General features: G+C 41.1%; 55 protein-coding genes and 2 pseudogenes (2 of these 57 only partly in view). 21 read left to right on the top strand and 36 right to left on the bottom strand.

Annotation, left to right across the window (positions count from 1 at the left end; genetic code table 11):
• The 9 genes and pseudogenes from ACY8D0_RS26520 to ACY8D0_RS26480 all read left to right on the top strand — a co-directional run.
• On the top strand, positions 1-302 hold the end of the coding sequence (locus tag ACY8D0_RS26520; RefSeq protein WP_462413456.1) for a glycosyl hydrolase family 18 protein. Its footprint begins 1,435 nt before the window's first position; 302 of the gene's 1,737 nt are visible here — the last part of the coding sequence; its start codon lies beyond the left edge, outside the window; the stop codon is at positions 300-302.
• Between the two features lie 252 nt (positions 303-554).
• Positions 555-1,487, top strand: a complete 933-nt coding sequence (locus ACY8D0_RS26515; RefSeq protein WP_462413455.1) for a GGDEF domain-containing response regulator — start codon at positions 555-557, stop codon at positions 1,485-1,487.
• A gap of 71 nt (positions 1,488-1,558) precedes the next feature.
• A complete protein-coding gene (locus tag ACY8D0_RS26510; RefSeq protein WP_462413454.1) occupies positions 1,559-2,329 on the top strand; it encodes a sensor histidine kinase in 771 nt (256 codons plus the stop codon).
• Positions 2,330-2,456: 127 nt separating this feature from the next.
• A complete protein-coding gene (locus ACY8D0_RS26505; RefSeq protein WP_462413453.1) occupies positions 2,457-2,870 on the top strand; it encodes a CoA-binding protein in 414 nt (137 codons plus the stop codon).
• Positions 2,871-3,166: 296 nt separating this feature from the next.
• Positions 3,167-5,146 carry a DNA topoisomerase IV subunit B gene (gene parE / locus ACY8D0_RS26500; RefSeq protein ID WP_462413452.1) on the top strand — a complete coding sequence of 660 codons (1,980 nt, stop codon included), beginning with the start codon at positions 3,167-3,169 and terminating at the stop codon, positions 5,144-5,146.
• Positions 5,143-7,587, top strand: coding sequence for a DNA topoisomerase IV subunit A (gene parC, locus ACY8D0_RS26495; RefSeq protein ID WP_462413451.1), 2,445 nt, complete (start codon positions 5,143-5,145; stop codon positions 7,585-7,587). The genes parE and parC overlap by 4 nt, the downstream gene beginning before the upstream one ends.
• 95 nt (positions 7,588-7,682) lie before the next feature.
• A complete protein-coding gene (locus ACY8D0_RS26490; RefSeq protein ID WP_462413450.1) occupies positions 7,683-8,444 on the top strand; it encodes a hypothetical protein in 762 nt (253 codons plus the stop codon).
• Positions 8,445-8,512: 68 nt separating this feature from the next.
• Positions 8,513-8,995: a staygreen family protein gene (locus ACY8D0_RS26485; RefSeq protein ID WP_462413449.1), complete on the top strand. Its 483-nt coding sequence runs from the start codon at positions 8,513-8,515 to the stop codon at positions 8,993-8,995.
• Between the two features lie 334 nt (positions 8,996-9,329).
• Positions 9,330-9,668 (top strand): annotated as a pseudogene (locus ACY8D0_RS26480) (PH domain-containing protein).
• A 90-nt stretch (positions 9,669-9,758) separates the two neighbouring features.
• Here the strand turns inward: ACY8D0_RS26480 and xerS are convergent.
• The 4 genes from xerS to ACY8D0_RS26460 all read right to left on the bottom strand — a co-directional run bounded on the left by xerS (position 9,759) and on the right by ACY8D0_RS26460 (position 13,427).
• Complete coding sequence (xerS, locus tag ACY8D0_RS26475; RefSeq protein ID WP_462413448.1) at positions 9,759-10,841, bottom strand: tyrosine recombinase XerS; 1,083 nt, start codon at positions 10,839-10,841, stop codon at positions 9,759-9,761.
• A 299-nt stretch (positions 10,842-11,140) separates the two neighbouring features.
• A complete protein-coding gene (locus ACY8D0_RS26470) occupies positions 11,141-11,728 on the bottom strand; it encodes an NAD(P)H-binding protein (RefSeq protein WP_462413447.1) in 588 nt (195 codons plus the stop codon).
• Positions 11,729-11,818: 90 nt separating this feature from the next.
• The gene (locus ACY8D0_RS26465) at positions 11,819-12,649 is read right to left on the bottom strand and encodes an SDR family oxidoreductase (RefSeq protein WP_462413446.1); all 831 of its coding nucleotides are present in this window, start codon (positions 12,647-12,649) and stop codon (positions 11,819-11,821) included.
• Between the two features lie 37 nt (positions 12,650-12,686).
• Positions 12,687-13,427 carry an SDR family oxidoreductase gene (locus ACY8D0_RS26460; protein ID WP_462413445.1) on the bottom strand — a complete coding sequence of 247 codons (741 nt, stop codon included), beginning with the start codon at positions 13,425-13,427 and terminating at the stop codon, positions 12,687-12,689.
• A gap of 227 nt (positions 13,428-13,654) precedes the next feature.
• Here ACY8D0_RS26460 and ACY8D0_RS26455 point away from each other — a divergent pair, with 227 nt between their 5' ends.
• The gene (locus ACY8D0_RS26455) at positions 13,655-14,200 is read left to right on the top strand and encodes a TetR/AcrR family transcriptional regulator (protein ID WP_462413444.1); all 546 of its coding nucleotides are present in this window, start codon (positions 13,655-13,657) and stop codon (positions 14,198-14,200) included.
• Between the two features lie 386 nt (positions 14,201-14,586).
• Here ACY8D0_RS26455 and ACY8D0_RS26450 read toward each other — a convergent pair whose 3' ends face one another.
• The 12 genes and pseudogenes from ACY8D0_RS26450 to ACY8D0_RS26395 form a co-directional block, all read right to left on the bottom strand.
• The gene (locus ACY8D0_RS26450; protein ID WP_462413443.1) at positions 14,587-15,591 is read right to left on the bottom strand and encodes an aldo/keto reductase; all 1,005 of its coding nucleotides are present in this window, start codon (positions 15,589-15,591) and stop codon (positions 14,587-14,589) included.
• 148 nt (positions 15,592-15,739) lie between these two features.
• Positions 15,740-16,699 (bottom strand): NAD-dependent epimerase/dehydratase family protein, encoded by a 960-nt coding sequence (locus ACY8D0_RS26445; protein ID WP_462413442.1) that lies wholly within the window; start codon positions 16,697-16,699, stop codon positions 15,740-15,742.
• Between the two features lie 264 nt (positions 16,700-16,963).
• Positions 16,964-18,703, bottom strand: coding sequence for a thiamine pyrophosphate-binding protein (locus ACY8D0_RS26440; RefSeq protein ID WP_462413441.1), 1,740 nt, complete (start codon positions 18,701-18,703; stop codon positions 16,964-16,966).
• A gap of 272 nt (positions 18,704-18,975) precedes the next feature.
• Complete coding sequence (locus ACY8D0_RS26435) at positions 18,976-19,884, bottom strand: LysR family transcriptional regulator (protein WP_462413440.1); 909 nt, start codon at positions 19,882-19,884, stop codon at positions 18,976-18,978.
• Positions 19,885-20,008: 124 nt separating this feature from the next.
• Positions 20,009-20,883, bottom strand: a pseudogene (locus tag ACY8D0_RS26430) (Cof-type HAD-IIB family hydrolase).
• 104 nt (positions 20,884-20,987) lie between these two features.
• Entirely contained in the window at positions 20,988-21,560 is a 573-nt protein-coding gene (locus ACY8D0_RS26425) for a histidine phosphatase family protein (protein WP_462413439.1), read from the bottom strand.
• 61 nt (positions 21,561-21,621) lie between these two features.
• The gene (locus tag ACY8D0_RS26420) at positions 21,622-22,854 is read right to left on the bottom strand and encodes a sugar efflux transporter (protein ID WP_462413438.1); all 1,233 of its coding nucleotides are present in this window, start codon (positions 22,852-22,854) and stop codon (positions 21,622-21,624) included.
• A 63-nt stretch (positions 22,855-22,917) separates the two neighbouring features.
• Entirely contained in the window at positions 22,918-23,487 is a 570-nt protein-coding gene (locus tag ACY8D0_RS26415) for a TetR/AcrR family transcriptional regulator (RefSeq protein ID WP_462413437.1), read from the bottom strand.
• Positions 23,488-23,657: 170 nt separating this feature from the next.
• Positions 23,658-24,413 carry a class I SAM-dependent methyltransferase gene (locus ACY8D0_RS26410; protein ID WP_462413436.1) on the bottom strand — a complete coding sequence of 252 codons (756 nt, stop codon included), beginning with the start codon at positions 24,411-24,413 and terminating at the stop codon, positions 23,658-23,660.
• 153 nt (positions 24,414-24,566) lie between these two features.
• Complete coding sequence (locus ACY8D0_RS26405) at positions 24,567-25,769, bottom strand: ABC transporter permease (RefSeq protein ID WP_462413435.1); 1,203 nt, start codon at positions 25,767-25,769, stop codon at positions 24,567-24,569.
• Positions 25,766-26,446: an ABC transporter ATP-binding protein gene (locus ACY8D0_RS26400; RefSeq protein ID WP_462413434.1), complete on the bottom strand. Its 681-nt coding sequence runs from the start codon at positions 26,444-26,446 to the stop codon at positions 25,766-25,768. Before ACY8D0_RS26400 ends, ACY8D0_RS26405 begins: the two co-directional genes overlap by 4 nt.
• Positions 26,430-27,659, bottom strand: coding sequence for an efflux RND transporter periplasmic adaptor subunit (locus tag ACY8D0_RS26395; protein WP_462413433.1), 1,230 nt, complete (start codon positions 27,657-27,659; stop codon positions 26,430-26,432). Before ACY8D0_RS26395 ends, ACY8D0_RS26400 begins: the two co-directional genes overlap by 17 nt.
• A 283-nt stretch (positions 27,660-27,942) precedes the next feature.
• On the opposite strand from ACY8D0_RS26395, the gene ACY8D0_RS26390 reads away from it, so the two are divergent.
• A complete protein-coding gene (locus ACY8D0_RS26390) occupies positions 27,943-28,209 on the top strand; it encodes a DUF2533 family protein (RefSeq protein WP_462413432.1) in 267 nt (88 codons plus the stop codon).
• Complete coding sequence (locus ACY8D0_RS26385) at positions 28,206-28,520, top strand: hypothetical protein (protein WP_462413431.1); 315 nt, start codon at positions 28,206-28,208, stop codon at positions 28,518-28,520. The genes ACY8D0_RS26390 and ACY8D0_RS26385 overlap by 4 nt, the downstream gene beginning before the upstream one ends.
• A gap of 105 nt (positions 28,521-28,625) precedes the next feature.
• On the opposite strand, the gene ACY8D0_RS26380 is transcribed toward ACY8D0_RS26385, so the two are convergent.
• The 5 genes from ACY8D0_RS26380 to ACY8D0_RS26360 form a co-directional block, all read right to left on the bottom strand.
• Positions 28,626-29,075, bottom strand: coding sequence for a NanQ anomerase/TabA/YiaL family protein (locus ACY8D0_RS26380; protein WP_462413430.1), 450 nt, complete (start codon positions 29,073-29,075; stop codon positions 28,626-28,628).
• Between the two features lie 128 nt (positions 29,076-29,203).
• A complete protein-coding gene (locus ACY8D0_RS26375) occupies positions 29,204-30,556 on the bottom strand; it encodes a YheC/YheD family protein (protein WP_462413429.1) in 1,353 nt (450 codons plus the stop codon).
• The gene (locus ACY8D0_RS26370) at positions 30,540-30,995 is read right to left on the bottom strand and encodes a CotY/CotZ family spore coat protein (RefSeq protein ID WP_462413428.1); all 456 of its coding nucleotides are present in this window, start codon (positions 30,993-30,995) and stop codon (positions 30,540-30,542) included. The genes ACY8D0_RS26375 and ACY8D0_RS26370 overlap by 17 nt, the downstream gene beginning before the upstream one ends.
• Positions 30,996-31,099: 104 nt before the next feature.
• Positions 31,100-32,110 carry a YheC/YheD family endospore coat-associated protein gene (locus ACY8D0_RS26365; RefSeq protein ID WP_462413427.1) on the bottom strand — a complete coding sequence of 337 codons (1,011 nt, stop codon included), beginning with the start codon at positions 32,108-32,110 and terminating at the stop codon, positions 31,100-31,102.
• Between the two features lie 15 nt (positions 32,111-32,125).
• Positions 32,126-33,349, bottom strand: a complete 1,224-nt coding sequence (locus ACY8D0_RS26360) for an ATP-grasp domain-containing protein (protein ID WP_462413426.1) — start codon at positions 33,347-33,349, stop codon at positions 32,126-32,128.
• A gap of 226 nt (positions 33,350-33,575) precedes the next feature.
• Here ACY8D0_RS26360 and ACY8D0_RS26355 point away from each other — a divergent pair, with 226 nt between their 5' ends.
• A complete protein-coding gene (locus ACY8D0_RS26355) occupies positions 33,576-34,409 on the top strand; it encodes a UTP--glucose-1-phosphate uridylyltransferase (RefSeq protein WP_462413425.1) in 834 nt (277 codons plus the stop codon).
• Between the two features lie 14 nt (positions 34,410-34,423).
• On the top strand, positions 34,424-35,704 hold the full coding sequence (locus ACY8D0_RS26350; RefSeq protein WP_462413424.1) for a UDP-glucose dehydrogenase family protein: 1,281 nt from the start codon (positions 34,424-34,426) through the stop codon (positions 35,702-35,704).
• A gap of 127 nt (positions 35,705-35,831) precedes the next feature.
• On the opposite strand, the gene ACY8D0_RS26345 is transcribed toward ACY8D0_RS26350, so the two are convergent.
• Positions 35,832-36,788, bottom strand: a complete 957-nt coding sequence (locus ACY8D0_RS26345; RefSeq protein ID WP_462413423.1) for a UDP-glucuronic acid decarboxylase family protein — start codon at positions 36,786-36,788, stop codon at positions 35,832-35,834.
• Between the two features lie 382 nt (positions 36,789-37,170).
• On the opposite strand from ACY8D0_RS26345, the gene ACY8D0_RS26340 reads away from it, so the two are divergent.
• Positions 37,171-38,241 carry a glycosyltransferase family 61 protein gene (locus ACY8D0_RS26340; RefSeq protein ID WP_462413422.1) on the top strand — a complete coding sequence of 357 codons (1,071 nt, stop codon included), beginning with the start codon at positions 37,171-37,173 and terminating at the stop codon, positions 38,239-38,241.
• An 84-nt stretch (positions 38,242-38,325) separates the two neighbouring features.
• Here ACY8D0_RS26340 and ACY8D0_RS26335 read toward each other — a convergent pair whose 3' ends face one another.
• The 3 genes from ACY8D0_RS26335 to ACY8D0_RS26325 all read right to left on the bottom strand — a co-directional run bounded on the left by ACY8D0_RS26335 (position 38,326) and on the right by ACY8D0_RS26325 (position 40,677).
• Positions 38,326-39,645: a YheC/YheD family endospore coat-associated protein gene (locus tag ACY8D0_RS26335; protein WP_462413421.1), complete on the bottom strand. Its 1,320-nt coding sequence runs from the start codon at positions 39,643-39,645 to the stop codon at positions 38,326-38,328.
• Between the two features lie 180 nt (positions 39,646-39,825).
• On the bottom strand, positions 39,826-40,308 hold the full coding sequence (locus tag ACY8D0_RS26330; RefSeq protein ID WP_462413420.1) for an aminodeoxychorismate lyase: 483 nt from the start codon (positions 40,306-40,308) through the stop codon (positions 39,826-39,828).
• Positions 40,309-40,677, bottom strand: coding sequence for a hypothetical protein (locus ACY8D0_RS26325; RefSeq protein ID WP_462413419.1), 369 nt, complete (start codon positions 40,675-40,677; stop codon positions 40,309-40,311).
• 204 nt (positions 40,678-40,881) lie between these two features.
• Here ACY8D0_RS26325 and ACY8D0_RS26320 point away from each other — a divergent pair, with 204 nt between their 5' ends.
• The 4 genes from ACY8D0_RS26320 (at position 40,882) to ACY8D0_RS26305 (ending at position 44,371) form a co-directional block, all read left to right on the top strand.
• The gene (locus ACY8D0_RS26320; RefSeq protein WP_462413418.1) at positions 40,882-41,148 is read left to right on the top strand and encodes a ferritin-like domain-containing protein; all 267 of its coding nucleotides are present in this window, start codon (positions 40,882-40,884) and stop codon (positions 41,146-41,148) included.
• A 29-nt stretch (positions 41,149-41,177) separates the two neighbouring features.
• Positions 41,178-41,522 (top strand): spore coat protein, encoded by a 345-nt coding sequence (locus tag ACY8D0_RS26315; RefSeq protein WP_462413417.1) that lies wholly within the window; start codon positions 41,178-41,180, stop codon positions 41,520-41,522.
• A gap of 252 nt (positions 41,523-41,774) precedes the next feature.
• Complete coding sequence (locus ACY8D0_RS26310; RefSeq protein ID WP_462413416.1) at positions 41,775-42,974, top strand: iron-containing alcohol dehydrogenase; 1,200 nt, start codon at positions 41,775-41,777, stop codon at positions 42,972-42,974.
• A gap of 26 nt (positions 42,975-43,000) precedes the next feature.
• On the top strand, positions 43,001-44,371 hold the full coding sequence (locus ACY8D0_RS26305) for an aldehyde dehydrogenase (RefSeq protein ID WP_462413415.1): 1,371 nt from the start codon (positions 43,001-43,003) through the stop codon (positions 44,369-44,371).
• A 43-nt stretch (positions 44,372-44,414) separates the two neighbouring features.
• Here ACY8D0_RS26305 and ftsH read toward each other — a convergent pair whose 3' ends face one another.
• On the bottom strand, positions 44,415-46,247 hold the full coding sequence (ftsH, locus tag ACY8D0_RS26300; protein ID WP_462413414.1) for an ATP-dependent zinc metalloprotease FtsH: 1,833 nt from the start codon (positions 46,245-46,247) through the stop codon (positions 44,415-44,417).
• A gap of 279 nt (positions 46,248-46,526) precedes the next feature.
• Between ftsH and ACY8D0_RS26295 the strand changes: the two genes are divergently transcribed.
• Positions 46,527-47,690, top strand: coding sequence for a glycosyl hydrolase family 18 protein (locus ACY8D0_RS26295; RefSeq protein ID WP_462413413.1), 1,164 nt, complete (start codon positions 46,527-46,529; stop codon positions 47,688-47,690).
• Positions 47,691-47,728: 38 nt separating this feature from the next.
• Here the strand turns inward: ACY8D0_RS26295 and ACY8D0_RS26290 are convergent, their stop codons facing one another.
• The 4 genes from ACY8D0_RS26290 to ACY8D0_RS26275 all read right to left on the bottom strand — a co-directional run bounded on the left by ACY8D0_RS26290 (position 47,729) and on the right by ACY8D0_RS26275 (position 52,144).
• A complete protein-coding gene (locus ACY8D0_RS26290) occupies positions 47,729-48,730 on the bottom strand; it encodes an LLM class flavin-dependent oxidoreductase (protein ID WP_462413412.1) in 1,002 nt (333 codons plus the stop codon).
• On the bottom strand, positions 48,727-49,023 hold the full coding sequence (locus ACY8D0_RS26285; RefSeq protein ID WP_462413411.1) for a DUF3219 family protein: 297 nt from the start codon (positions 49,021-49,023) through the stop codon (positions 48,727-48,729). Before ACY8D0_RS26285 ends, ACY8D0_RS26290 begins: the two co-directional genes overlap by 4 nt.
• Before the next feature lie 333 nt (positions 49,024-49,356).
• Positions 49,357-50,847, bottom strand: coding sequence for a long-chain-fatty-acid--CoA ligase (locus ACY8D0_RS26280; RefSeq protein WP_462413410.1), 1,491 nt, complete (start codon positions 50,845-50,847; stop codon positions 49,357-49,359).
• 196 nt (positions 50,848-51,043) lie between these two features.
• Positions 51,044-52,144, bottom strand: coding sequence for a metallophosphoesterase (locus tag ACY8D0_RS26275; RefSeq protein ID WP_462413409.1), 1,101 nt, complete (start codon positions 52,142-52,144; stop codon positions 51,044-51,046).
• 203 nt (positions 52,145-52,347) lie between these two features.
• On the opposite strand from ACY8D0_RS26275, the gene ACY8D0_RS26270 reads away from it, so the two are divergent.
• Complete coding sequence (locus ACY8D0_RS26270; RefSeq protein ID WP_462413408.1) at positions 52,348-52,707, top strand: hypothetical protein; 360 nt, start codon at positions 52,348-52,350, stop codon at positions 52,705-52,707.
• Positions 52,708-52,768: 61 nt separating this feature from the next.
• On the opposite strand, the gene ACY8D0_RS26265 is transcribed toward ACY8D0_RS26270, so the two are convergent.
• The 6 genes from ACY8D0_RS26265 to ACY8D0_RS26240 all read right to left on the bottom strand — a co-directional run.
• The gene (locus ACY8D0_RS26265; protein ID WP_462413407.1) at positions 52,769-53,014 is read right to left on the bottom strand and encodes a hypothetical protein; all 246 of its coding nucleotides are present in this window, start codon (positions 53,012-53,014) and stop codon (positions 52,769-52,771) included.
• A 121-nt stretch (positions 53,015-53,135) separates the two neighbouring features.
• Positions 53,136-53,414, bottom strand: coding sequence for a DUF1292 domain-containing protein (locus ACY8D0_RS26260; protein ID WP_462413406.1), 279 nt, complete (start codon positions 53,412-53,414; stop codon positions 53,136-53,138).
• Positions 53,415-53,500: 86 nt separating this feature from the next.
• Positions 53,501-54,874 (bottom strand): nucleoside recognition domain-containing protein, encoded by a 1,374-nt coding sequence (locus ACY8D0_RS26255; protein WP_462413405.1) that lies wholly within the window; start codon positions 54,872-54,874, stop codon positions 53,501-53,503.
• Positions 54,875-55,567 carry a FeoB small GTPase domain-containing protein gene (locus ACY8D0_RS26250; RefSeq protein WP_462413404.1) on the bottom strand — a complete coding sequence of 231 codons (693 nt, stop codon included), beginning with the start codon at positions 55,565-55,567 and terminating at the stop codon, positions 54,875-54,877. It abuts the gene before it with no gap.
• Positions 55,557-55,811: a FeoA family protein gene (locus ACY8D0_RS26245; protein ID WP_462413403.1), complete on the bottom strand. Its 255-nt coding sequence runs from the start codon at positions 55,809-55,811 to the stop codon at positions 55,557-55,559. Before ACY8D0_RS26245 ends, ACY8D0_RS26250 begins: the two co-directional genes overlap by 11 nt.
• 366 nt (positions 55,812-56,177) lie before the next feature.
• A protein-coding gene (locus ACY8D0_RS26240; RefSeq protein WP_462413402.1) for an ATP-dependent DNA helicase crosses the window boundary here: on the bottom strand, positions 56,178-57,671 show its 3' portion. It continues 783 nt past the right edge of the window; 1,494 of the gene's 2,277 nt are visible here — the last part of the coding sequence; its start codon lies beyond the right edge, outside the window — the gene reads right to left on this strand; the stop codon is at positions 56,178-56,180.

Below are 57,671 nucleotides of genomic sequence, written 5' to 3'. Positions count from 1 at the left end.
GAACCACGAAAATAACATCCAAAGCCCTCTCGATGGACCAAGTTCAACAATGGCTTGGAGAAAGAGGGGTGCAGCCGGCATATGATGAGGAAAGCGGCCAGAACTATGCGGAATATACAGCGCCGGAGGAGAACGCTGTCTACAAAATATGGATTGAGGATGAAAGTTCTCTGGCAAAACGGGCAAGCTTGGTGGATAAGAATAAGCTTGCCGGTGTTGCCAGCTGGACAAGACTATTTGCCGGTGAATCCGCGTGGGCGGCATTACAGATGCAGAATGGAAACACTGTGACACAAAAATAAATGGTACATGGAACCGGTCTTTGGACCGGTTTTCTTTTTTGTGCCTCATTATTAAGATTTCAGGTAGAAATATAGTCTTTTTTTTTACAAAAATGAGGCGATTTTTCAAACCATTGGCGAATCCGTTGAAAGGCAGAGGTTCAGCCCCTATAATTTAAATAAATCAGTTTCAGTTTAAAATTTAACTGGCCGGAAAAGGAAGATAGCGGTCGGTTTTATCATATCAACCACAAAAGATGGTGAGGTGTAAGCATGGCCATAAGCAATCCATCTGCCCTGTATCAATCATATTCCCGTATTAGCGTTTTGTATGTTGAAGATGAAATGTTTTCTCGTGAAAAGATTTTGCGTGTTTTAGGAAGGCGCTTTTCGACTATACATGCTGCACTGGACGGGAGAGAAGGTATTGACTTTTTTCAAAAATATCAGCCGGACCTTTTGATTATTGATCTCAATGAGAATCAACCTTACGAGCTGGATATGATTCATACTGTACGGAAGTTAAATGGGCAAATACCGATTATTATTACTGGCCCTTACGACGGCCAAAAGTTTTATCAATCATTGTTAGACAAACAAGTCGTCAATCACGTCATCCCAAAGCCAATTTATTTAGAGAGTTTTTTATATGCCATCCAGCAATCGGTTCATCAAATTGAAACAAAGCGGGAAATGGAAACATTTAAAAAGCAACAAATGTCCACAATGGATCATTTAACAAACTCGTTTAAACGATTTAAATTCAATGAGATATTAGATGATGCGATATCAAAGATGAAAATCAATAACCGGTCCTTTTCATTAGTCGTTATGGATTTGGATAATCTTAACAGGGTAAATACCCGTTTCGGCCATGAAGTGGGTGACCACGTTTTGAGGATTTTTTCTACCATCGTGCAACAGCGGATCGAGGAGAAGGATATTTTTGCCCGCTGGGGTGGGGATTGCTTTACTTTGATGTTGCCGGAAACCGAAATCGATGACACCAGACTGCTGGCGGAATCACTTCGAATATTAATAGAAAATTTCCCCTTTGATCATATAGGCAGGATGACCTGCAGTATGGGCATTGCCGCCTATTCTTCCGGCATGTCAAAGCGAGACTTGGTTTTTCGGGCAGAACAAGCTCTATATGAGGCCAAGCAAGCCGGAAAAAATCGTGTTATTGTTGGCAGCACAGAATGAATCGGAACATGGGATTAGGCTCTTTATTCCCCTTTTCGCCTGTTCCGGCTTTTTAAAAAGGAAGTGAGCATATGGAAGGTCAAATGGAAACAGAAAAAACCGACGAAAACCGTCAACAAAAAGGTTTGGTGAAAAATAAGACATTGGATCCATTTTTCATTCAACAATCCCGTCTTGCCCAAATGGGTCTAATGGTTGAAAGCTATGGCCAAGAATGGCAGCAGACATTGAATCACTTGTCACTATTGATTCAAGATATTAGAGAAGCCCTGGAATTCGGGGAATTAAATGACCAATACATTGACCGTTTTATTACAGAAAGCATGTTGCAAATCAACGAAATATCACAAACCATTCATGATTTTGGAAAATTGTATAAACCGAATAAAATTTCATCCGCTTTCTCTGTTGCCGATGCCATCGAAGAGTCTTTGGCGATTTTCTCTCCTTGCCTTTACCGCCACAAAATCATGGTGAATTTTGTACATCGCGGTCAATATATGGCTTTTGGTGATCCACATGAATTCAGCCAGGCGGTCTTGAATGTTTTAACCGTTGCTATGGACCAATTTTTAATACATGGATCCAATGAATTAGCCATTATTATTGGGGAAACGGACCCAACCATTACCGCCGAAATAAGTTACAACGCTGCTAATACGGAGACTATGGCAGGCGATCAGATTTTTGTCCCTGATATTTTAGACGGTACCAATGGAACGAGGTTTAGCCTTTATGTGTTAAGGCAAATTCTTGAAAGCATGGGCGGTCTGGTTACCGTTGAAAATACAAAGACGCATACAAAATTTTGTCTATCTGTACCTAAGCTTGAACGAGCTTGAAACCGCTAATCACTAACGTCTTAAGGATGCCAGTACGATAGATTAACACGCTTCCCAGCCAAATTGGATGTATTTTTTTCCAAAAAAAGATAAAATATAGCTAATGAAAGTAATAGGAGTGAAGGTGATGGTAGTGGAAAATCCAAGCTTGGAAGAGATTGGCGCTATTTTAAAAAAAGCGAAACGGATTGCGGTTGTGGGGTTAAGCAATAATCCGGAACGCACTTCCTATCAGGTTTCAGAGGTAATGCAGAAGGCTGGTTATGAGATTATTCCGGTTAATCCAACTATTGATGAAGCGTTAGGCGTTAAGGCCGTTGCTTCGTTAAAGGATATTAAAGGGCATATCGATATTGTCAATGTGTTCCGCCGTTCCGAACAGTTGTTTGACGTGGCGAAGGAATTTGACGAGGTGGATTCGGATGTCTTTTGGGCACAGCAGGGTTTGGTCAATGAGGAAGCCTATGAATTTTTGAAAGAAAGAGGATATACTGTCATCATGGATCGCTGCATTAAAGTCATGCATGCATTAACCAAATAATCCTAGTGGCAAAGAGCTGTGGGGAAACTCTCACGGCTTTTTATTTTCGCCTAAAAAACCCTAAAAATAAAGAGTGCAACAAGGAAATTTTTCAGAACGTATTTGCCAAATCAAAATAAATCGCTAAAATAAAGCATAGACGCCGCAAGACCTGTGGCAAAATTAAGTAACAAACATTTGTTCTAATGTGATATGCTTAAAAGGATAATCAGCATTTTTAAAGAATAGTAATGAGAAGTAACATTAGCAAAATAGAAGGTTGTTTTCTTTTTGTAGGGTATGAAAGGGGTATTTTAGTGGCAAGATCTCAGCAAGCTTTTGAATATAACGAAGACGCCATACAGGTACTGGAAGGCTTAGAAGCTGTCAGAAAGCGTCCGGGCATGTACATTGGCAGTACCGATGCCAGAGGGCTTCATCACCTCGTTTATGAAATTGTCGATAACGCGGTGGACGAAGCACTAGCGGGATTTGGCGATCACATAGTAGTTAAAATTCACAAAGATAATTCGCTCAGTGTTACCGATAAAGGCCGGGGCATGCCAACCGGAATGCATAAAATGGGGAAACCGACTCCGGAAGTCATCCTAACCATCCTCCATGCAGGAGGCAAGTTTGGACAGGGCGGTTATAAAACTAGCGGAGGACTCCATGGTGTCGGTGCGTCAGTCGTCAACGCTTTGTCAGAATGGCTGGTTGTCACCATTAAACGCGAAGGATTCGTTTACGAACAGCGTTTTGAAAACGGCGGAAAACCGGTTACCACGCTTGAAAAAATCGGCAAGACCAACCAATCCGGAACCACCATCCACTTTAAGCCGGATGCATCCATTTTCTCCACCACCACCTTCAATTTTGAAACTCTGTGTGAGCGGTTAAGGGAATCAGCCTTTTTATTAAAAGGCCTGAAAATAGAAATTATGGACCTGCGTAATGACTTTCATGAAGTGTATCACTATGAAAACGGGATTGAAGCTTTCGTAGCCTATCTCAATGAGGACAAAGAGACCCTGCACCCGGTTGTCAGCTTTGAAGGGACGCAAAATGGCATTGAGGTCGATTTTGCCTTCCAGTTTAACGATGGATATTCTGAGAATATGTTATCCTTTGTTAACAATGTCCGCACCAAAGATGGCGGTACCCATGAAATTGGGGCCAGGACCGCGATGACAAGGGTTTTTAACGATTACGCCAGGAAAACCGGGTTGTTAAAAGAAAAAGACAAAAACCTGGACGGCGCCGATATACGCGAAGGTTTATCCGCCATTATATCGGTCCGGATCCCGGAGGACCTCTTACAATTCGAAGGCCAGACAAAAGGGAAATTGGGAACAAGCGAGGCGAGATCATCTGTTGACGCTGTTGTTTCCGAGCATTTGTCCTATTTGTTGGAGGAAAACCCGAATACCAGTTCATTGCTTGTAAAAAAAGCGATTAAAGCAAACCAAGCCCGTGAAGCAGCCCGAAAAGCACGAGAGGATGCAAGAAGTGGTAAAAAACGAAAAAGCAAAGAAGCGGTCCTTTCAGGAAAACTGACACCGGCGCAATCCCGGAATCCGCAAAAAAACGAGCTTTACTTGGTAGAGGGAGATTCAGCGGGAGGTTCAGCCAAACAGGGCAGGGACCGCCGCTTCCAGGCTGTTTTGCCGCTTCGGGGTAAAGTCCTCAATACAGAAAAAGCCAAACTGGCTGACATTTATAAGAACGAAGAAATCAACACCATGATTCATGCCATTGGCGGCGGTGTCGGCTCCGATTTTAACATTGGCGATATCAACTACGATAAAGTGATTATCATGACTGATGCTGATACGGATGGCGCCCACATCCAGGTTCTGTTGTTAACGTTCTTTTACCGGTACATGAAGCCGCTGGTCGAGGCAGGGAAAGTGTTTATCGCCCTGCCGCCGCTTTATAAAGTCAGCAAAGGCTCAGGGAAAAAAGAAATCATTGAGTATGCTTGGACGGATGAAGAATTGCAGGGTGCGATTAAAAAGGTAGGCCGCGGCTACATCATTCAACGCTACAAAGGTTTGGGGGAAATGAATGCGGACCAGTTATGGGAAACCACAATGGATCCGGAAACCAGGACCTTGATACGGGTAAAAATTGACGACGGCGCAAGAGCCGAACGCAGGATTACCACCCTTATGGGGGACAAGGTAGAACCGCGCCGCAAATGGATTGAAGGAAATGTTGAGTTTGGACTAGAGGAAGATGATACAATATTGCAAAACGAAAATATAACGGTCACAGAGGGAGGAGATGAAGCATGAGCACAGTTGAAAAATTCCGCGACCTCCCTTTGGAAGATGTAATTGGGGACCGGTTCGGCCGGTATAGCAAATACATTATCCAAGACCGGGCACTGCCTGATGCCAGAGACGGCTTAAAACCGGTTCAGCGCCGGATTCTTTATGCGATGCATGTGGAAGGCAACACCCATGAAAAGGGGTTCAGAAAAGCGGCCAAAACAGTTGGTAACGTCATCGGTAACTACCATCCGCACGGTGATTCCTCCGTGTATGAAGCGATGGTCCGGTTGAGCCAGGACTGGAAGGTTCGCAATGTTCTTGTTGAAATGCATGGGAATAACGGCAGCATGGACGGCGACCCTCCGGCTGCGATGCGTTATACCGAGGCGCGTCTGTCTGCGATAGCGGCAGAGCTGCTTCGCGATATCGATAAAGAAACTGTTGATTTTATCCCTAACTTTGATGACACGGCAAAAGAGCCAACCGTACTTCCCGCCATGTTCCCGAATTTATTGGTTAACGGTTCAACCGGTATTTCCGCCGGTTACGCCACTGACATCCCGCCACATAACCTGGCTGAAGTCATTGATGGGGTCATCATGATGATGGACCGGCCCGATGTATCGGTAGATGAACTGATGACGGTTATCAAAGGCCCTGATTTCCCTACTGGAGGGATTATCCAAGGGATTGATGGCATTAAAAAAGCCTATGAAACTGGTAAAGGCAAGATTATTGTTCGTGCCAAAGCCGAAATTGAAGATATGCGCGGCGGTAAGCAGCAAATTGTCGTCACTGAAATTCCGTATGAAGTCAATAAAGCCAATCTTGTGAAAAAAATGGACGAGTTCCGGATTGATCGCAAAGTGGAAGGGATTTCTGAGGTGCGCGATGAAACGGACCGAACGGGATTGCGCATCGTCGTGGAACTGAAAAAAGACGCCGACGCAGAAGGGGTGCTGTACTATTTATATAAAAACAGCGACCTTCAAGTAACCTATAATTTTAATATGGTCGCGATTTATAACCGCCGTCCGAAACAAATGGGCCTCCGCGATCTGTTGGATGCCTATATTGGGCACCAAAAAGATGTGGTAACCAGAAGAACACAATACGATTTGGCGAAAGCGAAAGAACGCCAGCATATTGTAGAAGGCTTAATGAAGGCCTTATCGATACTCGACGAAGTGATCGCCACGATCCGTGCATCGAAAGATAAACGGGATGCCAAAGATAACTTGATTAGCAAATTTGGCTTTACCGAACCGCAAGCCGAGGCCATCGTATCCTTACAGCTTTATCGTTTAACCAACACCGATATCACGGCATTAAGGAATGAAGCAGAGGAGCTTGCCAAAAAGATTGCTGAATGGACCAGCATCTTGGAAAGTGAGACGAAACTGTTATCCGTGATTAAAAAAGAATTAAAAGATGTGAAAAAGCGGTTTGCGGATGAACGCCGTTCGAAAATTGAAGCGGAAATTGAAGAAATCAAAATCAACTTGGAAGTCATAGTGCCAAGTGAGGATGTCATCGTTACGGTTACGAAAGAAGGTTACGTAAAACGGACGAGCCAGCGTTCCTATGCCGCATCAAACGGTCAGGATTTAGCCATGAAAGAATCAGACCGGCTGAAGGCTCAGCTTGACATGAATACCAAGGATGTTTTGCTCTTGTTTACCAGCAAAGGGAATTATTTATACTGTCCAGTCCATGAATTGCCGGACATTCGCTGGAAGGACATGGGACAGCACATTGCCAATTTAATCCCGATTGACCGAGACGAAGAAATCATTCAAGCTATACCGGTTACCGATTTTGAGGCACCAGGGTTCTTGGTGTTTGTGACCAAGAACGGTATGGTGAAGAAAACCGAGTTAAGCCAATATAAGGCCCAGCGCTACTCCAAACCATTAGTCGGCATCAATCTCAAAGATGATGACCAAGTCATCAATGTTCATGTGACGGATGGCACAGCAGACTTATTTTTGATTACCCATTTCGGCTATTCGCTATGGTTCGACGAGGAAGAAATCAGTGTAGTAGGTGTCCGGGCTGCCGGAGTTAAAGGGATGAACTTAAAAGATGGCGATTATATTATTGGCGGACAAATTATCAGTCCAAACAGCAAGCAAGCCATTATCACGGTGACCCAGCGCGGAGCTATTAAACGGATGAAGTTATCCGAGTTTGAAAAAGCGTCACGGGCAAAACGGGGTGTCATTATCCTCCGGGAGCTGAAGGCCAACCCGCATCGCATTGTTGGATTTGTGACGGCTGAAGGACCTGATGAGTTATTCATCCAAACTGAAAAAGGATATCTAGAAACGTTAAAAGCAGAAGATATCCGTTATGGTGACCGTTACTCCAATGGTTCGTTCATCCTTGATGAAGGGGAAAATGGACAAGTAACCTCCTTTTGGGTAGTGGAGGCGCCAAAACCGGATCAATCAAAGAATTAGATCATAGGAAAAAAGACTCTTTATGGGTCTTTTTTTCATTATTATCCTCTTTTTGGACATACTAGAAATTATTAGAAATGTCGGAGGGGATCAACATGAAAAAGGAAATTGCACTAGCTCTTACTGCGTTCTTTTTGATTTCGCTAACTGCCATAACTGGCGTATATGCGTTTGAAGAAAATAGCAGAACAGTTGAAATAGCTAAGGAAGAAGCTGATATCACAGGGGATGGCCAAAATGAAGTGATTCTATTAAAAGGTGTTCCTTATGAAGATGAAGAGGAAGATAGTTATTTAAGTGAAATTTTTGCTGAAATAACGGCTTCAAACGGAAAAACTTTCACGATTCCCTTGGAAAGTGGTTCTAAAGCTGCTATGCATCTTGTGGACTTAAACAACGATGGACTAAGGGATTTGTTTTTTAATATTTCCACAGACAGCAGCAATGGAACGACGAATGACTATTTGTATTCTTTTAAGGATTTTCAAAAAAAGGATTTAACGGTTCCTACACCGCTTGAAATGGAAAGTAAATTCTTAAACGGATATAAAGCAGAGATTAAGGTAACGGCAACAGGAAAATCTTATTATTTTGAATTGAAAGACCGAAAGAAATATTATAAAAAACTAGGTCTTTACCATAATGGCAGGTTAAATGAACCGATTGAATTGACGGTCAATCCATATAGCAGCCTGAAACCTATTAAAATGGAAGATGGCAGGCACGGACTTACGGGGATCCAAAGGGTGTCCGGCATCGCCAATGCCGATACAATTGCCTACGCTGAATCGACATGGTCCTACATCAATGACAGCTGGAGATTGGCACGTGTAAAGGTCCTGAAGGAAGCAAAGTAGTATATTTGTCACCTATTAGACGAATGCCCCATATACTATGGCAGGATGCTTGAAAGGAGATGCTTGCAATGAGTATTCTCGACCCTTCAAAATTGATTACTACCTTCCTGCCGCCAGTTACCGCATTCCGTCCGGTCGAGGGGAGAAAATACACCTTAACCCATTCGGATACCTCTGGGCAGCTTTTTCTTACCATTGGCTGCAGCTACGAATATGGAGCAACCAATCAGAGCTCCCGTGACGAAGTGCTAGCAGAGTGGGTACACAAACTGGGAGAATATTCCTTAAGGGGCCGTGTTTACGTAAGTGGGGGTGAGTTTGATAAAAATTACGCAAAAGTCCGATACGCGATTTTCCGAAAGGAATTAAATCTCGCGTTACAAGCCATTGTATTTGGGGATCAAGCGTTATATACGAACTTCCCTTGGCTGCTCGATGCCCCCATTTATATACGTTTCGAATCAGTTTACCCTGAGTTTAATCAAGTTATCTATTTCGGAACTCCAAGGAACTTCCTTTTTTCACAAAAGATGAAGGAATCTATAAAATAAACCACAGGCGATTTAGCCTGTGGTTTTTTGAGTGCCAATATAGGTTAACGATACTGTTAAAATATAGCTCTGCCTGCTGCCTTTTAGCATCCTTGCGACTTTTTTCCGAATCATTCGTACATATACCAATAGAGTTTTCTGTTAGGCTAATAGTTAAGAGAACGGGAATGGTAGGGGATAAGGTGCGTTTTTACTCGAAAAAGGGCCTGATCACTGGTGTCTTGTTATAGGGTGCTGTTGCCTTTTTAATCAGTGCATTTCTTTTTTTCCGGGCGGACCCAGCAATAAGAGGAAAATAGTCGGGGCTATTTGGGTAACAGTTATTACCAGTGGATTGATTAGTTGGTGCTGGTTTGGAACATACTATGAAATCGACGGCCAACAATTAAAAGTAATAGGGGGGCCGTTCCGCTGGAAAATTGATATTGCTGTGATAAAAGGAGTGAGGAGGAGCAGTAATATATGATCCAGCCCCGCATTTTCGTTGGATAGACTAGAAATAATCTATGATAAATGGGGAATGGTCTTAATTTCTCCCAAATACCAGGTGAAATTTTGCAACGCTCTGAAAAAAATCAATCCAAAAATGGAAGTAAACCTTGAAAATAAGCGAGTCGTACAAATGCTGAAATTTTTCTTCCGTCTCACTATCTTAAGTATACTTGCGATTTGAGATATGATAACTAAATGAAAAATAATATTATTATGTAAACTAGATAAAGGAAAATGGAGGGAGGCTGTCACCTTGAATGTGACAGCGATTTTATTGTTCCTTTGGCATATCCATCTTATCAACAGCTATTTTTAAGTCGTCATTTTTAATATGAGTGTAAATCATCGTTGTTTGAATTGACGAATGACCAAGTTGACGCCGCAGTTTTGGCACGTCATTGATTTCCGCATGATAACGGGTAGCAAACGAATGGCGAAGTTTATGTACCGATAATGATGGTTTTCCGAACGCCGTGGCGTATTTTTCAACGAGTTTTTCAACCGATCGGGCCGTCAGTCGTCTGGTTTTACCTTTAGGGCCGATTGGCGCTGCAACAAACAATGATCTTGTTGTTTTATCGACTTGGTATTTCACGGTTCTTACCGCTAAGTAATCCTGTAAATCATTCATGGCCGTTTGGCTGAAAAACACGAATTGTTCCTTGTTTCCTTTGCGGATGACCCGGGCACAATACTTATTAAAATCTATATCGTCTAGATCGAGGCCAACCAGCTCAGAAAGACGCAAGCCAGAACCTAAAATGAGCGAAATGATTGCTGTATCACGTTCCTTGTTTAATTGATAAAAGTTATAGATTTTTTTGTTTTCTTTGTTTAATTCGCCGTACTCGTGAGCGACGAATAGACGAAACTGCTCATACTCGTCACCGAGCAAGATTTTGCCTTCCATTTTGTTGGCGCGGGTTTCCATCGATTCTTTTATTTCATTAAATTCAATTTTAGCCATCACATTGCGATTGATATATGGCTTCAAATCGGGGGATTCGGCGATATTTTGGAGATAATTGAACAGCGATTTTAATGCCGACAGTTTCCGGTTAACCGTCAATTCTTTATTATTCAACTGATAGTGGAGAAAATTAAGGAATCCTTCAATTTCAAGGACTGTCAGTTGTTCCAGGCGTTCTAACGGAATTTCTTTGATGCTGCCGGTACAAAGCTGTTCGGAAACCATCCAATTGAAAAAGATTTTGTAGTCGTGGCAATAATTGAACAATGATGCCGTTGAAAGTTTGCGAAGCTTGTGATTAATATATTCTTCGACGTACCACGGGAGCTCATCAAGCAAGGTTTGCAGTTTTTTAAAATCTTGCTGTTTGTTTTGGTTTTTCATTAAATTCACCTCATATTTATATATATTCGACATCCCCTGATGAAAATCCTTCTTTTATTACGTCAAATTTATATTTTACGTAATTATCTAATTTGGGCAGAGAAGTCATGCTCTACCCTTATTTCCTCTTTTTAATTGTCCATTGTCCAGCAACACAAATATGCTATCTAAGGTTTTGAAATATTTTATTTGCTCATTTTCGATTTGTGCAAGCCATTCTCGCTTAGGTTGACGATCACCAATCATGTGTTTTAAAACATAGTTGTCACCAAGGATGTGTATTGTTATGAAAATCCTACTTATTGAGGTTTATTTACACCCAAGCTGCTGCGGATTTCCATTCCTGGTGTCATAGCCAATTTAACAATCAAATCTGCCATACTTTTTCGTGATACATCATGCCCTTTAAATGATTCGCCTTTTTGTGTTGTCTCATAGTCAACTTCATCTTTATTGGTAAACCAACCTGGTCTCAAAATCGTAAAGTCAAGGTCTGAGGCTTCTATGACGGCAGCAGATTCTCTATATGGATTTAAGATACTTCCCTGCCTTTCTCCTGGGACTTCATCATAGATGCCCATTGAGCTAATCCAAATGAGACGTTTAAGACCAGAAGAATGCATTGCTTCTACAACTGTTTTTGCCATTTGTTCTAGATTACCTGCAAGATTGGCATAGACAACATGCTGCCCAACCATCGCTTCTTTTAATTTTTCAAGATTCATAACATCCCCTTCAATTAATCGAACACGATTTGAATAGTTGGTTTTCAATCTTTGTGAATTACGCAAATAAAGTGTCAACTGTGCGTCGGTTTCTTTATAGAACATATCTATAGTTACTCGAGCCAGTGAACCATTTGCACCCAGGATTAAAACATTAGTCATATATATAACTACCTTTCAATGAACGTCTTTTGCGGTTTCGGCTTATACATGCCTCATTTCTAATTGAGGCAGCATTTTGAGATTCTTTCATTATTCTGCTGGTTTTAGTGGTCCGTAAAAATAAGAAGCCGTCGCTCCACCGTCAATTAGGAAATCAGACCCGGTGATGAAAGCTCCCTGCGGCATCATCAGCAGCTCAGCCACATTTGCAACCTCATCAGCTGTTCCTGGACGTCCGGCTGGGCACTTGGCAAACATATTTTTATAGAACTCTCCTCTTGGACCATTGAACTCATCTATAGCCAATGGCGTTACGATAATCCCTGGAGAAATGGAATTGATACGAGCATTTTTTTCTCCCCAACGTATCGATTCAAACATAACGCGCTTCACATTGCACCGTTTCGCCATTTGATAAGCGTGCAGTGTGTCCTTGATATTTTCTGGCCGCAGGACTTCTAAACTAAGGAGCTCTTCTGTTGGTGTCGTTGCTAGAAGCTCATCAATTTCAGTTCCCAATTGAGGCATTCTGTGTCCAGACTGACTGGAAATGGTCACACCAACGCCTCCCGGAGCTATAACCTTCCCTACTTCCTCCAGCAATACTGCCGTTCCGTACAAATCTACCTTCAAAATCATTTCAATAGGTGCCTGACTAGGTGACACTCCGGCTGCATTGATCAGAGCAGTGATTTCACCATACTTCTGCCCTTCTGCAATCAAATTTAAAATAGATTCTCTGGAAGATATGTCCGTTTCGACTGGTTCCACATCAAATCCGGCTTCTTTCATCATTTTTGCAATAGCCTTGGCATTAGCTAATGTTTTATCACCAACCATAATTTTCTTACCAAAACCGATTCTTCTAGCAATGGCCATGCCAATCTGACCAGCGCCGGTCCAAAGTATTACTTCATTCATTTTATGTCCTCCTTCAATTTACTTTATAAGGGTCTAATTACCGTTCCTGTGATGTTGGCCGGATGATCATTTCATTAATCGCTACTTCAGCTGGCTGTTCCATAGCAAAAGCAATGGCCCGGGCTATTGAATCTGCATCAATCGCACCTTCATAGATTTTATCGATACCTGGTTTCAAGTCCATATCTGTAATCGAATTTGTTAATTCAGTTGCAACTGCTCCTGGTGAAATAATGGTTGAACGAATATTATTTCCAGCCTCTTCTTTGCGAAGACCCTCCGAGATAGCACGTACAGCATGCTTCGTTCCCGCATAAACCGTACTTCCTGGTCCCACAACGTGTCCTGCTACAGAAGAAACATTGATAATATGACCTGAATTTTGTTCCCTCATCGTAGGAAGAACAGCGGCGATCCCATAAAGTACACCTTTGATATTGACATCAATCATTTTGTTCCAATCATCCACTTTTTTCTTGTAAAGAAATGAATGTGGCATGACTCCTGCGTTATTGACTAATACATCGATTTTTCCAAACTCTTTAAGAGCTAACTCAGCCAAGTCCTCCATCTGTTCATGGGAAGTCACATCTGTTACCTTGAATATAGCTTGACCGCCATTTTTTTGAATCTCTTCTTGCAGCTCCATTAATCGTTCTTCGCGGCGAGCTGCCAAGACCAGCTTTGCTCCTTTTGATGCAAGTTCTTTTGCTGTGGCTTCTCCAATCCCACTAGAGGCACCCGTGATAATAACAACTTTATCTTGAATATTTGACATACAGAAACGATCCTTCCTTTACTACATAGTGGTTACCTTTATTATTCCGAAGGTAAATCTTTTCAATGCTCGCAGAAAAATTTATATTGATACATTATTGAACATCTGTCTATAATTATATACGTGTATAGGATGCTTACAATTGTTAATTCAACGCAATTTGTTTAGTAATGAACAAATCAATTAAAATTGTTTAATATCTTTTATGAAAGTCGGTGTACCTTAAAATGCCTAAAGTGGATAGAAGAATAGCCAAAAGTCAAGAAGCCATAAAAAACGCATTGATAGAGCTGATGTCTGAAAAAAATTTTGATGACATTACCATTAAGGACATTTCCGAAAACGCTAATGTTAGCCGAGGAACAATCTATCTTCATTACTTGGATAAATTTGACCTAGTGGATAAGCTGATTGAGGAACGTATTAATGAAATGGGAGAAATCTGCAAATCGACATCTGAAATGGATTATAAAGATGCGAATCTGCCATGGTTTGAATACCTCAAAAATCATTATTTATTTTTTTCTACGATGTTAGCGAGTAAAGGAGCCCCTTCTTTTCGCAGGCAGTTCCATGAGTTTCTTATCGAGGAGTTCAAGGACGAAGTGGATACATCGAAAGGAAAGAACCAGAAATTAAATGAAGATGTTATACTTCAATTCATTGTCACTTCCTATGTTGGGATTGTGGAATGGTGGATAACCAATGGCATGCCTTATCCGCCTGAAGTCATGGCCGAACAGGTAGGAATTTTGCTAGAGAGAAATCTATAAAAAACTTTAAGTGATTTATGCGCACATTTAAACCAGCACAAAACCTGAGTTAAAGTTTGTCCCGTGTAAATATAAATGCAATTAATTTATAAGTGATCGTCCCTTGCTATATCGAGTTTTTATAAAAGAAAAACCTAAATCACTATATAGGAGAAGGCAAAAGCTTCTCTTATTTCGCGATTTAGGTTTTGCCTGAGTGACCAGTAACAATCCATTTGGTTTTGCCTGTGTTCACTCAGTGTGTTAAACTTCTGTTTTTATTATAACCAAGAACCGATAGCCTACACATGGTTAAATGAAAGTATTTTGTTTATTACTGAACAAACCGATGAAATTTGTTCAGTTTCTTCATGGTTTGCATTTAAAAAGCTATTGCTGAAACCATATTACCTCGAACTTAAAGCACCGACTACAGGGTGTGGAACGTAAGGCTCTTCCAAGTACGCAACTTCTTCAGCAGTTAACTTAACCGATAAAGCACCCACGGAATCTTCAAGATGAGAAATTTTCGTTGCACCAATAATTGGAGCTGTTACTGGTTGTTTCTGCAGTAACCAGGCAAGGGCAATTTGAGATCTTAGCACTCCATGTTTTTTAGCGATTTCAGCAACTCGCTCCACAACAAGACGGTCGTTATTTTCCGTGGCACCGTATTTAGATTTTTGAGTTTGGTCGGTTTCAGAACGAAGAGTATCTTCTGACCAATCACGGGTTAATCTTCCTGATGCTAGAGGGCTGTATGGGATCACGCCGATATTTTCTTCCTTACATAGCGGCAGCATCTCCCGTTCCTCCTCCCGGTAGATGAGGTTGAGATGATTCTGCATCGATACAAATCGCGTCCACCCGTGTTTCTCAGCCACATGGTTCGCCTTCAAAAACTGCCATGCAAACATCGCAGAAGCACCTATGTATCTTACTTTACCAGCCTTTACTAGATCGTGGAGTGCTTCCATCGTCTCTTCAATTGGAGTGTTGTAATCCCAGCGATGAATTTGGTACAGATCCACATAATCGGTTCCAAGGCGTTTAAGACTCTTATCAATTTCGCTCATAATATGTTTTCTGGACAATCCTTTGCTGTTTGGGCCTTTGCTGTTTAAATCTTTACCTAATGGAAAATAAACCTTTGTTGCAATGACAATTTCGTCTCGATTGGCAAAATCTTTAAGGGCACGTCCGAGAAATTCTTCACTAGTTCCATCTGAGTAAGCGTTGGCCGTGTCAAAGAAATTAATACTTAAATCAAGAGCTTTTTTTATAACTGTACGACTGTTCTCTTCATCAATTACCCAAGGATGCATCCAACGTTCCGCTATGCCAAAGCCCATACAGCCAAGGCAAAGTCTAGATACATCTAATCCTGTGTTACCAAGTTTGGTATATTCCATTTGCAATCCTCACTTTTCAAATGATTTCATCTTTCATTATTATAAACAGATCCATCATACTTACAATTGCCATATCAACACAATTTGTTAATTAGTGGACAAATCTATAATAATTGTTAATTATCTTTAAAACATATGAGATTGTTGATCATTTTTTCAACTCTATTTTACCCTTTTCAATCAACCACATAACCGATTCGCGCACAGCCTCAAATGAACGGTAACGGGGCTGATAATTTAGCAGCCGCTCTGCTTTTGCCATGCTGCAGTTTGGGCTATGGGCAATATGATCCCAAGTATGCTGGGCTTCTTGACTAGATACCCTCAAGCGCCATTCATTCCAAGGCAGGTAGCGAAGATTAGCAGATTGACCAAACCAGCTTGCCACTTCTTCAGCATAACCGCGCAACGTAACCGCCCCAGGAGAAACAACATGAAAACTCTCACCAATCGCGGCTCCCCAATTGTTTACTGACCTCTCAAATGCCTGGGCAACATCATCCGCGTGGACATGGTGGACCGTTTCCAGCCCTAAATTCGGCAAACAGACTTCCTCTCCCTTTGCTAACCTTGAAAAAACGGCTGGGTTAAAATGGCCGGCCGGGTTTAATGGTACCCAGCCCGGCCCAACAATATGACCAGGATGAAGTACCGTGGCCGGAAATCCGTCCCTTCTTGCCTTATTTAAAAGATACGCTTCAATAGCAGCCTTCTGGATCCCATACTCCCCGAATGGAAGCCGCTCTTGTGCTTCTGTCGTTGGAACCTCTTTGCTATGGCCGTGTACCCAGATGGTTCCGCAGCTGATAAGCTGCTGGACATTTCCGTCTAACGCCTCAACCAACTGTTTTGCACTATTCAATGTAAAACAAATTAAATCAATGACGATATCAGGACGAAGCTCCTTTATTTTTTGGCCAAATTGGCCGTTACTTTCCTCCACACTTCGATCAAGTTCAATCTGTTTGACCATATTCCACGCTGGGTCATTTTGGTATGGATCCCTTTTTCCCCTGCTGACATTCAAAACCTCATGCCCATCTCTCACCAATCGAGGGATTAGATAGGTACCTATATGCCCGCTGCCCCCTATAACGATAATTCGCAAATGACATCTTCCTTTCCTGATAACTTTCCATAAATTAAATGATAAGAACAGTATTTCTATTTAATGCTACATAGTGCCCCGTAATAAATTCGATATTTCCAGACTATCCCCTGCCAGAAAGCCAAAATTTAAGATTTTGTCCTATAACAAATAACAAAAACTCCCTGATTCCCTACTTAATCTAAGGAAATCAGGGAGTTTTCCTATCAATAATTGTTGAAGGAAAAGATCATTTTTGAACCTAGCTAATTTGGATACAGTAGGTTAACTCCAGCTTTTTAAAATGGTCTTTGTTGCATTTTTATCTAGGCCTATAAATCCCATTTCACTAAAAATTTTTCCTGAAGGATGGGGATCAAAATGTACCTCCACATCGATTACCGAAGGCAATCCTGAGTCCATTGCCCTTTGTAAGGCTGGTTTAATCTCTTCTTTGACGGTTACCCGCTCTCCGTAACATCCGAATGCACGAGCAATTTCCGCGTAATTCGTACCTGATAAATCGGTGCCAATCTCAAAACCGTATCTCTTGGTTTGACCATGTTTGATGATTCCCCATGAGGCATTGTTGTGAATGATATGAATGACTGGTAATCCATATCTACGGGCTGTATCAAGTTCCTGCATTGTAAATCCAAAAGAACCGTCACCAGTAATATGATAAACCGGTCGATCTGGATATAATTTTTTTATGGCATGGGCATATGGCACGCCAAATCCTAAGATCCCCATCCCCTGTTCAAAGAACCTGGTACGCGGTTCAAGAATGGGAGTAAAATCGTTACTCCAAAAAGTGGTGTGTCCTCCATCAAAAACAACAAATGAATCCCTTTTTATGAACTCGCCAATTTCCTTTGCTAGAGTTGCAGGATGCATGATAGACTGATTAGTATCGTTAGCAAGATTTTCTAGGCTTTCCCGATAAGAGCTGTACTCATTTACCAGGTATCTTGTCCATTTCCTGTTGGAAACTGGCTGAATTTTATTAGCCAAAGCTACGTATAAATCTTGTAATACTGACTTTGTATCCCCTTGGATTCCTACATCAATAAGTGTATTCTTTCCTATAATGGAGGGACTGATATCAATATGAATGACCTTTTGTTTAGGCCAGCCCCGCACAAGCGGACCTTCTCCATCCCATAACCAGGAGGAAAGACGACAGCCGACTATAAGCACTACATCAGCCTCACGTAATGCAATAGGGATGACATGACCTCCAATAATACCGGAAGTTCCAATGAATTCTTCACTTGATACAACGCCTGCTCCCATTTGAGAGGCGGTTGCAGGTGCATCAAGTAGTTTGGCTATGCTGCGAAATTCTTCAGCAGCCTCTGATTTTACTACACCACCGCCAGCTAATAATACCGGACGCTCTGCCTTAGATAAGAGTTCTGCGGCGGCCATAATTTGCTGAGCATCTCCACGAGGCCGATCCACAACCCGATATTTTTCAGGTTTTATATCTAGTAGACTTTCATCTATTTCTACACTATTCATTAATATATCCGTTGGAAAATCAAGCTGCACAGGGCCGGGCTTTCCCGATAAAGCTTCCCGAAATGCTCTTCTGACTAATTCCGGAATACGCTCAATATTTCGTACCACCGCATTCCATTTCGTAATTGATTTATAAAGATTTTCATTGTCTAAATCCATATACATATCTTTAAAAGGATATGACAGGCTTGTAGGGTTATTTGAGGTAATAACGAGCATCGGTATATTATTTCCATATGCGCTTGCAACCCCAGGCAGCATATTGCTTGCTCCTGCACCGATTTCTCCCATACAGACTCCAACTTTTCCTGTTGAATGGAAAGTTGCACAAGCCATATGTGCAGCATTTGCCTCGTGACGAGTCCCTACAAACTCGATCGATGGTTCCATATATATCGCCGACAAAAATGTACCTAACTTACCGCCACATACACCGTAAACAACTGGAACGCCTTCAGCTTTTAACATCCGAACAAGTAATTCTCCACCAGTCATGATCATTGTCGAACTCTCCCATTACTTAAAGATTAAATCACCTTATTTAAATCATCCCTAAAAGTAGTTATTAACTGTAAATCTTGAAAATTCCTAGTGACTTCTTATATTCACCTATTTAGTTGTTTCGCCACCTTTATATTTTTTCCACTTCTTTATGGTTAAGTGTATCGAAGTAATTCCTTTTCCACTAATTGAAATTTTTATTGACCTATCAAAATTTTTTATAACTAAAAAACGTTCATCCTAAATGAAAGGATGAACGTTAATCTTTTGGTCTATTCAATTTGAAAATGTGCTAAAACAATTTTTTTAATTTCTCTGATAATCTTGTTTTCGCTCTCTTTTCGATAGATGAAATGTATTGCCATTGGACGAACAGGCGGAGTTAATGAGCGTGAAATAAAATCGCCCCGTTCTAATTCAGGCTCAACCATTAATTTCGGAAATAATGCAAATCCATTTCCCTTCTTAATTAAACCTTTAAGTGGCTCAATTTGGTCAATGAAAAGTATTTTTTTAAAATCAATACGATGTTGATCAATATAGTCAAACATGATGGGAGCAATGGATTTATTCTTGTTTTCATACTTGATTTTTTTACCAAAAATAATTAGGGTTTTCCCTAAAAGATTCTCTATTGGAATAGTAAAAGCGGGATCTGTAATATAACTTGGATGATAGATGAGAAGTAATTCTTGCTCTAACAATTTAATGTTTTCTACTTCATTGAATGGAACAATATCGTTTACAAATGCAACATCAACTAACCCAGACATGACCATTTCTACAATTTCTGGTGTATAACCACTAACTACAGATATCTCTATATTTGGAATTTGAAGATGAAACTTCCCAAACAAATCCGGAAGGAGGTAATTTCCATAAACAGAGGTACCGATTCGAACTTGCGTGTTTTGTTTATCTTTTTCCTTTTCCAATATATTTTTAGATTCAAGCATCATTTCTACTATTTTTTTTGCATAAGGCAGAAATAAATGTCCATAGGTTGAAAGTTTTACCGCTTTTCCTTTCGTCCTCTCAAATAGCTCTACATCCAGTTCACTTTCTAATGCCTTGATTCTCGCACTTAGAGTAGGTTGGTTTAGGAACAGCATTTCCGCTCCTTTTGAAAAACTATTGGCTTCAGTCACACTGATAAATGCTAATAATTTTTCTGTATCCAATATCAAAATCCCCTTTTACCATATTCCTCTATTTTTAGATTAGTAAGATATTGTAGATGATTAAGTTGATTTTATAAACATCAAATAAAATTGGTATACTCGAGTGCAAACTTATTTCGTTTTGTTAGTTTTTAACTATATAAGAATCGCTTAAGACATATTTTTCAATAGCATAAGCAACACCATTTTCATCATTTGTCAACGTAACCATGTCACTATGTTTTTTCACTTCTTCTTCGGCATTTCCCATTGCAATCGCTAAACCCGCCACGTTGAACATAGGAATGTCATTCATTTCATCTCCAATCGCCACCGTATCTTCTAATGGAATACCAAAATGGCGGGCCATACGTATTAGACCGTTCCCTTTATGTCCATCAATATGGGTGACTTCAAGATTAAATGGTGAAGAAGAGGCAATATGGATGTCTTGAATGGATTCTAAAGATTGCTGTAAACGTTTTTTCTGTTCAGGATCCAAGGCCACATTAAGAAATTTAAGTATCGTAAGCTCTTTACGATCGATTATTTCCTCGACTTGGTCAAAAAAGGAACGACCGTACACGCTTGGATGGGCGGTAAACATTTGGTAGTGCTGATTTTGAAAATATTCAGCGGGTACACGTCCCGATGATAAAACTTTTTCTAATCGATCGCCCCAATCTCTAGGAGCAAATGAGCCTTTATTTGTTGTGAAATTATAAGGTACCCATTCTTTCTCAAATTCAAAAGCGATTGTTTTGATTTGATATTCGGTTAAAGAAATCAATTCTAATAATTTACCATCAGCAAATAAAAACGTGCCGTTACTTGCGCCAATAGGGCAATTTAAGCCGTATTTTTCAATTGGCCATGAATAGATTGGGGCGAACGTCCGGACATTACTATAACGATATGTCCTTGATGTTGTGCCATTTTTATGACTTGTAAGGTTTGTTCATTCATTTCTTTTTTTGAGTTCAAAGTTGTACCGTCTAAATCGAGTGCAATTAGTTTCATATTCCGTTCTCTCCGTAACTGATATTAAAATTGTTTTCTACGAATCTACAACATCATTATATTTAGAAATTGCCGTTGGATCATGTGCTTCTGCATTTCGAATATTAACAATTAAAATTATGATTAATAATTTCAACTAATTTAAATTCGTTGTTTTCATATTCAAATTTCAAAATGCAGCAATTGCCAATCCGTTCTTGTTGTCTTATGGGACTAGTATGTTCCCATACCCTCATGAAATTTCTGCAAGCCGCACCATGTGATACAGCTAAAACCACTTCATTTTCTTCTTCCATTATTTTTTGAAGGGATGAAGCAATTCTTTGTTGGAATTCTTGCTGGTCTTCCCCGCCATATTTAACAAAAAAATCATCATAAGGCAATGGTGGGTTTAAATCTTCACTTTCCCCTTCGAAAGTTCCAAAATTCCATTCCTTCAAACCTTTTACTCTTGTATAAGGCATATCAGTCACAATTTCCAAGGTATCGCAAGCCCTTTCGGATGTTGAACTATAAGCACGGTCGAACACAATATTGTGTTCTTTAAAATATTTTGCAGCCGTCTCCGCTTGTTTTATTCCTAAATCTGTAAGAGGTGAATCACACCAACCTTGCACTTTCCTTCTTTGATTAAATAATGTTTGTCCATGTCTCATTAAATATAACGTCTTTTTCATTTGTCTTCCCTCATCCTTACTATTCTTTAAGAATTAGAATATATTCTACTATAATGGAAAACTACATCGAACAGGATTTTGAGGATGGAATGTCTTCTACAGGGATTCCCGTTTCCTTGTTGTATCTTGTTTTCCATAACATAAAAAACGCGATAACCACAAAAAGCAGACTTACAACGTATACATTCCGGTACCCTGCAAACTGGGCAATGACACCGCCGCTCAAATTCCCTATTAGTCTGCCAATGGTTGAGCCATTGGTATAAATCGTTGTTGATAGTCCCGGTGAATGAGGCAGCAAATCCGTGAAATAGCTCAATCCATTTCCCATAAGAATGGCAACAGAAGTAGCCTGAAGAAGCTGCGCTGCGACCAACTGCCAGGAAGCAGTCGAAATAGTTAAGATAATATAGTAGATGACCGAAACATAGCACCCGATAATCATCAGGGAATGATTCGATACCTTTTTGCTCATGGCCCCGAGGACAATCATAATCGGAATTTCCAAACCAGCTGAAAAACTAACCACCAATCCCACTTCCGTATGCGTCCCATGAAGCTCATTCACAATAAAGAGTGGTGTGTTGATACTGTTAAAGGCATTGACTGCAAAAAGCAAGATAAAGGCGATAAGCGGCTGCATAATCTGCTTATTTTTCACCGATAGGGTTCCGGCATTGGTTCTCTTCTGATCATTTTGAACTGTTTTTCGTTTTCTTAAAAACAAAAGAACAAGTGAGGCAATGATCAGAAAAATGGCTGATGTTCCTAAAAAAAGCCCATTATAGCCAAGTGCTCCCAATATGAAAGTCCCCCCTAATGGTCCAATCAGGAAACCAAGAGACACAAGAGACCGCAATGTTGACATCGCAAACGTCTTGTCATCGGAGTTGCTTTCATTCGCTGATTCTTGTGCGGAGGCATATATTTGTGGCATCGCAGCAGCCCCTAAGCCATTAAACAGCGTGACGACTGCCAGCAAGACAAAAAAGTTATGGAACAATAAATAAGAAGCATATCCCAACGCTGAGGAAAGCATCGCTAATATGATCAACCATTTCCGGTTCAAACCGCTGTCAGAACGTTTCGCAATAAGTGAGTTAACCACCACGCCGCTTAAAGAGCTGATTGCCATAAAAATGCCAAAGGCTCCTGCACTCATGCCAAAGACTTCAGTGCAATATAAGGATAAGTAAGGCTGAGTAATGGAAATGCCAATCCCGACCAGCAGCATACAAATGACAAATAAACGATAACCTTTAATCGCAAACAAATTTTTTAACCGTGTATGCACATGTTGCCCTCCCTTGCCTTCATTCCTCCATCCCTACAATATAGGGCGATGGAAATCACCTCTCTAATTTTTCGCAAGAATTTTAAATACCTGTTCCCCGACTATATGCAGAGGTTCCGTGCTTTGTTTGGTAAGAGAAAGTGTATAGGCTCCCTCAATCCAAGATTGAATCGCTGTAGCCAACCGTCGTGCTTCCTCAGGAGGGTACCCGGAACACACAAGTTTTTCTACATAAAGTTGTTCCCATTCGCCATAAACCTCTTGGCAGGTTTGTCGTAAAGTTTCACTTGAAGACCAGACCTCACTCGACATAGCCACTAATGAAACGGTTACACTTTCTCCTTTTTGCTCTAATTTCTCGGCTATCCTTTTAATCCAATGGTTGACCCCTAAAGCTGTATCTTCAAATAATGACAAGGATTCATGTATCTGATGTTTGATTCTTATTCCCGTTTGTTGAATGGCTTCTTTTGCTAATTCTTCTTTTCCACCGGGAAAATAATAATAAACGGAACCTCTAGGAGCATCACTCAACTCTGTAATTTGACTTAAACTTGTCGCGTGATAACCTTGCTTACGGAAAAGCGCAGAAGCAGCGTTCAATATTTTTTCTTTAGAATTGCTTTGCTTCATATAATATTCCCCTTCGTCATCTTATATGTTGACCGTTCGGTATAATGATAATTGTTTTATACCGAACGGTCAACATATTTTCTTATGCTTAAAACAGCCAGATTGGAGTCTGGCTGTTGTTCATTTACCTTCAACTTGAATACTGTTTGAACAGCAGAATTCCGCTAGTATTACTTTTTTATTGCTCTAGTTGAGACAAAAGTAGGCACTTGATATTCATGCAATCTCCCATTTCCATTTGTATCCTCGTACAAGTCATTCAAAATAAATCCGGCTTTTAATTGTCCGCCAATCTGTTCCTCAATCGTATGTGAAAATTGAATTCCCAGATTCTTTTCCATGCATTCTTTGTAAAGCCTTTGATCTTTTAAAGGATTAAATGGAAGTTTATTTGTTAAGATAATTTGCTCATCATTAAAAATATAATTGATGCCGTTGTCCATGCCAGCCAACAATATGCCGCCTTTTTTTAAAACCCTATTACATTCCTTCCAAACATGGAAAACATCTTCTATATAACAATTTGATACAGGATGAAAGATCAGATCAAAAGATCCATCCTCAAAAGGAAATGGTTTGGTCATATCGGCTTTTACGGTTTGAATGGAATAGCCTTCACGGTTTGCTACCATCATTTCGTTATCTAACTGTTTTTGTGAATAGTCCATAACCGTACAAACGGCTCCCAATGCTGTAAATATCGGCATTTGCTGTCCACCGCCAGAAGCAAGGCCCAAAATCCTACAGCCTTTTAATGGCGGAAACCACTCCTTTGGAACTGGTTTAGTCGGTGTAAGGAAGACGTTCCATTCACCTCTAACCGCTTTTTCATAGGTTTCGTGGGAAATCGGTATTCCCCATTCCCAATGGTTATCGACCCAGTTATCAATGACAGCAGAATTAATATTTGTATAGTTAGTATCCATGGAATTACCCCTTTGAAGAATAGATAACTTTATTTTATAAATAGAAATATATATCGTCTATCAAAAAAAATAGTAGTTTCTTTTGGAGCCCGCTTTCAAAATATAAAGCCGGTCTTGCTTTGGTAAGCAAAAAACGGCTTTATTCAGTCAGAATTATTCATATCTCAAGGCATCAATGGGACTCAGCTTGGATGCTTTGTTTGCTGGCAGAATGCCGAAAATGATGCCGATGAAGGCGGAAAAACTAACACCAATTATCACAATCAACGGATTCATCGAAGCGCCAATGGGTGAAAATCTGCTGACAAGAATGGTTCCAATCGTGGCCAGACCGATCCCAATCATCCCGCCCAATGAGGTAAGCGTGGCGGATTCAATCAGAAACTGCAACAAAATTCTTGGTCTTGTGGCGCCGATTGCTTTGCGCAGTCCGATTTCCCTTGTTCGTTCCGTTACTGAAACCAGCATAATATTCATCACGCCAATCCCTCCAACCAAAAGGGAAATGCCGGCAATGCTGCCAATCAGCAGGGTCAATAAGGTAATGGTTTTGTTCAATTCCGCTTCATATTGTTCAAAATTCTGGGTGGTATATCTTCCATCCTCCAGCTTCTTTTTCTTTGTCAAAGTATCGGCAGCCAGCCGGCCCGTCTCGGAAATTTTTTCTGAATCACTGGCAATCACGGACAACTGCTCAATTTCCATAGTCCCAAACATCATGGACACCACGGTTCGCGGCATCAGCAATTCACCCTCCGAACTGCGATATTGTTCAGGAACCGGTGATTGATAGACGCCAACCACTTTAAAGGGATTGCCATTGATATCAACGATGCTGCCGATTGGATCCTCTTTTTCCTTAAAATACTTTTTTCTGGCGGTGGTATCCATCAAGATAGCCCGGTTGAGACCATCAGTATCCGCCGCATAAAATGGACGGCCTTCAACGATCTTAACTTTTTTCGCTGAAAAGTATTCAGAACCCACTCCTGTAATCTGCATATCTCCCTGCTTATCGTTGTAGACCACCTGTCCACCAGCGTGATTGATTCCAATGACAGCCTTCACCCCTGGAACCCCGGCAAGAGTTTGGATGTCCTCTGTCATCAGTTTTGGCTCTTGCCAGTACATATCCGGCTCGCCCTCTTTAGGCATATATTCATAGTAAATATCAATGGCATTTTTATCGGTAGCGAACATTTGATCGGTTAGCTGTTTTCTCGTACCTTGGCCAATCGCCACGATAAGGATGACAGCCGCCACCCCGATAATGATACCGAGCATAGTCAGGACGGAGCGGACTTTATGGTTCCAAATCGAAGACAAGGCAATTTTTAAGCTTTCCCAAAGATTCATGACATGACCCTCCGATCATCGATGATCATTCCATCTTTTATCATGATGATCCTGTTGGCGTAGGCCGCTATTTCTTCCTCATGGGTAACAAGAATCACCGTTTTTCCTTCTTGGTTCAACTGTTTAAACAAGTGCATGATTTGCTCGCTCGTTTTGGAATCCAGTGCTCCTGTCGGTTCATCAGCCAAGATAATCGAAGGATTATTTACCAGCGCCCTGGCAATGGCCACCCGTTGCTTCTGGCCGCCGGATAACTGGTTCGGCAAATGCTTCATCCTGTCACTCAGTCCAACCTTTTCCAACATCTGTTTGGCCCTTTGGGTCCGTTCCCGTTTAGATACCCCGGCATAAATAAGCGGGGAGGCGACATTTTTCATGGCGTTATCTCGGGGAAACATGAAAAATTGCTGAAACACAAAGCCGATGTGTTCATTTCTTAATCGCGCCAGCGCGCGTTCCTTTGCCGATCCGATTGCTTGTCCGTTTAATTCAAAACTGCCCGCCGTCGGATAGTCCAAGAAACCAATGATATTCATTAACGTAGATTTTCCCGACCCTGATGGTCCCATGATGGCGATAAACTCGCCATCCTCGATTGTTAAATTAATGCCATGCAGCACGGGAACTTCCAAATCTCCTTTTCCATAAACCTTCGTAATGTTAGTCAACTTGATCAAACGAGGTCACTTCCATTCCGTCATGCATTTCTGGAGTTGGGGTAATGACGACCAGTTCATCTCTCTCCACCCCTTGCGTAATCGCGATGAATTCGTCATTCATGGCACCGGTTTGAACTTCCCTCCGTTCGAGCTTTCCATCAGACAGAATATAAACTACCTTGGGACCGCCTTCATCAATCAAAGCCGGATGCGGAATGACCAGTGATTTTTCCGAACCGCCTGCCTTGATTTCCAGCGAAACATGGAAACCTTGGCGCAACTCTTTCGTATCATCGGTAATAGCGACTTTAAACGGATACATCGTGACATTGCCGCCACCGCCGACCATCATGGCTTCGCCGCCGCCACTAGCACCATCGGTTGGAAATTGCGAAACAGTTTCGATTTTACCCATCCATTCCCGATTTTTATATACCTTTGGCCGAATAATGACAGCTTGTCCTTCTTGAATTTTGACGGCATCAAATTCACTCATCGTGCCAATTACCTTATAAGGCTGGTTGGAAATAATGTGAACAACTGGTTCTGTTGAACCGGTTTCTGTTTTGGCCACGTTTTGGTTGACTTTTACTACGATGCCATCCATCTTGCTTACAACCGTCATGTCATTAATTTGAGCGGTGAGCTCTTTGATTTGTTCCTCGGCTGATGAAATTTCTGATTTGGTATTTTCATATTGCATTTCCATATCAATCTTTTCTTTTGATAGTTGGGTAATGTCCACAGCAGCAGGACTTCCCCCTTCGGTGCCTACCTCAGCAGCAATGGTTTGGGTTTGCGGTTGTTTTTTTGCGTCATTAATTCGTTTTGTTATATCGGCAATTTGATTTTGTTCTGTTTTTCCTCTGTTTTTAAGCAATTCCAGCCCACGTTTGGCCTTGTTCAGTTCATTTTCCAATTTCGTTGCATCATATACGATCAGCGGGTCGCCCGCTTTGATGGTTTGATTTTCGGCTGCTTTGAACTCCTTGACCGTGCCTTTTTCTGACTCAAGAAAAACTTTTTGCTCATTTTCTGGGACAATTTCACCGGTCACCAAAATCGACTCAATCAATTCCTGTTCCTTTACCTTTTGAACAGTGATTCCCATTTGTTCAACTGGTTTTCCAGCCGTTTTGGCTTTTCCTTTTGTAAGAACAAAGCCAGCTGTTCCTGCAATCAGTAAAAACACGACAATTGACACAATCCAGATCCATTTCTTTTTTTTCACAATAAACCCCCGTCTAGTAATTTAGTACTCTCTCTATACTACTATAAAGGTTATGGAAAAAATTTCAATGTTTTTACGATAAATACAATTATTCCACTTTATGTATATTGATAAAATCTACGGAGCGGTCCATATTGGCTTTTACTTATTTTTAGGCCCTGTTAAACGATAATGTTGTTTTTTTCACTGTTGATTGGAGCCGAAATCAACAGCCTAATTTTACAGGCCTATTTAAATAATTTGTGGTATGATGATAGAAGTTACCGAGCTTAGGAGTGAAATCATGAGTGTACATAAAGATTTAATCAAACATGCTTCCAAACAGAATAAAAGCTATCTGGAATTTTTGGCATTGGATGAGCTGCGGGAAACTTATATTGAAGAGGCCATTTCCTTATGTAAGGAAGGAAAACCGTTTACAACCGATAAAATTAATGAAGTGACTAGTGAAATGAACCGGATCAATTTGCGGATTATCCCTTTAAGAAAACTGGTAACCAAAGAAATGGTCATGGAATACGTCAATCAAAAAATTAAGGTGAGAAAATGAACCAGAAACATGTAGAAGAAAAAATCATTCAAAACTATCAAGCTGACGAAAAAATGATGATCCTCGTATTTGTCCAGTGGTGTATAAATCATGATCTAAATCCTGAGGAACTGTACAAGAGCGCCTACCCTCAACAAACATCGAATCATGCTTTAAGGGAAGCCCTTGAACTGACAGTTCCTAAAGAGGAAGCTGGAGAAATTGCGAATGAAACCGTACTAGGAGTTTTATCCTTGTTTGGAAACGATGATCTGGCTTTTATCGTGACCGAAAAAATCAATAAACATAATAAATCAACAAAAAGAAAATAAGCCCTCCTCTCCTTCTTACTTCAATTGTTAAGCACAAAAGAGCGTTATGCTAATAACATTAACGCTCTTTTGTGCTATTTCCAAACTTATTCTTTTAGGTTCGTGCTAATCACAAAGTACTTTTACAACTGCTTTGCGAATCGACTGCGGATGGTCGACAGACATCCCTGGCCGGTGGGCATCTTGGGGTGTAAAAATGGCAAACGATCCTGTTTTAACAACAAAGTCGTCTCCTTCTGCTTCCAGGAACTTAAGATCTTTATCCTTATATTCTTCGACGATTTCCGTTTCGCCGATTGCTGTATAACCCATCTTTTCTTGGCCTTGAATGACATATTGAATATCCGTATAGTGATCGTGTGCTTCAAAACGGCAGTCTTTCGGTTCTTTTGTCTCGTATTCTTGAATCATGACGAATATGTTTTTGTCCTCGATAGGATATGTACCCACTTCTAGAGCATCCAAATCATTTTTCAGTAAAAAATGAAGCGCCTTCTTTAATCTTGGGTGCATGTTGTCATACAGTTTCGCGTTTGCTAGTTTATCCAGTATCAAGATAATTCCTCCAAGTTTTCAATTCTCAGAACATACTGCCTTTAGATAACAGGCAGGTCTTTCTATATGATTATATTATATGACAATAATATGATTCTGTAATGATAAATATACAAGGAAACCAACTCTTATGGCTTCCTTGTTATATTCTGCCTTCCATACCCCGCAAGAGCAGCGGCATACTGTAGTGGATTGGAAACAATCCGCTCGTACATTTCCCTATTATGGATGGTTTGGAGGGGACCTCTGTGGTTATGGGTAAGATGATTGATTTCAAGCATCTTAATGTTTAATGACTCATCCAGCATGGCATCAAAAGCAACATCGGCCAAATGGACCCCATCTTTTTCAAGGGTTTGGCAAACTTCTTTGCAGTACTGAATCATCTCTTGCTTTTTTCTACTTGTCTCCTCTTTCCTCATCTGAAATAGTTTTCTTAAAGCTTCCGTTGTGGTCATAAAGCTTTCTGTTAAATGACGATTTGTGGCTATCTTACCTAGTTTGCCAACACGGACATAGGAACCGCTGCATAACCAAACTTTTTCATAGCCTTTTTGTAATATGATTCTAAAAACAATATTGCGATTCAAAAAATGATGTTCAACTGGCTGCTGCAAAATATAGCTTTCCTGTTGCTCCTTTAACCATTTGCTCACACTTTCAAGCTCTTCTATAACTTCCTTTTTCCCAGTTACATCCTCGATTATATATTGATCCCTTTCTTTCATGATTCTATAAATACCATCCGCTTGTTTGCCTAAAGAGGGTTTTGCATAAACACAATGGTATTTTTCTAAAAGATCAGAGATGGAATCCATTCCAGTAAACTTGATGGTCTCAGGGAAATACTTATTCACATCCGGATACCATGTTAACCGTTCATATAACTCCCATTTATCTAACAATGGATGATTAAACAATCTTCCTGGGAGTTGTTCTGATAAGACTTCCAGCTGTTCTCCCCTGCACCTTCGAAATACCACCTCCGGAAAAGGAAAGACTCCATTTCTCCATGAACCACTCGTACCCGTTTCATCCGGAACGAAATAATGACCTTCTATCATTTCTTTTTCGATATCAATGGAATTTGCTGCACAGAAAATCAGCAATCCGCCAAACTTGCGGTACTCTCTTGTATAATCCAGGTAACTCTTAAGCCTTTTGCTGATACTCTTCTCTTTCTTTCGGAAAATAAAGGCAATGATTGGACCGACAAATAAGTGGTTTTTTTCAACTTTTAGTGAAAAATCCAGTTCAGCAGGAAGAGTATAGGGACCAGAAAAGTTTGGATGGATGAGAATTGTATTTTCCTTTACATCAATTGAAAATGTAACCGTCACATCCTTACTCCAGCCCCCATAATGAAAAATGAATTCATTTCCTTTTATTCCAAATTTCTGCCGCAAATAATCCGGAATTACCATTTCACTCAGCCCAACATCTTCTCGACATGTAAATCTGATTCTACCACTTTGGCTCAATGATAATTTCCTTCTTTAATAGATTAGGATGAAAACTTTGAATTCCACAAACGCAATCAAGGTTGACCTCCACACAAATCGGAGTTTTTTCTAATCTAAATACATCACACACGGATTTTGACGGCTGGTTGCATGCATTTAAAGGCCGCAATAACAATAAATTGACACAATTTGTGTCTTCATTCACTGATACCAGTTTGAAAAAGCTGGTGGTAAAACATTCTCGTTTTTGATGCTGTTCATTTAAACAAACTCCGCTTAATTCAAATGGACCTGTATTGGTTAAAAGAATAAAAGGAATTGTGTCAATCTGTAAAACCCTTTCTAGAAAATTCCCTAAAATAGGAGTTGAGTGCATAGTGAGTAGTTCTTCCAGCTTTTGTACCTCAAGTAATGCTTCAATTAGACAACTGTTTTGTGTAGTCCCCATTTTTTTCATTTTTCCCCCATCCTATATTTCATCTAATATTAGGATATCTCCTTAAAACGAAATTGGTGAGGAAAGGAGCACAATTTGGGCAGGCAATAATGGTCGGAGCAAACTTAATTTTCAGCCAAATATTTTGCATATTTAACCAATCTAATGGCTGTATCCAGTTCCCTGTACCTTGCACCAGGCCTTGTATTCACTTCAAATAGCCAAAGTTGATGGTGAGGATCAATACCCACATCGATCCCTATTTCGTCAAAGCTTTTTTGGTAAATCTTTTCTAAATAAGTAGGCAAAACCATAGCTAACGATTCAAGTTTGTGTTTTATTTTCGAATCCTCTTCGGCAAATTGCTCTTTTAAAAAGGGATCCAATTCACCCCTGTATCCTCCGCTGCCAATATTACTGACTAATTGACTATTTCCGCTAATACGGGGATAAATCAGATTCACTTCCCATTCCCCTTGTCCATTTTTCTGCACATGTATCCTGAAGTCATAAGCCAAACCATATTTGGTTTTACAATCTATATAAGGCTGATATAAACATTTCTTCTCCAAAACAAGTTGCTCGATATATATATGAAAGGACTCAAAGTCCATTTGGTCAGTCATTATGCCGCTTTTAATGAAATAGTCTCCATCAGTTGTTTTTGTGATAAATAAAACTCCTTTTCCATATCTCCCATCAATGGGTTTTACGACAATCGTAGGGGTATGCTCTATATAGTCGAGTAAGTCAACCGGATTTTCCAATAAATAGGTTGGGATTAAATAATCCCTAAATTCCCCATCTTCATACATCTTTTGATAAACTGACATTTTGTTCCCAAGAGCTTGTCGGGTAAAGGGGATCATTTGTTTTAATTGATAATAAACACTTTTTTGCAAGGGTGTTTCAGGGCTGCTAACATTAATAATAACGTCTGGATAATTTAATTCTTTTACAACCCAGTTGCCATTTTCATACACCCAGCCATTGATTTTCTTATTAGTTAGATCCACACACCGATACGAAAAATAGCAAAAATCCATCCCTTCCATTTTCGCTGCCGCTGCACAGGCATAGGCTCGTTTTAACTTTGTCGGAGATTTTCGATTGTGAAGCATGCCGATTAATATCATTCGACCCACTTCTCCCTAAATGCTTTCCAAGTAAAATTTAATTTCTTGAGCTGCATCCAAAGCGGTCTGTCTTGCTTCCTCACGGGTAGACCCTGCAGCAATAATATAAGCATATCGGTCCCCCATCGATAACGGAGGGTTTAATATCGCCCCTTTTCGGGGTTTAATATAGACTTCTTTTACTCCCTTATGGGATTGTGCCCTTTTTTTACCGGTAACCATTAACAGCTTGCCAAAAGAATTAATGGTGATAAATTTGGCATACACATGCTTGTTTTTAGAATGGGACAAGTCTGGGTCTTGATTTACATTCATTTTGATTATCTCTTTTACTAAACTTATGCCAGTTCCTTCATTAATAATTTTGCTCATGGCTCCCCCGGACATCCTTGGATTAATTTCAATCAGCTTCCACTCTCCTTTGGAATAACGAAGTTCTAAATGACAGGATCCTGCTGTCATGCCTAGCTTAGATAAAATCTTTCTGACAACCTCTTCCAACCCATTGGTTTGGAAATCAGGCAGAATGGCTGGATAACAATATCCAGTGACAATGAAACGCTCGTTTAAGCAAATATCCTGTTCCAATACTGCAACAATATGAATTGTTCCTTTCCAAGCTACGACCTCAACTAAGTATTGGCCACCTTCCAAATACTCTTCGATTAAAATGGGTGTTTCTTTATTTATATATCTCAGCCGTTCAATCCCATTGATTAATTCCTGTTTTGTTTTTACGAGCAGAACATCCTTTGATCCATTGGAAAATGGTAATTTTAATATGAGTGGAAGTTTATCTTCCAATTGTTGCACTATTTCTTTGTGACCCACTTCAGGGTTCACCACTGAAAAAAAAGGATTCGCTGATAAATCCTTCAACGTTTGGCGAAATCGGATTTTGTCTTCCATAAGATATAGGGCATGAGTAGATAACTTTGTAAAGCCCATTTCCTCTGATATGGATGAAGCAAGTGAAACAAATGGATCGACTAAGCTTAAGCATGCCACAACGTTATACCCTTTCTGACCCAATTCTTTTATTTTCTCTCTAATCGTTTCCTTATTACTTAAATTGTCAAGGTAAATCATACGGTCTACTTCAGTAAATTCCTCTCTCTGCCTTCTAAATTTTCCTCTGTCCGTTAAAAGTACGACTGCATAGCCAAGCTCTTTTGCTGCCCTTAATGCTTCACGGCTCGTTCCTGCTTTATTAGATCCAATAAAAGTAATCGTATCCACTCTTTTAACATCTCCTGGAATGTAAAAATTGAAATTATGTCTTTTGCATTATATGTTAAACTCCATTCCTTGGAATTCGGCTACTACCCATATTCCCTGTGTAAGAGGGATAGGAACATCACGGCCCTTTGGCATTAACCCATTTATTGCCCTTTTATCTTTAGGGATATTCCCTCCTTGTACAAAGGTGAATACATTAGCTATAGGTTGAAAGGAGGGATAAGCAATGGTGAAGAAAGCAATTATCCCTGCAGCAGGTTATGGAACCAGAAATTTACCGATCACCAAAGTGATGCCAAAGGAAATGTTGCCAATCTGCGGCAGGCCAGCCCTCGACTATATCATTGACGAGGCAATCAATTCAGGTATTGAACAAATTCTCATTATCGTTTCACGGTCAAAAAATATGATTCTTGATTATTATGATCGTTCATTAGAATTGGAAACTTATTTGCAGGAGAAAGGAAAATCTGACCTTATTAAGGAACTGGAGCTTCCAAATGTTCATATTCAATATGTAAGACAACCTTATGCCAATGGCTTGGGTGATGCTATTCTCCTAGGTAAGCAGTTTGTTGGGGATGACCCTTTTGCGGTGATGCTTCCAGATGAAATCATTCTTTCTGAAACCAAACCGGCCTTACTGCAATTAGTAGAAATGTACAATCTTTATCAGGGTAATATCCTTATGTTGAAAAAAGTGGAAGATCATCTACTCCGTAAATATGGTGTCGTGAAGCCAGAGTTCTTCAATGGCCCTCAATATAAAGTGAAAGATATCATAGAAAAACCGGAGAGTTCACCGCCATCCAATTTAGCTGTAATTGGAAGATATATTTTGGAGCCATCTATTTTCAACTATCTTGAAGGCGTTACTCCTGGAAAAGGTGGAGAGATTCAATTAACGGATGCTATCAAATCTATGCTTCAGGATACCCCTTGTTACGGTTTGGAGCTTTTAGAAAGTCGGTATGATATTGCTACTACTTCAGATTATATAAGGTTAATTAACGATATTTACAAATCAGAAACGAATCGTAACCATAACAGCGTAGAGTAACGGAGGATTCTACTATGGATATATTAATTATAGGTACAGGATATGTGGGTACCACTACAGGGCTTGTATTTTGTGAAATGGGACATACCGTAACAGGGCTCGATGTTGATGAAAGTAAAATAAAATCCTTACAAACTGGCAAACTTCATTTTTATGAACCGGGATTAAGCAGCCTCCTTTTAAAACATTTAACTAACCAAAATATCCATTTTACTACAGATATCGTAAAAGCAATTAAAGAAAATGATGTTATCTTCATTTGTGTGGGGACACCACAAGGGCCTGATGGAAACGCGGAATTACAATACGTTAAAAGTGCAGCCTGTTCAATTGGGGCCTATATGGACCGATATAAAGTAATTGTGGATAAAAGTACCGTCCCCGTTGGAACAGCGGAACTGGTTACAAAATGGATTAAAGAAAGTCAAAACTCTGAGGTTGCTTTTGATGTGGTTTCCAACCCGGAATTTTTAAGGGAAGGGTCTGCCTTAAAGGATGCCTTAAATCCGGATCGTATCGTAATTGGTGCTTCAAGCCCAAAGGCATTCAATATTATGAAAGAATTATATAAAGAAATGACCTGCCCCGTCATTGAAACAAACCCGAAATCGGCTGAATTGATTAAATATGCCGCTAACTCGTTTTTAGCGCTTAAAATATCCTATATCAATGAGTTGGCTAGATTATGCGATGCCATTGGAGTCAATGTGAATGATATTTCCACTGGAATCGGCCTAGACCATCGAATTGGGCCGCATTTTCTTCATGCCGGATTAGGTTATGGAGGCTCATGTTTTCCAAAGGATGTGCAGGCATTACTTTATACTTCACGACAACAAGGAATTCATTTAACTATTCTGGAAGCTGCACATGAAGTGAACAAAACGCAAGCAATGCACTTTATGGAGAAATTAGAATCTAACCTTTCTGGCTTCAAACAAAAAACAGTTGCAGTGCTTGGATTGGCTTTTAAAGCGAATACAGATGATATAAGGGAATCGGCCAGTTTAAAGGTTATCGACTATCTTTTTGGAATGAATTGTCATGTGAAGGTACACGACCCCGTCGTAAAACTGGAATCCAAAAACTTTGTATCATGTTCTACTGTAGAAGAAGCCCTAATGGGGGCGGATGCTGTGATTATTTGTACAGACTGGGATGAATATCATTATTTGAAATGGGGACATCTGAAACGGCTAATGAATCAGCCGTATATTTTTGACGGCAGGAATATGGTTAATAAAGCTGAAGTTATTGGCCTGGGTTTCAAGTATCATGGAGTTGCCAATCAATAAAGTTTTTATACTGATATCAATCAACAATACAAGAGTAGACTTTTTTATGTCAGCATTGGTTATATATAAATAGCGCATAAATTGACAAAGCCATACCCTGAGGGTATGGCTAAAATTGTTTGAACCCTTACTTCAATCCCATCTTTTCTCTATAAACTTCTATAGTTGTTTTTAATCCTTCTTCAATGGAAATCTGGGGCTCCCAACCGAGCAATTGTTTTGCTTTTGATATATCAGGCCGTCTCATTTTAGGATCATCTTTAGGCAGTGGATGGTAAGTGATAGAACTATCGGAGTTTGCCAATTTCTTTACAAGTTGTGCCAGTTGTAAAATGGTAAATTCAACAGGATTCCCAATATTAATGATCTCTCCGGTTGCGTCGTCTTTTTCCATCATGAGTTTTAATCCCCTAACGGTATCCGAAACATAGCAGAACGATCTCGTTTGTCTACCATCCCCATAAACGGTAATCTCCTCCCCTTTTAACGCCTGGTTGACAAAATTAGAAATCACACGTCCGTCATCATTGGCAAGACCAGCTGAGTAGGTATTGAAAATTCTAACTACCTTAACCTCGACACCGTAAATAGAGTAGTAGAGATAACATAAAACTTCTCCTAGTCGTTTTGCTTCGTCATAGCATGCCCTGGGACCCCATGTGTTTACGTTCCCCCGATATTCCTCGGTTTGGGGATGAACCTCAGGATCACCATAGGCTTCACTTGTACTCGTAAACACCATTTTTGCCTTATTCTGCTTGGCGATTTCAAGCATATTTTTCGTCCCTTTGGTATTGACATCTATTGTGGCAAATGGATTGTTTTGATAATATTTTGGAGATGCGGGAGAAGCAAGATGATAAATTTCATTAACACCTGCCAATAGGGGTTGATTCAAAATATCATCAGAGCAGATATCCGATTTTAGAAAAAGAAAGTGCTTGTTGGTTAATCCAACAATATTATCCATTTTGCCTGATACTAAGTTATCAATTCCAATGACAACATGTCCCTCTTCTAACAACTCCTTAGCCAAATGAGAACCTAGAAACCCTGCAACTCCGGTAATCAATATTTTCTTCAAAAAATACACCCCGCTATTTTAATGTCAGTCTGAGACATACTATGCAGGAATCAATTGCACGGTATAGGCAGAATGAATGAAATGGAGTGTTGCTATTAACCTTCCTTGCCGATTGGATGCCACCAAATATCCCTTTTTAGTCACTTGTTAAGAAATATAGGCTGTTTCAATAATGCAAACAGCCCTACCATCCATTTTCTTTACGAATATATTAAGTTGAGACGCTTTTTAAAGGATGTAGAAATATGGAACATCGTGACAAGAAAAGCATTAGTAACTGCAACCCTTCAGATTAGAAAAATATCAGTAATGCCAATTGTTCAAATGTAGACAATCCCGTTTCATATTCATCTTTGGACAAATTTATATTGGAGGCAATTTTATGAGTAAGTTCCTGCCGCCTAAAGAAATTTATAACAATGCAAGGGATTGGATGGCAACAATAAATAATGACCCTTACTTTAATAAGATCCTGCTTAAGAGTATTTACCCTGCAGCCACATTTTCAAGACAAATTTCCAGACCCCCGATAAAATATCCCAAATTACTTGAAGAGGGATATGTTACTGTTATCCCTTACGGACGTGTATGGGGACGGAATGGTGCAATTTTAACCCCTGATGATAGTTTGCTGTGGGATGTTTCACTTGAATTTATCTATCCCCGTTCTAATCATTCCATCTTCCAAAGAGAAACACTTCCTCCTATTACAGACCATTTTCACAAAATTGCAGACTTAACACACACGGGTTCCGTAAACTATTACCATTGGATGTATGAAACCATTCCCCGTTTTGACTTGTTGAGTAAGAGCCAAATCGAAGTGGGTCAGTATATTGTAAACTATGAACCCGAACGATTTCCTTATCAAGCAGATTCACTTAGCGAGCTAGGTATAAAAACCGAACAAATAATCAAAACACATCATGATTTTCATATCCAAGCAGAAAATTTAGTGGTGCCTTCACAGCCATCATTTGCCACAAAATGGGCTTACGATTTTTTAAGAAAAACATTTTTAAATGAAAAGACTTTGAAATCCTCTGAAAGAAAACGAATCTATATTAGCAGAAAATGGGCTCGGAAAATCATTAATGAGGATGAATTAATGGATATACTTAATCAATTTGGCTTTATAAAAGTTGGGCTTGAAGAGCTATCAGTCAACGAACAAGTACAGTTGTTTGCATCTGCTGATGTGATTATTGGAGCGCATGGAGCTGGATTAGTAAATTTGACTTTTTGCAGACCCGGGACAAAAGTTCTTGAAATCTTTTCGCCAAGGTATGTAACTCCACTTTATTGGGCTATAAGCTCTTTTGGCACATTAGATTATTACTCCTATATTGCGGAACGGGATCCAAATCAATCCACTCAATATTGGTCCGGTGTGGATGATATAAAAATCAACCCCAAAAAATTAATACAAATTTTAAAGTCTATGAGAATATAGCATTAATTTTCATTGTGTTCTATGTCATCTTATTGAGAAATTTCTTAAAAAAAGAGCATAAGCGATGCTCTTTTTTTCATTCCCCTATTTGTCTTTATCCACGGAATATCCAAACCCTGCCAAAGCTTTCGCGTATAACAAAGGAGTGCTTACGGTTTTTTCATATAATTCTTGGTCAACCTCCTGTATGAACCTATGTTCATGAAATTTATTTGCCTCTAATACCCATGCATTTAGGTTCTCATCAAGTATTACATCGAGGCCCAAATCGCCATACACACCAAACTTATCTTCCAATTGCAGACAAACTTTTTTGCAAATTTGAATCAGCTCTTCCAGTTTTTCGGCCGCTTCGTTTGGTTCGAGATTAAATACGGTTTGTAGGGCTTCTTCTCCACTTACATGAATGGGGGCATCATTAGTGATGATAATACGTGGTTGACCATATCTTCCTAAAATTCCAGTACATTGCCATTCATTTGTTCCGTTCTTTTGCATGATTACTCGGAAATCAACTACTCTTCGATTATAGGTGGATTTGGCGGCTTCTTGGACTAAATAATCCTCGGATTCCATTACGTGGTCACAGAATTGCTTCAGGCCGCGTTCCTTGGCTATTTGTCTTTGTCCATTTGCAAAGGTAATTTCATAGTTGCTTTGTTTTTTTTCAACCTTATAAATACCATATCCCAAAGATCCATCTTGAGGTTTTAGGTAAACCTCTGGATGGAGGTTAAGGATTTCAATTAGCTGTGCTGCATCTTTATATTGATAGGTGGGCAAAACATAAGACCTTGTTTGTTCTGAGTCCAACATAGCAGAATGAAATTCCCATTTATCAAACATGTATGAATTGAAAATCTTGCCGGCAAAAGTTTTTGATACTTTTTTCCTTAAACTTTTTGGCGGCTTTTTTCGAAGATAAATCGCAGCTGGTAGCGGATAAGTGCCCTCTATCCAGTTTGGCTCATAATCATTGGTAGGATAGTAACAAAGTCCTTTGACGGTTTTTGTGTCCCAGTCGAAATCCTCCCAGTAACATAACAACACCATGCCATTGACTTTTTGATATTGTTTAAAATACGGTGCTAATCTCCTCAGCCTCTTTTTCGTAAAATTATGGCCAGTCAAAACCATTCCAATTACTGGTCCAAAGTGGATTTCCTGTTCGTTTACCACAAGCTCATAGCTTAAATCAGGAATATCAAAAGGCAAAGCTAACTGTGTGCTTAATCCAATTGACTGTTCGTCAATAAGGTCCGTTTGCTTCACAATCATCTTCTTCCGCCATTTGCCGATATGGAGTATATATCGTGCATTTTCGGTTAAATGATGCTCAATCATTTGTGCGTGGGTTATAAATAAATAATCCGGGGCCACTTCTTCCATCCATTGAACCTTCAAATAAACCACACATCCTCTTTCCTTTTTGCAATAGTCACCATATTAAACAGTTTATTCCCCTGTTTTGTATTCGTGGGGGCTATTTGGCAAATTAGAAAGCATAATGAAGAAAGGGCTGTCTAATCATTGTAGAAAACAAAATAAAAACACCTATGGCAGTTTGCCATAGGTGCATAAACATTAATTTCCGTATATCGTTGTGATAATTTGGTCATAGGACATGCTGCTGTCCACTGTATAAGTTCCTGACCTTAATTTGTTAACCAAACCTCTTTGTTCTATATCTTTAGAAAACTGAAACGCATCGTCGATGAGTTTTCCGTCTCTTAGGACACGGCCGACATCAATGCTCCCCATACCTTCCGTCACATTGACAACGACTTGGGTTGGAGGTTGATTTGTATCGGTTGCAGCAGGAGCAGCTGCCTGTGCTTGCTGATCGGTTTGCGCTTGTGGACTCGGGTTATTCTCTGTTTTAGCTTGGATGGTATAACCGGCAGCTGTCAGTTTGTTAACCATTTCTTCTTCGGAAAGTTCAACTTTTTGCGTCGATTTAGAAGCAGCTTTTGAGACTTGGCTATCCCCGGTCCAATAAACCGTTCCAAGAATACCTGTAGCGATAAAGATCCCTGCGGCAAAACTGCTAACAAGATTTATTTTCATTTATGCCTGTCTCCTTTCTTCCCTTTCGGACAGATAAGGCGCAAGGAGATATTCGACTTCACGCTCAGATAGCTCTTTCATCTCGGCAATGCTTTTTATCGAGTAGTTGCGTTTATATAAGTCTAGTGCTTCGCGCTTCAATTTTCTTTCATCCTCAGAAAGTTGAAGGCCAGATTCCTTTGTTACAACTTCAAGGTCCAATTCGAGATTGCGAATCGACTCTCTAATCTCATTTACATCTTTCATTACCGATACATGGATTAAATCAATCTGTTTATTTTCTTTAATCTGTGCTTTTTTCGTCATAAAAATGGATACGAGCAATAATATAGCTGATCCTCCGAACAAAATAGCTAATGCTAAATTCAAAATGTTATCCTCCTTCTTTAGGAAACTATCGCTACATTCCCCTATTATACAACGAAAGGAACGTTTTTTCGATTAGAATCGACGAATTCCAACAAAAGTCTTATTGTTTTAACAAATTGCGCCACTACTGGATGAATTAATTACATAAATAGACTCATCCTTGTTTATCCTATACATGATAGTAGAACGAAAGGAGCATTTTTTATGCAAAATACCCAACCCCCAATCCCAAACCCGCCGCAGGCGATTACGACAAAAGACATTCTTTATTTAAAAGATGCCTTATCATGGGAACTTTTGGCTTTCAAAAAGTTCCATTTTATGGCCCAACAGGTCAGCAATGAAGAAATTAAACAAGCTCTCGATCAAGCCGGAAGAATGCACCAGGATCATTTTCAGAGAATCTTGGCACATCTCCAAGTCAATAACAATGAAGCCATGGCCAACTTGCCGAACACCCAGCTGAATTAGCAAGCAAAAATCAAAAGGAGGTTCCCATCATGCAAAACCAGCAAAGTCAAAACAGCAATAAGATTGCCAATCCACAAACAGGACAGCTGCCAAAGGTTAAAACACCAGAAATGAACGACCGTGATTTTATTAATGACGGTCTTAGCACTTGCAAATATTTGACCGATAGCCTAAATATTGCTGTCCGTGAAGCCAGCCATGAACAGCTATATTCGGATTTGCTGCAAATTTTGAATGAGACGCATCAAAGCTCCCGGCAAATGTATAACCTCATGTTTCAAAACGGCTGGTATAAACTAGAAGCAGAAGAGCAACAGAAACTTGATCAAGCCTACAAGCAATTTAGCAACTATTCCTCTCAATTTCCGTATTAATTTTGCAACACGCATGTCAATGCCCCCGATGAAAAATATCTATTTTGGCGGGGGTATTGACATGATTGCCACAATTCTTTCGACAATTACCTCATTTATTATGATTTAGTCACTTTTTTGGGATAAATTAACTGAATTTTAAATATATTTGGAAAATATAACTTGACACAGCTTCTCTAAGTACGATAACGTATCATTTATAGAGGCATGAATACGTACAAAATCACACTAATCTGAGGGGGTATTTTTTATATGTATAAGGTTTTTTGCAGGACTTTTCAAGGCGTTATGAAGTTTACCTCTTCCTTTTTGCCTTGGCGAGAACCGGAGCTGCTGACAGGAGAAAACAGTTTAACAAAACTGCCGGCACTGATTAAACAGCAAGGTGTTGAAAGCGTTTTAATTGTAACAGATAAAGGAATTGTCAACGTCGGGCTAATGGATGGTTTTCTTCAAGGTTTACAGGATGAAGGCATCCGTTTTGTAGTCTATGACGAAACGGTCCCTAACCCAACGATTGATAATATCGAGGATGCCCTTAAAGTCTATCAAACTAATAATTGCACGGGAATTGTGGCTTTTGGCGGCGGTTCGCCGATGGATTGCGCCAAAGGGGTTGGGGCGCGGGTGACCCGGCCTAAAAAGCCTATTCCCCAAATGAAAGGCGTTTTAAAAGTCATGAAAAAAATCCCTCCGCTGTTTGCCATTCCAACCACAGCCGGAACGGGAAGCGAAGCCACGTTGGCTGCGGTGGTTTCGAATAGCGAAACCCATGAAAAATATGCCATAATGGATACAGCCCTTATCCCGCATTTTGCCGTACTGGATCCCCTATTGACTGTGAATTTGCCAAAGCATATTACCTCCACAACGGGAATGGATGCCTTAACGCACGCTGTCGAGGCCTATATCGGCAAGAGCAACACCAATGAAACGATCCGTTACAGCAAAGAAGCTGTCACGTTAATCTTTGAAAACCTATATGAGTGCTATACGAACGGCACCAATATTGCAGCCCGGGCCAATATGCAGAGGGCCGCTTATCTGGCAGGGATGGCATTCACCCGGGCTTACGTCGGTTATGTCCATGCCATTGCCCATACATTAGGAGGGTTCTATTCTGTCCCACACGGGCTTGCCAATGCGGTTATTTTGCCCTATGTACTGGAATATTACGGGGAATCGGTCCATAAACCTCTGGCTGAGTTAGCTGATTTGGTCGGACTCGGTCAGCCTGGTGCTGCGGACGGGCAAAAAGCCCGTGCCTTTATAGAGGCCATTAAAGAACTGAATGAAAAAATGGAAATACAGAAGAAAATCGATTCTATTAAGGAAAGCGACCTCCCAGTTATGGTGGAGCGGGCTTTGAACGAAGCCAATCCCCTCTATCCGGTACCCAAAATCCTGTTTAAGGATGATATTTTTACCCTTTATGAATCCATTAAGGCATAGTCAGGTTTATCTAAGGAGGTGACTAGATGGAAAATTATCATGAGTTAGCAGCAAAGCAAACGGCTTTTTTTCATACAGGAAAAACTAAAGCCCTCAACTTTCGGTTGGACGCTCTTCAAAAGTTAAGAATGGCGGTTAAACAAAATGAACAGCAGTTGATGGATGCGTTACGGGACGATTTGAATAAATCCGAATTTGATTCCTATACAGCGGAAATCGGTTTTGTTCTGGAAGAACTGCGGTTTACAATTAAACATTTGGATTCTTGGGTCAAGCCGCAAAGGGTCAAAACCCCGATTACCCATGTGGGTTCACAAAGTTACATTTACTCCGAGCCATATGGTGTCATACTGATTATCGCACCATGGAATTATCCTTTTCAATTGGCTGTAGCGCCGTTAATTGGGGCCATTGCAGCCGGCAATTGTGCGATCATCAAACCTTCAGAATTGACCCCTGCCACATCTGAATTGTTGGGAAAATTAATCAGTGAGCTATTCCCTGAAGAATATATCGCCGTGATCGAGGGTGGTGTGGAAACAAGCCAGGCTCTGTTAAACGAAAAATTCGACTATATCTTTTTTACCGGCAGTGTGCCCGTCGGCCGGATTATCATGGAAGCGGCGGCCAAACATTTAACCCCAGTGACATTGGAACTGGGCGGAAAAAGCCCCTGCATTGTGCATGAAGACGCCAATATCAAGCTGGCGGCAAAACGAATCGCCTGGGGCAAGTTTACCAATGCGGGACAAACTTGTATTGCCCCTGATTACCTCTATCTTCATAAAAGTATAAAAGATGAGTTTTTGCGTCAGTTTCGAGAAACCATCTCGGAACTATATGGTGCCGAACCGCTAAACAATCCAGATTTTACTCACATCGTCAGTGAACGGCATTTCAACCGATTAACCGCTTTTCTTGATAATGGTACAGTGGCGATTGGCGGAAAAACAAAACCGGATGCACTTATGATAGAACCTACCTTATTAACGAACATTACGTGGGACGACCCTGTGATGCAGGATGAAATCTTCGGTCCCATTCTCCCGGTTTTGGAATATTCCCATTTAACTGAGGTGGTCCAAGGAATTCATCAACACCCGAAACCGCTGGCACTTTATATCTTTACGGAAGACTCCAGTGTGCAGCAACAAGTGTTGGATAGTGTTTCGTTTGGCGGCGGCTGTGTGAATGATACTGTCTACCATTTCGTTTCCCCGCACCTGCCGTTTGGCGGTGTTGGAAGCAGCGGAATTGGTTCCTATCACGGGAAAGGCAGCTTTGAAACGTTTTCCCATAAAAAAAGCGTCTTAAAACAGACCACCCGTTTCGATATACCATTCCGCTATCCAAATGTGAAAGACGGGCTCAAGAAAATAAAGTTATTTTTGAAATAGAAAAAAACCTTGAGTGCTCCAGTACTCAAGGTTTTTCTCTGTATTATATTTCTACCAGTTTACCTTCTAAAATCTTCATGAACTCTTCGCCGGTAATGGTTTCTTTTTCTAACAGGTATTTCGTTAATTCATGTAATTTGTCTTTATTAGCTTCTAAAAGCTGAATGGCCTTTTGATGAGAGGATTTAATGATCTTCAATACTTCTGCGTCAATCTTTGAAGCAGTTTCAGCGGATACCAACAAGGAGGTATCGCCGCCCAAATAAGGATTATTGACGGTTTCAAGTGCCATCATGTCGAATTCTTCACTCATCCCGAATCGGGTGACCATCGCTCTGGCAATTTTGGTGGCCTGTTCAATATCATTAGAAGCTCCTGAGGTAATGGTTTTATTGATAATCTCCTCTGCCGCCCGGCCGCCCATGTAGGTGGTAATCTTATCCAATGCCTGTTCCTTCGACATCAGAATAGTTTCATGCTCATCGACTTGCATCGTGTAGCCCAATGCACCGGAAGTCCTTGGGATGATGGTGATTTTATGGACAGGCGCTGAATGGCTCTGCTTGGCTGCCACCAATGCATGGCCGATTTCGTGGTACGCAATCGTTAATTTGTCTTTCATTGAAATAACCGCGTTTTTCCTTTGGTAACCGGCAATCACAACCTCCACAGACTCTTCCAGGTCGCTCTGGTTGACCTTTGTCCGGCCCATTCTAACCGCTCTAAGGGCTGCTTCATTGACTATATTGGCCAGGTCTGCTCCGGATGCACCGGATGTGGCCCGTGCAATCACATTAAAATCCACATTGTCCTCGAGTTTAACCTTAGCGGCATGGACTTTGAGGATCGATTCGCGCCCGGCAAGATCAGGTAATTCTACCGGTACCCTGCGGTCGAACCGTCCTGGCCTTAGAAGGGCTTTATCAAGAGTTTCTGGCCGGTTGGTAGCCGCCAGGATGACCACGCCTTTATCCGGGTCAAACCCGTCCATTTCCGTTAATAGCTGATTGAGAGTTTGTTCCCGTTCATCGTTGCCGCCCATCATTCCGGAATTACGGCTTTTCCCGATGGCATCAATTTCGTCAATAAACACAATGCATGGGGCTTTTTCTGTGGCCTGCTTAAATAAATCCCTAACCCTTGCTGCCCCCATACCGACAAACATTTCCACAAATTCAGAGCCCGAGATGGAAAAGAACGGTACTTTGGATTCTCCCGCCACAGCCTTGGCCAAAAGGGTTTTACCGGTACCTGGAGGTCCCACGAGCAATGCCCCTTTCGGAATATTGGCGCCAATTTCGCGGTATTTTTTGGGATTATGGAGAAAGTCGACGATTTCCTGCAGGGCTTCCTTCGCCTCATCCTGTCCCGCCACGTCTTTAAAAGTGATGCCTGTCTGGGCCTCCACATAGACTTTGGCATTGCTTTTGCCGAAAGAGAGCGCCCCGCTTCCCCCGCCCAGACGATTTTGCATCCGCTTCATCAGCCACTGTCCGATGGCAATAAAGATGAGGAATGGAAGAATCCATGACAAGATGAAACTCAACAATGGAGAGGTTTCCCTTGGTATGACTTTGGTGAATTTGACATTGGCTTTATGTAGCCTGTCAACCAGTTGCGGATCATCAATCGCTCCGGTTTTATACAGCTTCGCCTGATTGGTATTGACGGGTTTAAACATAATCGTGTTGTCATTAATTTCTACTTCTTTTACTTTGCCTGCTTCCACCATATTTAAAAATGTCCCATAATCGACTTCTTTTACAGAACGTTCCATAATCGCCGGAAAAATAAAACTGTTCAAAAGCAAAAGGATCACGATGGCGATTCCATAATAAAAGATGATCGGTTTTTTGGGCGGTTTAAATTCTTTCATGATTGTTCCCTCGATTCTTGTGCTAAAGCTAATATTCGCATTTATATTATTGTGTTCCTGTTCCTCAAAAATCCTTCACGAGGCTATTTTTTACCAAGACTGGCAGACTAGGACATGAATGCCTATTCTTATTTTACCAAACCTTTATGAACAAGCCATGAACAAAGTTTTAATTTATATTGGACTGCACTGAGACAAAAGGCGGATATTACCAGCCAATTCTCCTTCCTATTTCTGATACAATTTTTATATTGGTGAAAAAATAGGAGGAATATTGGAATGAAAAAACGCTATCTCCTCCTGGCAATAATAATTGCGGTTGCCTTCGTTGGAGGGATCCTAACGGGAGTTTTATTTTCCGGCCATGATCAATCAGCTGGTAACAGTATAACAGCGAAACAAGTGCCGGAAAAAAAGATGAATCTAACAGAAAAATCATTACCCAAGGTGGACAAAACGTCATCAAAGGTTTTAATTGGTTATGTCCAGGATTTTCGCGATCCGAATATGATAGATTATAAGAGTTTGACCCATGTCATTTTTTCCTTCGCTCATCCAAACCAGGATGGCAGTTTTGCGCTTACAGGAGATCAAGCGTTGCAAAACCTAAGGACCGTTGTGTCTAAGGGCAAGGAATCCAATACGAAAGTGATGCTGGCAATCGGCGGTTGGTACCACATGAATGGCGGCGAATCTTATGATTATTTTAAACCGGCTATCGCCAATCCTGAGTCGCGGGCTAATCTGGTGAATGAGCTTGCCAGTTTTGCAGAACGGGAACAGTTGGATGGAATAGATATTGACTTTGAACACCCCCATTCGGCTGAGGATGCCCAGTACCTGGCCGCTTTTGCAAAAGAACTCAGCGAACGGCTGCATCCTGAGGGGAAGGAACTCTCTATTGCCGTTTATGCCAAAGTTCACGCGGTAACGTTAACCGCAACCAATTTTGTCCAATACGAGCCGTCGATGTTCCAATATGTGGACCATGTGAATATTATGGCCTATGACGGACAGTATGATGATGGCTATCATCCGGCAAATTTATCCCCCTATCCGTATGCAGAGAAAATCGTAAACTATTGGTCTTCTTTCTTTGAGCAAAACGGATATCCAAAAGAAAAGTTGGTCTTAGGGGTGCCGTTTTATGCCCAGCCGGAGGACCAGAATAGCAAACAAGTTTCATTTGCAGCGATTATTAAACAAAATCCGGCTAACGCTGCCGGTGATACGGTGGAAATGAATGGCACAACCTATTACTATAATGGTTCCGAAACCATGAAGAAAAAAACCGCCTTGGCACTTGATAACGGATTCGGCGGGATGATGCTCTGGGAGGCCGGGCTTGATGCCCAAGGGTCGCTAAGTCTGACAGGGACGATTGCCCAGGCACTGCAGGATTCCCAAGAAAGTCCTTTAAAATACTATACCCTTAAACCTTAGAAAAAAGTCTGCAGCCATCATGATGGCTGCGGACTTTTTTATTTCAATGTTGCGGTTTGGCTTATTAATTCGTAGGAACGTACACGGTCTTTAGGGTCGTGGGTAATGGTTACGATCATAATTTCATCCGCTAGATACTTAGCTTGAATCTCAGACAACTTTTGATAAACCTTCTGCGGTCCGCCAATCAATACCCTTTGCCTTATTTTATTCAACGTTTCCTTGTCCTTATCATCCAACTCATAATATTTCGCTTGCTGAATGGAGGGAACTCCCGGATCCCGTTCTCCCTTGCTGCTTTGTAATGTCCAAATCAGGCTGCTTAACGCAACCTCCTCCGCCCGTTCATCAGTTTCAGCGCAAATGGCGGAAACGGTGACGATACAATTGGGTTTGTCTCCTTGTTTACGCTCCTTGTAGTTGGCCACATATTGCTGGATGATGGCTTCCCCTTCATTGTCGCTCATAAATTGGCCGAATACATAAGGCAATCCAAGCTCTGCTGCGAGAAGCGCACTTTTTTTGCTTGTTCCCAATAGCCAGGTTTCCGGAGCTGCTGGTGGAACAGGTGCGGCCGATAATTTAGCAAACTCATGGCCTTCAGGGAAATCCCTGTCCAAAAAGTGCAGCAAATCCTTAAATTTGTCCGGAAATCCCCATACATTTTGCAAAAAATGATCGGATAAGGCGTTCGACGCTTCAGCGGACCCGCCGGGAGCCCGGCCAATACCAAGGTCAATCCGATTTGGAAACAGGGTAGCCAGGAGATTAAACACCTCTGCGATTTTGTAAGGTTTGTAATGGGGCAATAGAACAGCACCGGAGCCAATCCGAATCTTTTCTGTGTTGGCCCCGATATAGCCAAGCATGACTTCAGGAGCGGGGCAAGCAAGGCCTGGCAAATCGTGGTGTTCAGCGATCCAGTAACGGGTAAATCCAAACTTTTCACCGGCTTGGGCCAGTTTCAACGATTCATTCAAGGCCTGTTGTGCAGTTTGATTGGCGGAGATTGGCGCTTGATCTAAAATGCTCAATTTCATTTTGTGTTCCCTTCTCTCACTTCCAGCAAGGACAACGAAAAATCTGCCACTTGGTCTTTTTCGTATAAATTGGTAAAAGACGTGTAGTACTGGTGGATAGCCCCAGTGAAGGCTAAATCACGCTCCGGCACTTGGACCAGAAAGGTTCCTTTGTAAAGCAAGGTGGTGATATCATGATATTGTTCGCTGGTTACTTTAAATAGAACGGATATTTTTTGCAAACCGTTTACTTTTTCTTCATCGTATTGATACACATCGATTTCCATATCATCTAAAATAATTTTGCTAATCATGTGGCGGAACTCCTTACGTTTACTTTTTATTAAATCATAGCAGTTGCGTTTTTCAGCGGCAAATTTCCGGTTTAGGGTTTATTTGATAAAAAAAGCTCTGATAAATATGGCTGTTGATTTCCGCTCCAGGCGCTCAGCGAACCGTGGGAGTGCCCGGGGGAGAGTCTCCTCAGACCCGTAGTACCGCAGGAGTCGAGCTTATCCGCTCCAATCAACAGGGAGAAAAAACAACCCAATCGTTTAACAGAGCCAACAAAAAAACAGCCCATAAGATTTTTGGGCTGTTTTACGTTGAGTTTTGTCCTCATAAAAAATTGAGCCGTTCAACAAGCACTATTTTTTCCTTAATGGTGTTTTCAGGATTTTGCCGGTTGTTGTTTTCGGCAGTTCATTTAAGAAATAGATTTTCCTTGGAACTTTATAGTGGGCCAGTTGTTGTTTGCAGAAATCAACAATTTCCTCAGGGGTCCGCTCTGATTTTGTCACGACATAGGCGGCCACTTCTTCCCCGAAAACGGGGTCGGACTCACCGACGACCGCACATTCCACGATTTCAGGGTGGGTATATAGGACCTCTTCTATTTCTCTCGGGTACACATTGTATCCACCCCGGATGATCATGTCCTTTTTGCGATCGACAATATAAAGATAGCCTTGATCATCCTGCCGGCCCAAATCCCCGGTATAGAGCCATCCATCTTTGATGGTTTCATCAGTTTCTATTTGTTTTTTGTAATAGCCCTTCATCGTATTCGGGCCTTTAAAAATGATCTCTCCCACTTCCCCTTGCGGTACTTCAATTCCGGAAGGGTCGACTATTTTGAGTTCAATGCCTGGTAACGGCACTCCAACTGAGCCCGGTTTTTTGCCGATTTCATTCGGGAAACAGCTAATCATCACCGTGCTCTCTGTCTGGCCATAACCCTCGCCAATTTCCACGCCCATTTCTGTTTTTACTTTTTCTAAAATTTCAACCGGCAAACTGGCGCCTCCGGAACCGGCGATCCTCAGACTAGAAAAATTAAACTCTTTAATTCTGGGAGAATGGACAAACATCGTATACATGGTCGGCACACCAAGAAATACGCTGATTTTGTTTTCCGCGATCCGCTGCAGGATTACATCAGGAATAAACCGTTCCTCAAGGTAAATGGTGCAGCCCCTAAGCACGCATTGCAGCAGGCCCTGCAGTTTGGCATAGGCATGGAATAACGGTAGAACGACCAAGACCCTGTCGTTTTTGGTTAACTCTAAAATGTCCGCACTGGTTTGCGACATCCATTCCAGATTCCCATGGGTAATCATCGCCCCTTTAGGTTTTCCTGTTGTCCCGGATGTATAGATGATTTGGGCATCGTCATCTCGGTCCTTTGGTTCCGGCCAGAAATCTGCCGGATTGCCGCTGATATCTTCCCAATGAATAAACGATTCTTCAGGTGGCAAGGAGAATATTTGTTTAACCGTTGCTAGTTCTGCCACTGACTTTTTCACTTCAGACAGCCCGACTTCGTCGACGATTATGGCCTCTGCCTCAGAATCATTTAAGATATACATGATTTCACTGGCTTTGAATGTCGGGTTAATCGGCACCACTGTTGCGCCAATGGCTAACAGGGAAAAGTAGGCAACGGCATACTCTGGCTTATTGGTCATCATTAGGGCTACATGGGAACCATTTTTCAGCCCATATTTCTGCAGTCCTGTTGCTTTTACTTTTACTAGTTCTGCCAGTTCTTGATAGGTTAAGCTTGCATTTCTAAAAACAATGGCTGGATGTGAAGCAGCTTCATTTGCCGTGTTTAATAGAATTTGACTAATGTTCAAACCGGATTCCTCCTTCAAATTTCCGAATATTGGATAGGCATATAGTCACAATGTATGCGCTTACAAATAAAACTATGAGACTGGCAGACTAAACTATTTATATATTCTTTATGGCTGAGAATTGTTCCTGCTAAATACTGGAAAATAAAAAGATCTAATCGGTACTGAAACAATTCCGACTAGATCTTTATTTTAATTATTCAAAGCGGATGTCAATCTGGACTATTTCCGATAGAGTCCCAAGCCTAAGCGGTGTTCCCCAAAATCCATACCCGGCTGACACAATGCTGTGCAGCTGGTCTTTCTTCAAGTAACCCCAATCATTTTCATAAATTTTATCGGTAACAAGGTTTCCTGGGAATACTTGTCCTTGATGGGTGTGGCCTGAAACCATGAGGTCGACCCCATTTGTTTTAGCGATGTCCAGGTCATATGGCTGGTGTTCCAGTAAAATGACGGGTTTCACTGGGTTTACCGGCTTCATGAGTTCCGTTAAGCCCATCCGCTTCACATCCTGATAGCCCCTGTCTTTCCTTCCCACCAGGGTAATACCATTATCCAGTTCAACTACTTCATCGGCCAATACTGTCATTCCGCTGTTGTTAAAAATTGAGATCAGGTCAACATCCGGATCTTCCCGGTCGTGATTTCCTAAAGAGGCGTAGACCGGCGCCTTCATTTTCTTTAAAATAACCGGAATCCCCTCATCCAGATAGGGCTCGATATCATCACTAATGATATCTCCAGGCAATAGGACAAGGTCAGGGTTTAAGGAATTAATCTTTTTTACCAGTTTTTCGGCCTGACCGCTGCCAATCATGTAACTAAAATGCAAATCCGAGGCCATCACGATTTTGTAATTCTTTTTTCCTTCAACATGCTTAGATATCTTGATGTGATAAGTGGTGACAACAGGATGATAGGCCGTGTAGACACCCGCCATGAATAAGGATGCCGTCACCAATATCGTTACGATGCCCGACCATTTAATGGCTTTATCTTTGGCTATTTTCGTGTATTTGGTCAAAAAAACCGTTAGGTCTGCAAGCGGCAGCAATAAGAGTAAAAAACAGAACAACCCGAGCCAGATGGCGCCGGCCCAGTTGATAAAGTCGTTTTCCCCTGCCCAGCGGCCAATAATAAACGAATAGGCAAACATAACCAAAATAATTGAATACAAGTATTTTAATGGTCTGTGTATGCTGCCAAAAACCGTTGTCATCCACTTTATGCCATTCCAGCCTATATAATAAATCAGCAAATTATAAACCAAAAAGACAATGATAAAAACCCACATGGCCTGTTCCCCTTCTGCAAAATGTGATACCATTATTAGACATTATTTTTCAAAAAATAACAACAAAATGGGTGCAGGACACCGAATTGTCAAAAAACCCCCCTTTTGTCGAATGAATTTCAGCAATTATTGAAGGATAATGTCGATAGAAGGAGAATAGAGTAATAGAATAATAGACACTTATTACCAGAGGAGGAAAACAGATGAAGAAAGTAGTATCTTTGATTTTCGGAGTTTTAGTTGCTTTAGCATTGTTTACTGTAACTGGAAGCCCAGTTCAAGCTGCAGGACTAGACGAAGATTGCACTTGTCACCAACTTGGTCCTATTACAGGAGCTGAGAGAAATATAATAGTTGCCAAGTTCTTAAGCAGTGAAGAATTTAAGGCTAAAAAAGCTGAACTATTGGCTACAGGATATACTTGGAATGGTGCACATACAATCGAAGTTGTCCTTCCAGCTGAAGGTGTAACTATGGTTGGAGTTCCTTTCACCAGTGCTGATGGAGTTGCATCTGTATACGTCTTTATAAATGGTACTTTCGTTGGGACATCTCCAGCATAATGAATTGAAAAATCCTTCCCTGAACAGTTAGGGAAGGGTTTTTTTGTTTCTCTATTTAATGTTAACTAATCTGTTCCTCTTCGCCTGTAGCAAGCAGTGTCCGTTTATGTGGAATAACCGTTAAATTCGATCGTTTCAGCAGATAATGTAAATGGTCTATCGGCATAGCCCCATGGCCTTTCCCATCACTCAGGGTAAATTGAACCGTAACGCCATTATTGTCGGTGACGGTTAACGATTCAGCCGAATTAAAGTTCCCTTGAATCACTTTGGAAATTTGATACTTGGTCCCTTCTAAAATAGACATTATATCCTCCTTTTTCTTTCATTCTTCTAACATTATTCCCTGTTCGTTTTTATGCATACTTAAATTTTCCAATGTTCCAAGACCTTTGTTTGCCAATAAAAAAAAGAGGGTCTGCCCCCTCTTACGCATCTTCCATCTCTTCATCCATCATTTCATCGAACGTCGATGAGACCTTATCAAATTCTTCATCGCTTTCGATAGCGGAAAAATCGCCGTCCTCATCGACCTTCAGGAAAAAGATATCAATATCTTCTTCATTTTCCTGGCGGATGTCCTCGACAAACCCTACCGCCACATAATCCGAATCGTCAATGGTCATCACACCTAACACTTCGACTTCCTGTTCCTCGTTATTTTCATCACTGATGGTAAAAATTTCGCCCACTTGAATCTCGGCCATGAAATGTCCCTCATTTCGTTAAAGATTGCTGACTATCACATTATTGGTTAATGGGACACAAATTAAACCAAGAAATGGGGAACCGATTAAATAATCCCGACCCATTTGACCGTCTGGGTAATTACGAGAGGCACCACGATGGCAATCACGGTCGGGATGGCAAAAGCCATAAACGTCCATTTTTTACTTTTCGTCTCTTTATAAATATTGATCAACGTTGTCCCGCATGGATAATGCAACAGGGAGAACAACATCATATTCAATGCCGTCAGCCAGGTCCAGCCATGTTCTATAAATATTCTCTTCAAATCAACCATGCTGTCTACTTCCGTTAAGGAACCCGTCGACAGATAGCCCATTAACAAAATCGGCAGCACGATTTCATTGGCCGGAAGCCCCAAAATAAATGCCATCATAATGTAACCATCAAGGCCAAGCAGCTTGGCAAACGGATCCAAGAACTGTACCCCATACATCAAAATGCTGGTATCGCCGACATAGATATTGGCAAACACCCAGGTAAGGATGGCGGCAGGCGCTGCCACCTTCACTGCCCTTACCAGTACCGACCATGACTTTGTCAGTGAAGAACGAATTACCGTATCGAATATTTTGGGCCTGCGGTATGGCGGCAGTTCCAGTGTATAATGGGTCGGTACCCCTTTTAGCGCAGTTTTGGATAGAAGCCATGATACGAAGAATGTAACAATGATTCCAAACATAACAATTCCGATAATGACGGCCGTGGTCACGAGCGATTTGACCCCACCCGTAAAATTGGCTGCCATAAATAACGAGGCCAGTAAAATCAATGTTCCCCACCTGCCATTGCAAGGAACAAAGTTATTCGTCAGGATGGCAAGCATCCGTTCCCGAGGGGACTCGATAATTCGGGTCGAGATCACGGCGGCGGCATTGCAGCCAAATCCCATCGCCATTGTCAATGATTGTTTCCCGTGGGCGCCGACCAGTTTAAAAATTCGGTCCATGTTAAACGCGACGCGCGGAAGATAGCCATAATTCTCCAGCAAGGCAAACGTTGGAAAAAAGATCGCCATCGGCGGCAGCATCACACTGATGACCCATGTGGTGCCCCGATATAATCCCAAGACTAAAATACCATTGACCCAATCTGGCGCATGCAGGTACTGTAAAAATCCTGTTAAGTACGTTTCTAATGAACCAAAGAATTCAGCTAACAGCGAAGAAGGTACATTCGCGCCAGCAATCGTGATATAAAATACTACGGCCAGCATCACCAACATGATGGGAAATCCAAAAATCGGCGAAGTCAGAATGTGGTCGAGTTTTTCCGTTCTAAGGTCCTTCTTATCCTTTGTATAGGTGATTCCTTGCCGGCATAGTTGGCGGCTGTGGTCATATAATTGTTGGACGATGTCGTCCCTTAGCTTGGGAGTTGACAATTCTTTTGCTTCTAAAAGCAACTGGTCGATTCCCATTTACCTTGCCCCCTCTTTGGCCAAATATCTGTTTAATTCTTGAAGCAGGGTTTCATCTCCATCCAACAATCGGAGCGCCACCCAGCGGGAGGATAATCGGTCACCGATGATTTCCCTGACTTTCGGCTCAATTTTGCTGATTTGCTTTTCGATTTCCTCAGAATAGGTAATCGGCATAGGCTGGCATTCAATCTTGCTTGACACGATCCGGTCAAGCGTATCCAACAGCAATGGAAATCCAGTTTTGTTTCTCGCTGAAATCTTAATGACCGGAACCCCAAGTTTGCGGGTGAGCATCCGTTCATTTATACGAATTCCTTGCTGCTCGGCCATATCGATTAAATTGATGCAAATAACCACATTTTTGGTCATTTCCAATACCTGCAATGCCAGGTTAAGATTCCGTTCCAATGAGGTGGCATCCAACACGACGAGCGTGACATCAGGCTGTTCGAACACAATGTAGTTTCTTGCTGTTTCTTCGTCCGTGGAGTTTGAAAACAAGGAATACGTCCCGGGAAGGTCGATTAAATGAAATGTCTTGTCTTTATACTCGACCGTACCGCTGGCTAGGCCCACCGTTTTTCCCGCCCAATTTCCGGTATGCTGCCTTAGTCCGGTTAATGCATTGAATAACGTGGTTTTACCGGTGTTGGGGTTTCCGGCTAAGGCAATGCGGTATTCACTTCCCATAGGACATCAGTTCCCCTTCAATCTTCATGCTTTCCTCTTTTCTCAGGGCAATCGTGGTCTGGCTGACACGATAGGCAATCGGGTCTCCTAACGGACTTTTCCGGACCACTTCAACGTCTGCACCCGCCACAAATCCCAAATCCAATAGTCTCCTTCTTAGAACACCATCCAAATGAATCGAAGTGATTTTAATGACATTTCCTTTTTCGGCCTCCGCCAATTTGACAACTTTTGAGCTATCCATTTCTCTTTCCCCCTTTTAAAAGATTTTCCCTTGAGCAACTTTTTGTTAATTATATTCGTGATAAAATCATTTTGACACTCAAAATAAAAAAATAGCTGAATTATTAGAATGAGCAGAAATCGTACCCCATTATTAAATGTGCCGAAGACAATTAAAACGAACGTACCGAAGGAAAAAGAGCCTTCAAGGGGAACTAGGAAGCTCTCCTAACGACTGTGCCGAGCGAAAAAAAGTTCTCAAAGGTAATAGGGGGATGTTCGAAATCAACTTATAAAAAAAAGAAGCTAACGGCCTATATTCCAGGCTATTAGCTTCCTTTTCTCTTCAGACGGACTTTTTCAGTGCCCGCCTTTATTAACGACTATTTTAGAGTACTGTATAGCTTTTCCACATGTCTGGAAGCAGTGTTTGATATTTTTTTTGCAGAAAACGGTCATCACAAAGAACAATGGTACCGGTATCCTCTTCCGATCGGATTAGTCTGCCGCCAGCCTGCAAAACCTTGTTCATTCCAGGGGATACATAGGCGTAATCATAACCATTCCGCCCATTTTTATCAAAGAATTCCTTAATCAGGTTCCGCTCGAAGCCAATCTGCGGCAGACCGACTCCAACGACCACCACCCCATTCAACCGGTTTCCTTTTAAATCCACCCCTTCGGAGAAAATTCCCCCCAAAACGGCAAAGCCAAGCAAGGTTTCCGTTGATTCGGACTGAAATGCATCCAGAAACAATTCCCGTTCTGCTTCTGTCATGCCAGTCGATTGGATCAATGTTTTTGTCTGCTCATCCGTCTCCTTATACTCTTCATAAACAGAAAGCATATATTGATAGGATGGGAAAAACACGAAATAATTGCCAGGTCTGCTATGAATCAGTGATATCAACATGGAGACAATGGCTGTTTGGGAACGCTCCCGGTCCCGGTAGCGAGTGGAGAGCGGTTTTATAAAGACATCCACTTGCTCCCTTAAGAAGGGGGAAGGAATGGCTGACAGATAATCTTCAGCCCCACCGCCAATCAGGTCTTGATAATAATCCAATGGTGTCAGTGTTGCCGAAAAAAATACCTTGGACCTATAGCTCTTTCCCATTTGTTTTAACAGTTTGCCCGGGTTTATGCAGAACAGTTTCAGGGTCACATCATTTCTTTCCGCTTCACTATAAATAATATAATGTTCGTCCACCAATTCCACTATTTTTAAAAATTGATTCACAGTAAAATAAACGTCCAGTAAATCAGGAAACGAACCCGTTGCAAGGAGTTTTTCCGCAATTTCAGCAAAGTTTCGGAGCCTCTGTGAAAGCTCCTCATCCAAGGCTTCAACAACCGATTCCTTATCCCCGTCCATTGATTTTTTTAGAGACAAAAACCAAGAGTTTAATTCGCTTGCAGCATCAAAAATCGGCTTGTTAACCCCTTTAAAATCCTTCTTCACTTGAAGAAAAGCCTGTTTATTGACTGACGCGGAAAACATCTCTCTCCCGCGGTCAACTAAGTTATGGGCTTCATCGACCAATAGGGCGGTGGACTTTTTTTCTTCTTCAAACAAACGCTTTAGGGACACCTTTGGGTCGAAAACATAGTTATAGTCGCAAATAACGGCATCCGCTGTGTAGGCAAGATCCAGGGAATATTCAAACGGGCAGACACGATGCTTTTTGGCATATTTTTCTATGACCTCCCTTGTCAGAGCTTGCTCATTTTCAAGAAGATCCATAACGGCCCCGTTAATCCTGTCATAATAACCAGACGCAAATTCACAATGGTCCGGCTGACAAATGGTTTCATCCTTAAAGCAGATTTTTTCCTTAGCCGTAATGGTTACTGCTTCCATACAGAGACCCTTTTCGCGCAT

It is taken from the genome of Neobacillus camarae (assembly GCF_054950115.1).
This window is presented reverse-complemented; position numbering and strand designations above follow the sequence as displayed.

Coding starts and splice junctions, on each gene's coding strand:
- ACY8D0_RS26515 (WP_462413455.1), top strand. CDS start 555: ATGGCCATAAGCAATCCATCTGCCCTGTATCAATCATATTCCCGTATT.
- ACY8D0_RS26510 (WP_462413454.1), top strand. CDS start 1,559: ATGGAAGGTCAAATGGAAACAGAAAAAACCGACGAAAACCGTCAACAA.
- ACY8D0_RS26505 (WP_462413453.1), top strand. CDS start 2,457: ATGGTAGTGGAAAATCCAAGCTTGGAAGAGATTGGCGCTATTTTAAAA.
- parC (WP_462413451.1), top strand. CDS start 5,143: ATGAGCACAGTTGAAAAATTCCGCGACCTCCCTTTGGAAGATGTAATT.
- ACY8D0_RS26490 (WP_462413450.1), top strand. CDS start 7,683: ATGAAAAAGGAAATTGCACTAGCTCTTACTGCGTTCTTTTTGATTTCG.
- ACY8D0_RS26485 (WP_462413449.1), top strand. CDS start 8,513: ATGAGTATTCTCGACCCTTCAAAATTGATTACTACCTTCCTGCCGCCA.
- xerS (WP_462413448.1), bottom strand. CDS start 10,841: ATGAAAAACCAAAACAAACAGCAAGATTTTAAAAAACTGCAAACCTTG.
- ACY8D0_RS26470 (WP_462413447.1), bottom strand. CDS start 11,728: ATGACTAATGTTTTAATCCTGGGTGCAAATGGTTCACTGGCTCGAGTA.
- ACY8D0_RS26465 (WP_462413446.1), bottom strand. CDS start 12,649: ATGAATGAAGTAATACTTTGGACCGGCGCTGGTCAGATTGGCATGGCC.
- ACY8D0_RS26460 (WP_462413445.1), bottom strand. CDS start 13,427: ATGTCAAATATTCAAGATAAAGTTGTTATTATCACGGGTGCCTCTAGT.
- ACY8D0_RS26455 (WP_462413444.1), top strand. CDS start 13,655: ATGCCTAAAGTGGATAGAAGAATAGCCAAAAGTCAAGAAGCCATAAAA.
- ACY8D0_RS26450 (WP_462413443.1), bottom strand. CDS start 15,591: ATGGAATATACCAAACTTGGTAACACAGGATTAGATGTATCTAGACTT.
- ACY8D0_RS26440 (WP_462413441.1), bottom strand. CDS start 18,703: ATGATCATGACTGGTGGAGAATTACTTGTTCGGATGTTAAAAGCTGAA.
- ACY8D0_RS26425 (WP_462413439.1), bottom strand. CDS start 21,560: ATGAAAAAGACGTTATATTTAATGAGACATGGACAAACATTATTTAAT.
- ACY8D0_RS26415 (WP_462413437.1), bottom strand. CDS start 23,487: ATGAAGCAAAGCAATTCTAAAGAAAAAATATTGAACGCTGCTTCTGCG.
- ACY8D0_RS26410 (WP_462413436.1), bottom strand. CDS start 24,413: ATGGATACTAACTATACAAATATTAATTCTGCTGTCATTGATAACTGG.
- ACY8D0_RS26405 (WP_462413435.1), bottom strand. CDS start 25,769: ATGAATCTTTGGGAAAGCTTAAAAATTGCCTTGTCTTCGATTTGGAAC.
- ACY8D0_RS26390 (WP_462413432.1), top strand. CDS start 27,943: ATGAGTGTACATAAAGATTTAATCAAACATGCTTCCAAACAGAATAAA.
- ACY8D0_RS26385 (WP_462413431.1), top strand. CDS start 28,206: ATGAACCAGAAACATGTAGAAGAAAAAATCATTCAAAACTATCAAGCT.
- ACY8D0_RS26370 (WP_462413428.1), bottom strand. CDS start 30,995: ATGAAAAAAATGGGGACTACACAAAACAGTTGTCTAATTGAAGCATTA.
- ACY8D0_RS26365 (WP_462413427.1), bottom strand. CDS start 32,110: ATGATATTAATCGGCATGCTTCACAATCGAAAATCTCCGACAAAGTTA.
- ACY8D0_RS26355 (WP_462413425.1), top strand. CDS start 33,576: ATGGTGAAGAAAGCAATTATCCCTGCAGCAGGTTATGGAACCAGAAAT.
- ACY8D0_RS26350 (WP_462413424.1), top strand. CDS start 34,424: ATGGATATATTAATTATAGGTACAGGATATGTGGGTACCACTACAGGG.
- ACY8D0_RS26340 (WP_462413422.1), top strand. CDS start 37,171: ATGAGTAAGTTCCTGCCGCCTAAAGAAATTTATAACAATGCAAGGGAT.
- ACY8D0_RS26330 (WP_462413420.1), bottom strand. CDS start 40,308: ATGAAAATAAATCTTGTTAGCAGTTTTGCCGCAGGGATCTTTATCGCT.
- ACY8D0_RS26320 (WP_462413418.1), top strand. CDS start 40,882: ATGCAAAATACCCAACCCCCAATCCCAAACCCGCCGCAGGCGATTACG.
- ACY8D0_RS26315 (WP_462413417.1), top strand. CDS start 41,178: ATGCAAAACCAGCAAAGTCAAAACAGCAATAAGATTGCCAATCCACAA.
- ACY8D0_RS26310 (WP_462413416.1), top strand. CDS start 41,775: ATGTATAAGGTTTTTTGCAGGACTTTTCAAGGCGTTATGAAGTTTACC.
- ACY8D0_RS26305 (WP_462413415.1), top strand. CDS start 43,001: ATGGAAAATTATCATGAGTTAGCAGCAAAGCAAACGGCTTTTTTTCAT.
- ftsH (WP_462413414.1), bottom strand. CDS start 46,247: ATGAAAGAATTTAAACCGCCCAAAAAACCGATCATCTTTTATTATGGA.
- ACY8D0_RS26295 (WP_462413413.1), top strand. CDS start 46,527: ATGAAAAAACGCTATCTCCTCCTGGCAATAATAATTGCGGTTGCCTTC.
- ACY8D0_RS26290 (WP_462413412.1), bottom strand. CDS start 48,730: ATGAAATTGAGCATTTTAGATCAAGCGCCAATCTCCGCCAATCAAACT.
- ACY8D0_RS26285 (WP_462413411.1), bottom strand. CDS start 49,023: ATGATTAGCAAAATTATTTTAGATGATATGGAAATCGATGTGTATCAA.
- ACY8D0_RS26275 (WP_462413409.1), bottom strand. CDS start 52,144: ATGTGGGTTTTTATCATTGTCTTTTTGGTTTATAATTTGCTGATTTAT.
- ACY8D0_RS26270 (WP_462413408.1), top strand. CDS start 52,348: ATGAAGAAAGTAGTATCTTTGATTTTCGGAGTTTTAGTTGCTTTAGCA.
- ACY8D0_RS26265 (WP_462413407.1), bottom strand. CDS start 53,014: ATGTCTATTTTAGAAGGGACCAAGTATCAAATTTCCAAAGTGATTCAA.
- ACY8D0_RS26260 (WP_462413406.1), bottom strand. CDS start 53,414: ATGGCCGAGATTCAAGTGGGCGAAATTTTTACCATCAGTGATGAAAAT.
- ACY8D0_RS26255 (WP_462413405.1), bottom strand. CDS start 54,874: ATGGGAATCGACCAGTTGCTTTTAGAAGCAAAAGAATTGTCAACTCCC.
- ACY8D0_RS26250 (WP_462413404.1), bottom strand. CDS start 55,567: ATGGGAAGTGAATACCGCATTGCCTTAGCCGGAAACCCCAACACCGGT.
- ACY8D0_RS26245 (WP_462413403.1), bottom strand. CDS start 55,811: ATGGATAGCTCAAAAGTTGTCAAATTGGCGGAGGCCGAAAAAGGAAAT.